The following is a 57,276-nucleotide window of genomic DNA, read 5'->3' on the forward strand; positions in this document are numbered from 1 at the left end:
TATCAAAAGATTACGACTTTGTAAGTATTTTTGGCTCGGATGAAAATTTTGCCATCGCCGCAAAGATCGTGGCGACGCTAACAGGAGGCTCGCTTGAGCTAAAAGATAGCACGACACTTGCACTTAAAGATAGCTTAGACTACTCAAAAAATAGCTTTTTAGCTAGCCTAAATAACGCTCAGATAAATCTCATAAAAGCTAATCCAAATGAAGAGCTAGGAGAGTTTCTAACTGAGTATGAGCCTGATTTTAGCTACTTTCATCTAATAGACATCGACGCAGATAGCGCTAAGATCCTTATGCTGCCACTTGCTAAAACTTATGAGGTCGATATCACCCTTGCGCAGATCCTGCCAAATTTGATACTAGTAAGAGCAAAAAGTAATAAATTTGGCCAGATCGAGAGCTTTTTACAAGGTGTAAAAACGCTATTTTCACAAAAATTTATCCCGCAAAAAGATGTGATCAAATTTGTAGCAAATAGACTCATGCGAAAGGGGCTTAAAATTTCATTTGCCGAGTCTTGCACGGCTGGGCTTGCGGCGGCGAAATTTGCAAGATATGGAGGCGTCTCGGCTAGCTTTGATGGCTCATTAGTAACCTACGCAAATCACATAAAGCACGAGTGGCTGGGCGTTGAGGATGAAATTTTAGATACTTACGGAGCTGTGAGCGAGCCTTGCGTAAAAGCTATGGTAAAAGGCACTCTAAGCACTACAAATGCAAACTTTGCGCTTGCCATTAGCGGTATCGCAGGACCTGGCGGGGGCACAGCTAGCAAGCCAGTTGGTACGGTATATGTCGCAGCTGGCGATAGAAATGGCAACATCGAGGTCGAGAGACTTCTTTTAAAAGGGGAGCGTAACTACGTTAGAGAGCAAAGCGTGCTAAGTGCCTATCTATGCTTACTTCGCCTAAAAAGTGAGATATTTTTCGCTTAAATTTTATCTTTTTAAATTGCACTAAATTTAACGACGACATTCGCAGTAAAATATTAAAAATAAAAAGCCAAATTTAAGAGGCTAAAGATATTTAAAAAGATATTGTTACTCGCCATTAGTGCGTTATTTGCATGTTGTGCGACGTCAGCTGAGATAAAAGCTTTGAGTGCAGAGCCAAATTTTGGTAGATACAACAGCAAGCAAGTCGCCCAGAACTTGATAAATACGCCAAAATGGGTAGCTACATTATCCACACAGATGACTTCATATACCTTAGCGAAGGCAAGATCCCGCAAAATGGCAATAGCGATGGGCTGGATAAATTTATAAGTGAGATTAGCGGTGGCGAGTTTGACACTTATACCAAATTTATGCAGGCTTACGGCGCTTCGTGCCGTGCATTTTTAGATGGTTCGCAAGATCCAAAGCTAGCAGCGCTTCGCAAAAATTTAGCCAACGAATGGAAAAGCTCATCGTAGTGCCGGTAGCTAGCAATACCAAGGTAATCGGCCTAGGCGAAAACTCAGGCATAAAAGGTGGCTCACTTTTGCTAAAAAATGTCCAAAATATCGCGATCCGCAACATGAATATCCTAGATGCTTTTGATCCATTTCCAGATGTACAAAAAAATGATGGCTTTAATGCGCAATATGACGGCGTTAGCATAGAGTCAAGCAAAAACATCTGGGTAGATCACTGCCATTTTAAGGACACAGTGGAGCTTAGTCATGTGAATTTAGCAGGCGGGGAGCTTACAAAATGGCAAACCTACGACGGACTATGCGACATCAAGGGGGATAGCGCGGCTATAACGATCTCGCACAACATCTTTGAAAACCACGACAAAACGATACTAATAGACTCAAGAGACTATGACGGCAGCAGCGAAACTAGGACTATAACTGTCGCTCACAACATTTTTGACAACTGCGCGCAACGCCTACCTATGGCACGTAATGCAAAGGTGCACGTTTATAACAACTTTTACGACTCAAAAGATGGCTTTTATGACCAAAAATACGCCATTGGCGTGCGCTTTGGCTCGCTAATATACGCTCAAAATAACTACTTTACAAATGGCGTCAAGATAAGCTACAAATGTAACAAAGGCACCATTTTTGAAAGCGGTAACATAGACCTTTCTAAAAAAGGCAGCGTTTGCGAAAAGCTAACCAAGCCGCCATTTGAGCCTCCATATAAATTTGAGCTCCTCGAAGCTTTAAGCGTCCAAAACGAGGTAAATCAAAACGCTGGCACAGGCAAACTAGCCGTCATAAAATAATATCACCAAAGCCCCGAGCTAGCCAAAACGCTTGGGGCGTGAAAACAAAGCTAAATTTTTATATTTTTACAAGATAAGACGCTAGCACATAGCCCATATATCAGCACACAAAGGCTAACACTTAGTCCAAAGACGCTAAGAGCGGCGGTCTGACTAAAAGAGAGGGTAAAAAACGAGATAAAACTCGTGATAAATGCGCAAAATATCCCATAAATTCGCTCTTTTTCGCTAAGGCTCTCATTTAGCGCAAATATCATGTAATCAATCCCAACAGCGCTTGCAAGGATGAGCCCAAAGACACCAAAAATGCTTAAATTTACGCCAAAAATGGCAAATATAAAGAGCGTAAGAAGCACGCCAAAGATGATGATGCCCATGACAAGCGCCGAGATAAGCGCACTAAAATAAAACCACAGCAGTAAAAACGCGACCACAAGCGCTGCTATTTTTAGCTTTAGTGCAAGCTCTTTTGCCTGCGTCAGACTCTCATTTAGCGAGCTAGCGAAATTTAGACTAAAAGCGTTGTGGCGCTCTAGCACCTCATCACTTGCCGCCCCTTTTACAAAGCCGCTCACGTAAGCCACACTTGCATTTTCATCAAGCATAAATTTCTTAAAATCCTTCATCGATTTTAGAGCTAAAATTTCATTCGCGCTAAGCTCTTTTTTGCTCAAAACCTTTAAAATTTCACTTCGCACTTCATCTTTGCTAAAGCCAAATTTCTCATAAATCGCGTAAATTTGCTCATCATCAAGCGCCTTTTTAAAGGCCTCTTTTAGCTCATTCTGCTCGCTTTTACTTAAAAACATATCGCTAAGCGAGCTCTCATCTTTTATCAAATTTCTCTTTTTTAGCTCATCTAAAAGGCTCTTTTCACCTCCCAAAATGTCACCTCTTGATCTTGTCACGATCATCGTGTTTTGGTTGTTGCCAGTTAGGCTTAAGATATAAGAAGAGTCCGCTAGCAGGCTCTTTGGCATATTTGAGTAGTCTTTTACGTTTTCGCTTTTTGATAAATTTTTAAGATCAAAACCAAGAAAAATAGCTAGCAAAATAAGTGAGATAGCTAGAAATTTAAGCCCCAAATGCCTTGCAGCCATGTCTGAGAGCTTGCAAAATTTAGTTAAAAACGCATCAAAAACCTTTGATCTATAAAATTTCACCCCTTCAAAGACCAAAGGCATGAAAAAGTAGCTAGCTAAAAACGCAGCAACTAGCGCAAATGCCGAAAAGAGCGCCACCTCTTTAAGTAGCCTAAGATCAGAAAAAGTAAAAGCCAGATAGCCACTAAGCGTGATAAATAGGCCTAGTAAGAAAATTTTTAGCATATTTTTTATGCTGCTAGCCCTGATCGCTTCACCCTCGTTTTTGCTAAGCCAGTGCAAGACGTAGTCAAACATGAGGCCAATGAGGCTCGTGCTTATTAAAATAGTAAGGATATTTAGCTCATTTAGGCAGAGCAAAGTGCCTGCAAATGCCACGCTAAAGCCAAATGCAGCGATAAATATCACATAAAAAATTCGCAAATTTCTAAAAGCAAGCATCAAAAATATAGCGGTCAAACTAAGTGAGACCACGCTCATATAAAGGCTCTCGCTCTCGTTTTTTTGCTTTGAAAATGCCTGATAAAGCGCACTTGAATGCACAAAAAGCTCATTTTGCCCAACTTTTAGCGCATTTAGCTCGTTATAAAAATTTATTAGCCCCTCGCTCGAAGCTCCCTTTTTTAGCTCGCCTTTTAGCAAGAAAAAGCTCTTTTTGCCGTCCTTTACCTCAAGCATGAGATCTGCTAAATTTAAGCTTACATTGCCATTTTTTGCGCTAAAGCCACTACTTAGCGAGAAAAAATCATCATTTACATTTAAAAGCCTAAAGCTAAAGCTGTTAAAAATTTCTTCTGCGCGCTTTTTGAAAAAGGCGTTTTTATCGTTTTTTAAAAGCTCTAAATCACCCCTACTTAAAAGCGCGATCTTTGAGCGGTTGATGTCACTTTTGATATCGTTTAAATTTACGTCGATGTTCGCCTCAAAGCTCTTAAAAAGCGAGCTTTTAAGCGCCAAGCTTTGCACGTTTTTGGCTAGCTCTTTGGAATTTACAAGTACCAAAAAATTTGACGCCATCTCATCTTGCACCTCTTTTAGCACCTTTGCCTCTTTGGCGTCTTTGAAATTTATCAGCGAAAAGATGTCAGTTTGGACGTTTTTTAGGCTCGCAAGCGAATATCCAAGCGAGGCTAAAAAAACAAAGATAAAAGCCAAGATCGTGGCTAGTTTTTTCATTTTATACTAAACTCATTTATCGTTTTATCGCCGCTTACCTCGTCAAGCTCGATCTTTTTTACCGCCTTGTCGCCACTTATCTTTATGGATTTAAAAATTTGTTTAAAGAGTAAATTTTTAGGGCTTAGCTCTATGCTCCACTCTTTTAGGCTGCCGCTTGTCTTTATGTCAAATTCTTTCCTAAGCTCACTCTCATCAAGGCTGATGATAGCAAGAAAGAGCTTTTCATCAAAATTTGCGCTCGTCTTTTCAAGCTTGCCATTTTCGTTTTTAAAAATGCCATCTTTATTTATAAAAACCTTTGAGACGACTGGCTCTAGCGTATCCCAGTAAAGACCGCCCTTTTCTAGCTTAAACTCGCCAGAGCTTTTTATGCTTTTGTTAAAGCCAGCCAGACTCTTTGTCTGCGTGAAATTTCCGCTTACTCCATCTGTTTTTACTATATTTTTAAGCTCACCCAGCTCGTAGCCAAAGCAAGATATAAAAATGGCTAAAAAAAGAGCTATTTTTCTCATCTTTTCTCCTTTTCATTGTAGGCTTTAAGCGCCTTTTTTAGGGCTTCTGGCATCTCAAAGCAAGTTTGCAAGCTCTTCATCTCGATGACAGCTTGGGCGGTATTTGCCTCACTTAGTTTTTCGCCCTTTTCATTTTCTATAAGGTAGTGAAATTTTAAAAACGTTTCGCACTCGCTAAGCGTCGTCGTGACCTTTATAATGTCGTTAAAAAAGGCTGGACGCACGTACTTTACGTCAAGCTTTACGATAGGAAAGGCGTAACCATCTTTTTTCATAGCGATGTAGTTGTATCCTAGCTTATCAAGCAGCTCGCAACGCGCCATTTCTAGGTACTTGACGTAGTTGCCATGCCACATCACCTCCATGCTATCAACGTCAAAAAACGCCACTTTAAATGTGCTAACGTGTGAAATTTCCACTCTCATCTCCAAAAATCAAAAAAGTTAAACCACTGCGATGGGTTCTTGCACGCTTTTTCTTCAAGCTGCCTTACATAGCTTTGCACGTATGGCAGGACGCTTGCCTTGCGGTCTCTGCTAAGCTTTATCTCATCAGCGATATCACTTAGCTCTATGTCAAATTTATCGCCCTTTTTTATGCACCAAAGCGCACTCATCTTTACCCCCAAAATGCCAGCTAGCAGGTATGGGCCGTAGTTAAATTTAGCCTCCTTGCCAAGAAAGCTAAGCCTTATAAATTTATCTCCATTAAGCGGCGTCCTATCGCCCATTATGCCGATATTTACGCCATCTTCAACCGCCTCTTTTAGCTGCATCATCGCGGCTGCATCAAGCTTTTCAACGCTTATTAGCCTGATCTGTCCCTTGCTGATCTGCTCTAAAATTTTATAAAAATTCTCACTACCCTTGCTATAAACCAAGATGATCATGCGAAAATTTGGCGATCTAAGCGAGAGTGCCTTGCAAATTTCTACATTTCCAAGATGGCTTGTAAGCACGATCCTACCACGCTTTGAAGCTTCAAACTCATCTTTGATGCTGTTAAATTTACTAAGCTCTAGCTCGCTTTCAAGCACACCATTTTGCCAAATGCGAAATTTATCACATATTGCTATGCCAAAGTCATAAAAGTTGCTAAAAACGCCAGTAGTCGGCTTTTTACCGCTAAATTTCTCTACATTTAAAAGAAATTCTCTTATATTTTCTCTCTCAACTTTTGAAAAGAGATAGTAAAAGCAAACGACGATGATAACGATAGGTTTTATGAGAAATATAGGCAAATTTCTAGTTAAAAATAGACTAACTCTAAGAAAAAATTCGTTCGATCTCTCGCCCTTTTGCCACCATGCATATTTTTGTCCTTTAAAGGCTTTGCCAAGCAAAAATGGCACTAAAGTAAAAAAATATCTTGCATGCATGAGGCTTATTAGCGCGTTATCTTTTAGCATTTTAAAGTGCGAAACGCCGCCAACTTCGTAGCTCACTTTTAGCGCTATCCACTTGATCTCTACGCCAGATCTTATGGCATTTACCAAGATCTCCATGTCAAATTCCATCCTATTTGAGCTACTTTTAGAGGTCACACTCTCAAGCTCTTTTAGAGGATAAATTCTAAAGCCACACATCGCGTCTTTGATGTCAAAATTTAAAGTGTTGATCTTGACCCAAAAATTTGTGATCTTTCTGCCATAAAACCTCGACTTTGGCGCGTCTTCGCCGTATATTGGATCAGCCATGATTAGATCATTTGGATATCTTTTGCTAAGTTCTAAAAACTCCGATACCTCGCTTATGTCGTGCTGAAAGTCAGCGTCGATCTGAAATGCATGCGTGTAGCCATTTTGCAAAGCGTGCCTAAAGCCATCTTTTAGCGCAGCTCCCTTGCCGCCATTTTGCGCTCTAGTTAAAATTTCTACACCAAATTCGCTCAAATTTTGCAAAGCTTTTTTTGAAGCTTCATCTGAGCCATCATCGACTATTAAAATAGGCAGATTATATCTCGCAAGCGCCTCACAAAGGGCTTTTATCTTTTCTGGATGGTTGTAAAATGGTATGAGAAAGAGCGTCTTCATAAGCCCAGCTTTATCCTGCCAACAGCACTTCTAGCGCCGTTACAAAATATCTCAAAATATACCTTTTCATCTCTTTGCGAAATTTCTATACAAAGCTCGTCATTTGGCCTTACAAATTTTAAAAATTTCAAATTCTCCACCACGCATTGATCGCCTATTTCTGCGCCAAGCTCCCTTGCAAATTTAAATACAAAATCAAGCTGCACGAAGCCAGGCAAAAGCGGTAAATTTGGAAAATGCTCCATAAAAATGCCAAGTGCTGGGCTAAGCTTTGTCTTAAATTTATAAATGCCCTCTTCGCTACTTTTATCCCAAGAAAGCTCCTCGTTTTTTTCTAAAAGCAGCTTAAAATTTGCCTTTAAAAACTTGCCCTGAGCGTTTTTACAAAGCGAGCTAACGATCTTAAAATATCTCACGCTATTTTTAAACTCAGGCCTTAAAAGCTCATTTAGCCTTGCTACAACGCCCTTTTTACCGCTATCTCTAAAGAGCCTAACTCCCTCGTCGCTAAGCTCCAAAAGTGCAGCTAGACGCTTAAATTTAGGATGCGTGTCGCAGTAGCAGTCTTTTATAAGCCCGCTTTCAAACATTTTATTTTCGATACTTATTAGATTGACCCTTTTGTCATTTAGCTTAACGATCCTATCGATCCTGCCTTTTAGCGTGAGCCTGCTGCCATCTATCTGCGCCCAGTCACTAGTTTGAAAAAACTCGCACCAAGGCGAGCTCACATTTAACGCCTCGTCCTCGTTTAAAGCGGCCTTTACCTTGCTAAAAAGCAAAAGCTCATCGCCTAAATTTCTAGCAACTATGCCAGTTTCGGTGCTGCCATAAATTTCAATTATCCTAGCGCTGCTTAAGCTTTCTATCTTTGCTCTTAGCTCGCTCTTTAGTGCCGAGCCTGCACAGATGATATTTTTTAGCCCTGAAATTTCAGCTGCTCTTGGGCTAGAAACTAGCGTTTGAAGCAGGACTGGGCTTGTCACAAAGCTTAAATTTGTAAGGTCTAGCTCAAAGATCGCTTCTGGGTAGTTTAGCTCCTTGCTAACGGCTTTTGCGCCAGAGATGAGAGGTAAAAAGACTTTAAATGTAAGGCCAAACATATGCTGGTGCGAGACGCTAGCAAAAAATTTATCACCCTCGCCAAATCCAAGCTCATCTTTTAAAAATAACCCCTCATCTATCATCGCGCCAAGGCTTTTTTGGATATTTTTACTAGCTCCACTCGAGCCTGAGGTCTGAAGGAAAAATGTAGAATTTTGATCAAATTTTAGCTCCATGCTCTTACTAAAGTCTAAAAAATCACCAAAATTTTCATCATTAATGACAAATTTATCCCCGCTATATATCGGCTTTGCAAGCAAGATAGGTTTTACACCAACCCCAAGTGCTCCAAAAAAAGCGGCGCAAAAGTCAAAGCTCTGGCTTAAATAAATTTCTATCTCGCTTAAATTTTTCTCTTTTAAATTTGCCCCAAAAGTAGTCGCATACTCGTAAAGATCCTTGCTAATGTCCACAAATTTAAATGCCTTTAGGCTCTTTTTAAAATCCATTTTCCCTCTTTAAAATAAAAATTTTACGATATAAAATTTCGCCAAAAAACAAAACTCCCATCAAGATATAAGATACAAATGAGCAGTAAATGCTCCAGTAAATTTTATCCTCACACTGCGCCAAAACAAAGGCGAGAACTGCGTTAAAAACGAAAAACCAGCACCAAATTTTAGTTAGTCCTCTTGTGTAGCTAACGACCTTTTTATCTATGTTTTTCTCTTTTAGCCTAGCAAGCCTTGTTATGACTGCCTCGCCCTTTAAGCTGTAAAAAAATACCGCCAAAAAGCCAAGACTTACGATACTTGGGTATAAAAGCGCCAAATTTACACTTCTAAAAATAGCGCAAACCGCAAAAAATAGCCCAGCCGCTAAGCAAACCTGCCTTGTTTTACCGCTTTCAAAATAAGCCCTAGCCAGCCAAAGAGCGCATAGCACGCAAAATATAAGAGGTGCACCCTTTTGCCAAAAAAATAGCACCAAAGGGTAGGCGATACTTGCTAAAACTAGCGCTATTTTTACTATCTTATGCTTCAAATTTCTTTGCTACGGCTTTTACGATATCATCAAGCGTTTTTACGTTTTTAAAGTCCTCTGGCATCAGTCTATAACCAGTTTGGCGCTTGATGTAATCAATCATATCAATAGCATCTATGCTATCTATCTGCAAGTCCTCATATATCCTAGTTTCAGGCTTTATCTTGCTCTCATCTATCTCAAAAAGCTCAATCAAAGCCTTTTTTAAAATTTCAAAAATTTCTACTTCGCTCATTGTTATTTCCTATTTTCGTAAATGTATTTTGCAAGAGAAGATACGCTAAAGAATATCTCTTTTAAATTTGCTGTCTTTGAGTCAAGCACGAGGCCATATTTTTTCTGCACAGCTAGCCCAAGCTCTAGTGCATCGACGCTGTCAAGCCCGAGCCCCTCGCTAAAAAGTGGTGCGTTTTCGTCGATATCGCTTGGCTTCATATCCTCTAAATTTAAGCTTGTGATGATCAGCTCTTTTATCTCATTAACTAGTTCTTTCACTAAATTCCTCCTTATAAATTTTACTTATCTCTTCGTGTAGCGCCCTCGCCCTTACGGGGCTTGGCCTATCTTTTAAAAACTCACCAACTTCAAATTTCTTTAGCTCTTTAAAGACGTACTTTATCTTTTCATCTGGCGTTTTGTACCATGGCTCATTTTTTCTAAGGCTTCTTGGAGCCATATTTATACCAACGCAAACCACGTTAGACGCGCCTTTTATACCCATGTATGCGGCCGCTTTATGAAAGATGATCTCATCTTTCGTGCGCGTGCCCTCTGGGAAAATGAGCAAATTTTCGCCGCTTTTTAAAACATCTACGCTTTTTTGTAAAAATTCCTCGTTATTTGTGTTTGGTATGTAGTTGCACGCCCTAATAGCCGCAAATAAAAATATATTTTTGCCAAGCTCGCCCTTTACGATGCAGTTTATCCTTTTAAATTTTGAGACCAAAAAGACCACATCAAGCAGCGAAGGGTGGTTTGCGATGACTAAATTTGAGCCGCCATTTAGCTTTGTAAGCTCAAATTTATAGTCCAGATACCCACAAATTTTAGTAACTTTTATAAAAAATCCCCAAGAAACTCTAACTAGATCTCGGCATAAATTTTGCATAAATTTAAATTTATTTAGCCCCAAAAGCACGACTGGCACCAGCAAAAGATCGCCGCTTATGCAAATTAGCGCAAAAAAGAAAAATAAAAATCCAGCTCTTAAAATTTTAAGGCTCATAGCTAAAATTCCAAGACACGAAATGACTGCTACTTTGCCACGTTTTTGCCAAATTTGGGTCAAAATTTACGATGAAGCTTTGTAGTAAATTTTCTGAAATTTCTTCTTCTTTTTCCACTCTTTTTAGAGTTAAAACTCTCTTGTCTTTTGCCTTTGAGACGACAAGCGCTAGCATAAATGATGGCTTTTTCTCATCAAAATAGCTCTGCGATATCGACTCATGATAGGCAAGTATGAGCACCTTTTCATATCCGTCATTTAGCCTTAAAAACGCAGCTTGCAATGCGTCTTCGACTGGGCTAAATGATGAGATGGCTAGAATTTCATTGTGATTTTTAGCTTCGATGCTAAGAAGCGACGAGATAGCGTTATGCACAGAGAGCGAAAACGACGTTGGCGATACTGGCTCAGCCTTTGCAAGTGTAGTTTCTAGCTCAAAACAGCGATTTATCTCGCCCTCATAAGAGCTAAAAATGACTGGCATATCGATGCTCTCAAAACTACTAAGCAGGCTAAAAGCGCACTTTGCGGCACTACTTAGCCTTCTTCTTTGCATGGGCGGGATCTTTGCTAGATCAAATTCTTTTTTGTATCTAGCTAGATCCTCGCTGATCTCACCATAAGCTATAGCGTCATAAAAATCAACTTGAAATTTCATTATTTCGCGATGTCGCCTCTTAGTGTGACACCAGACATCAAAGAACCGCTGCCGCACTGAAACTGAGTTTTAGAGTTAAATGGCTGTTTTTTGTAATATCCAGTCAAATTTACAACCTTCGTGCCGCCCTCTTTCACCGCTCTTTCTTGAAATGACTTTAGAGCAGAGAGAAGCGCGATCTGGCAAGCCTCTTCGTCACTTTTGTTAAAGCCATTTGTCTTTTTGTTTGACGTTAGGTCTTTAACGATTATGTTGCCTGTGTAGCCTGTGCCAAAGCTAACGCTAACGTTTGGTAGCAAAAATTCTTTAGCCTTTGGGCCTTTTAGGAAGTCCAGCGAGTGGTACTTCACGTCGTCTCTTGCGCTAAGGCTTGAGGCAAATGCCAAAACGGCAACTAATGAAACTAATCTTTTCATTTTCTATCCTTTTTAAAATTTGTTATCTACTCTTTTAAATATCAAAGATGTATTTACACCGCCAAATGCAAAGTTGTTACTCATCACAAAGTCCGTCTTTATCGGCGTTGGCTCCTTTAAGTAGTTTAGCTTTGCACACTCAGGATCAGTTACTTTTAAATTTATAGTTGGGAAAAATAGCTCTTCTCTCATCATCATGATAGTTGCGATCGCCTCCAGCCCGCCACAAGCGCCAAGCGTGTGACCAAGATAGCTCTTAAGCGAGCTAATGGCGATGCCCTCTCCGAAAAGCTCGTTTGTAGCGATACTTTCAGCTATATCGCCATGTTTTGTCGCGGTGGCGTGGGCATTTACGTAGCCTATGCTCTTTGGCTCTAGTTTTGCCGCGCGGAGTGCTAGGCTCATCGCTGCTTTCATCGTAGCACTTTGTGGTCTAGTGATGTGCGTGCCGTCACACGTTGAGCCAAAGCCAACGACCTCAGCGTAAATTTTAGCTCCTCTTTTTAAGGCGCTCTCTTCGCTTTCAAGCACTAAAAATCCAGCTCCCTCGCCAAGCACCAAGCCATCTCTATCTTTTTCAAACGGCGTTGGTGTCAAATTTGGCGCGTGGTTTTTGACACTAGTCGCGTAGAGCTTATCAAAGACGTACGCCTCGCTCACACAAAGCTCCTCAGCCCCACCAGCTAGCATCATATCTATGCTGCCACTTTTTATGCTCTCGTACGCATAGCCAATGGCGTGTGAGCCGCTCGTACATGCCGAAGATGTAGGGATGATACGCCCTTTTAGTGAGTAAAATAGCGCGATATTTGCCGCTGTGGTGTGAGGCATCATTTTTATGTAGGTATTTGCGTTAAAGCCGCTATCCATGTCCAAAACTAGCTTTGCCATGTCAAGTATAGAGTCCGTGCTACCAGTGCTTGAGCCACTCGCCACGCCCATCCTGCCATCTTGCACGCTTGGGTCTAAATTTGCAGCCTGCAAGCCTTCGCCATTTAGCAAGCCAGCGTCTTTTAAAGCAAGTCCAGCCGCGTGTACGCTATAAGTTGAGACCTTACCAAGGCTTCTTAGCTGCTTTCTGTCCCACTCCTGTGGGTGTTTGTAGTCTATGATAGGAGCTGCTAGGCGTGTGTTTAGCTCTTTATAGCTCTCCCACTCGCTCATATATCTCACGGCATTTTTGCCTGCAAGAAATTTAGCCCTCATCTCATCCCAGCTGTTGCCAAAAGCACTGACTGCACCGATACCTGTGACAAATACACGCATTAGCAAAGTCCTCCATTTACGCCGATAACCTGCCTTGTGATGTAGCTAGCCTCGCCACTTAGTAAAAATTTAACAAGTCCTGCCACCTCATCTGCCTCGCCAGCTCTTTTTGCAGGTATGGCCTTTAGCACCTCATCTAAAAAATCGCTATTTAAAATTTCTTCACTCATATCTGTCTTTATAAGCCCAGGTGCCACGCAGTTTACTGTTATGCCCCTACTGGCAAGCTCGACTGCAAGGGCTTTGCTAGCTCCTATGATGCCTGCCTTGCTAGCTGAGTAATTCACCTGACCTCTGTTGCCAATGACCCCTGAAACAGAGCTTAGCGTCACTATCCTAGCTGGCTTTCTAGCCCTTATCATAGGCATTAGCGCTGGCCTTAGGACGTTATAAAAGCCATTTAAATTTACATCTATCACGTCAAACCACTCTTCATCACTTAGCCCTACAAAGGTGTTGTCTCTTGTTATGCCAGCGTTTAAAATAACGCCGTAATAGACGCCATTTGCCTCCATATCAGCCTCTATGGCCTCTTTAGCCGCAGCAGTGTCAGCCACGTCAAATGTCATAAATTTAGCCCCAAGCTCACTAGCCATCTTTAAAAGCTCATCGCTCTTACTTCTTGCATGAAGCACCACTTCGTACTCGTCAGCAAGGCGCCTAGCGATGCTAGCTCCTATGCCTCTACTTGATCCAGTTATCAATACTCTCTTACTCACTAAGTGCCTTTTTTACAAATTCTTCATCAGGGCTCATCACGTTTAAAACCGCCCTTGCGCTAAGCTCGCCATTTACAAAAAGCTCGCTGTCATAAACGCCAAATCCACTCTCATCTTGGATCGAGCACTTTGAAATGATCACTATCTCATCGCCCACATTAAAATATGGCCTAAAAATTTCAAATTTTCTACTGCCAAGCAAAAAGCCAAATATCGCCTTCTCACCCCTTAGCTCACGCATCTTTGAGTCGTAAATCCCAAGACTTTGAGCCATCATCTCTATCGCCTTTTGCGTCATAAATTTACCATCTTCTAAAAAGGGGTTTTGCTCATTTATCACGCTTCTTACCTTTATGCTCTCGCAAGGGATAAATTCTAAAATTTCATCGATCAGGGTTATGGCGCTGCTGTGCGGCAAATAATCACTTATCATCATCTCACTCTTTTAAATATTATCGCGGCGTTATCTCCGCCAAAGGCAAAAGATAGCGACATCGCTGTTTTTACGTCAAATTTCGTGCCGCTTTTTACTAAATTTATAGCCTCCAAGCTCTCATCATACTCGCCGTCATAGACGTGTGGTGGCAAGGTGCTATTTTCCTCCATGCAAAGCATAACGCAAATGGCGCTTTCTATTGCTCCAGCAGCCCCAAGAGTGTGACCGATCTGCGGCTTTAGCGTGCTTGCAAAGGTGGCACCAAGCGTTAAATTTACAGCTTTTGCCTCCATTTTGTCATTTGCCTGCGTGCCGGTGCCATGTAAATTTACATAGTCCACGCAGCTCATGCTGGCTCTTTTTAGCGCACCCTCTATGCACTTTACCGCCATTTTTGCGCTAAAATCAGGCTGCGTCATGTGAAAAGCGTCGCAGTTTGAGGCTGAGCTAGCGACTACGACGTTTGAAATTTCATCACGGCTTAGCAAAAATAGCCCAGCACCCTCGCCGATATTTATCCCCTCTCTGTTTTTAGAAAAGGCCTGACTTGGCGCGCTACTTAGGATACTAAGTGAGTTAAAGCCATTTATCGTAAGCGTATTTAGGCTATCGACGCCGCCACAGATGACCACATCACAAAGCTCACTTTCAATTAGCCTTTTTGCTTCTATGATTGCTTTAACGCCTGAAGTACACGCAGTCGATACGCAGTAGCTTGGGCCGCTAAGCTCGTAAAAGTCACTCACAAACTCGGCCACATTTGCAAGGCAGTTTCTGTTTATGCCAAACCTGCTTTTATCAAAAAATCCAGTCGCGATATAGCCTTTAAATGGCTCGAAATTCTCCTCAACGCCGCTTGTTGTAGTGCCAAGAACTACTCCCACACGGCTTTTGCCATATTTTTTGATCGCTCTTTTTATCTCCTCATCAATCTCAAGCATCGTGCTAAGAAGTAAGGCGTTGGTGCGAGTTTTGAAGTGCTCTTTTGTGCTGCTAGCAAACTCTGGCAACTCACCACTAAATTTACCCACCAAAAACTCATTTTGTGGGTGAAATTCACAGCTTTTAGCTAAAAATCTCTTGCCACTTAAAAGCGAGCTTAAATTCTCATCACTACTACTGCCTGCGGCGCTGATAATGGCTGGTTTGCTAACGTATATCAACGCTTTTTACCTCATAAATTTGATCATCTATCATAAATTTTTGCTCATTTTTTTCATCTTTTATCATCTCAAGCACCTTGATAAAAAGCTCATTGTAGGCGCTATTTGGCGGCAGGAAGCCCAAATTTGCAAACGTGCCGTCCTTTAAAACTCGCCTAGCTTCTGGTGCTCCAAGTGCATTTACAAGGCTAAATTTATACTCATTTTCGCTATTTTGCACATAGAGCATTAGCGGCCCTTTTGATGAACTAACCTCAAATGCCTTTAAGCTAAAATCCGCCAGCTTTGGCGCATCAAATTTCTTAGCACAGCCAAGAGCTAGAAGCGTTACCGCAAGGATCATAGCTATCTTTTTTACAAGCACTTTTTACCTTTTTAGTGTTCTAAAATCATAAAAATTTAACAATTATATCTTTGCAATGCTTAAATGCAAGGCAAATGATAAATAGATTATTAATAATCAAGTATCTTCTATCCATTTCATCAAATTTAGCGCTAGTAAGGTCGCTAAAGGCTAAATTTTTGGCTTTTATAACAGCCTCTTTTGCGGTGTAAATTTCATAAAATTTTTGTATTTTGTCTTTGGCATTTGCGTAAATTTCGCTCTCTTTTTTGTTAAAGCAAAATTTGATCACTCCGTCAAAATTTCGCTCTTTTAGCTCCTCCACATCAACGCCAACTTTTTCTTTTGAGATAGCCAAAACGGCGATATTTTCTTTGTGAGAGAGGCAAATTTTACCCCGTTTTTTTGCTTTAAATTTTAAATAGCGAGAAAGTTTAAATGAGTTTGAATTTGCTAAATTTGGATATCTTTTTAGTCTCCTGCACTCTTTTCTAGAAAGCATCTTGGAGCTAAATTTCTCAGCCTCAAAACCGACAAAAAGATAAATTTCACCCCTTTTTATAGGCATTTTCCACTCTTTTTTTATACTCTTTTGCGCTTTTAAGCGCCTCTTTAAACTCGCCACTAACCGCCCTTAAAGCATCATTTTTAAGCTCGATCTCATCTTTAAACGATCTAATCCTTGGCATAAAAGCGACCTCATCATCTCTAAAATCAGCCTCTTTTAGATCAAAGTTTAAATTTTTAACTTTTGCATTTAAAATGAAAAGGGCGCATTTTCTTGGTCCAAAGATGAAATTTCGCTCTTTTAACGGCTTTAAACTTCTTACCAAGATGCCGCCATAAAGCGCTGGCTCACTCTTAAAAGAGATGTCAAAACCAAAGTTGTGAAAGTAAATTTCACCAGCCTCGCACGATCTTTTGTAGGTGTTTGCATCAAAGCAGGTGTAAATTTCAAGCTCGCTAAATTTATACTCCGCGCCACTTACAACGAGGATCTTGCTTTGCATCAGCTCACGCAAAAAGCCCTGAAATTTTGCATCAAGATACGCCTTAAAACCTGCTATTTCAAGAAGCTCCTCTCTTTGGCTCTTATCTAAGCTTTTAAAGCCATCTCGCCTGAGTGCTTTCAATTTTTCTTTGTCAAAATGACTTTGCTCCAAAAACCCACTAAGCATTTCCACTAGATCAAATTTAGCAAAATGGCTTTTAAGTAGCTCGCCTGATAGCATTTTTGCTCCTAATTTTTTGGCATATTTTAAGAAATTTAGCTTTTATATGCAAATGCTGGGTCTAAAATATATGAAATAACTTCTTGGTTTATAAATTTTTTATCCAAAAAGGGAGACAAGGGGGCTCGAGTTACGGTCTGCTTGCAGTTGCGAGCTTGCGAAGCAAAGCCGTCCCCTTATCCCCCTTTTAAAATCCCTCAATCCCCTCGCACGTTAGAAGTGCATGCGATAGCACTATCGTGCCACATGCGGTTTGTCATCAGATAAATTTTCAGCAAATTTTAAAATTTATGAGCGAGCATATCACGCTTCTAAATTTAGTGGCGAATAGTTATAAGCCCTAAATTTAGTAAGTTACTAAGGCAAGCGAGTAAAGTTTTAAAATTTGCAAAGCAATCTAATCAAATTTAAATGTTTGTTTTCTTTGTTAAGGGGGAAGAGGCTTGAATTACGAAGTCGCTCTCTTCCCCCTTAACGATCCCCTAACTCCGACGACGTTAGAGGTGCATGCTTCAGTGCTTCGCACTGCATGCGGTTTATTTTTAAGAAATTTCTAGCAAATTTTAAAATTTCATGAGCGAGTAATTTCGGCTCTAAAATTTGAGCTAAGCTGTAAGCGAAGCCAAATTTTAGTAGTCAATTCTTGCGAGTGAATGGAATTTTAAAATTTGAAAAATAATAAATTTCTATTTTTAAAAATACAGACCTTAAATTTAAAAACTCTTTTATTCGAAAAGGAGACAAGGGGACTTGAATTACGCTCTGCTTGCAGTTGCGAGCTTGCGAAGCAAAAGAGCTCCCTTCCCCCTTAACAATCCCCTAACCCCGACAACGTTAGAGGTGGCATACGATAGCGCTTTGCGCCGCATGCAGTCTAAAACTCTAGCAAATTTTAAAATTTGCAAAATAATAAATTTACTTCTAAGGCAGGCAAATTTTACCAGCTGCCGCTGGCTCCGCCGCCGCCAAAACCACCGCCGCCGCCACTAAAGCCGCCTCCTCTGCCATTTGAGCGACCGCCACCTCCATTTGAGCCTGAATTATCGCGTCTAAAGCCCATTGGCAAAGAGCCACCTTGGCTATTTCTCTTAAAAACATCTTTTAAAATAAAGAAAAATACCGCAAAGATAAAGGCAAAAGCGCCAAAGATGATAAAATAGTTTTGCACGCCAAATCCCTGCTCAAGTGCGGTTGATACAAGTCCAGCAAAGCACGTGCTAAAGCCAGTTCGCATAAAAAATTTGCCAAAGATCACAGAGGCAAAACAAGAGAGCATGCCAGCAAAAAAGGCAAACACGCCAAAAGGCAAGTCGCTAAGGCCGGATTTACTACTAAATTCCTCGCCACTAGCCACTTTTATGATCGCTAAAATGCCCTCTTTCACGCCTTCGCTCATCTTGCCATTTTTAAACTCAGGTATCATCACGCTATTTATGATCTCGCTTGCCACGGCGTCAGTTAGCACACCTTCAAGTCCGTATCCAACCTCGATGCGGACCTTTTTCTCGTTTGGAGCGACCACCAAAAGCACGCCGTTGCTATCTTCTTTTTGACCTAGTTTGTAGCCTCTAGCAATCTCAAGAGACAGCTCTTCAATGCTCCTGCTTTCAAGCGAATTTAAAGTCACTATGGCGATTTGCGTGGTGCTATTTTGCTCGAAATTTTGCACTAAATTTAGAAGCTCATCTCTTTCATTTTGTGAAAAAATATGAGCCTCATCGTTGATCTGCTCATTGAAATTTAGAGCAAAACAAAAGCAAAATGCAAAGAGCAAAAGAGCAAGAGCTTTTTTCATCACTTCTCAAACGAAACTTTTGGGTTTTTCATATCTTCGCTGCTAACCTCGATGCCTTGCTTTGGCTTCATCTCTGGGTAGAAAATGCCTACTATAAATTTACCAGGAAAGCTTCTAAGAGCTACGTTGTACTCTTTTACAGCCTCGATGTAGTCGCGTCTTGCTACGCTTATGCGGTTTTCTGTGCCTTCAAGCTGGCTTTGGAGTGAGAGGAAATTTTGATTTGCTTTTAGCTCTGGGTAGCTCTCGCTAACTGCCATTAGCCTGCCAAGTGCGGAGCCTAGCTGACCTTGAGCTGCCATAAATTCTTTAACCTTTGCCTCGTCACTAAGGCTGCTAGCGTCGATGCTTACTTGCATGCTCTTGCTTCTTGCATTTGCCACGTCTTCAAAGACCTTTTGCTCGTGGGCTGCGTAGCCTTTTACGGTTTCAACTAAATTTGGCACGAGATCGGCTCTTCTTTTGTATTGATTTAGCACCTGAGACCACTTCTCGTTGGTGTTTTCATCAAGCACGACAAATGAATTTGCGTATTTGAAAGCGCCAAAAACAAGTGCTGCTATGACCACAACTATGGCTATTAAATTTTTCATATTTTCTCCTTTAAAAGGGGTGATATTAGTAAAATAAGGCTTAAAAAATGATGTGAATTGAGGTTAGGTAAGTGAAGTGAGTGCTTAAAGCGCACTCACTTTTGGGGGATTATAGGTCTGTTTGGATCTTATCTTCGATCTGGATGTGAAGAGTTTGGCCGTTAACTGTATCGTTGCTTGTGTAGCCTTTATAGCCAGCGTCAGCGTGTACTGAAGTGTCTTCATGCCACTTGCCGTTGATATCGACCTTGTTTGTCGCATCACCCTTGATCTTAAGAACTGTGCTGATATCATCAGTGATCGCAAAGATGTCTTTAGCGTCAAATTTGATCTCAGAGTTGCCTTTTAGCTGGATATTTTCAAAGCTATCGACCTTTTTATTTAGGTCAGCTATGCTGCCAAAGTCAACAACTGCAGTGTTGTTAAAGACAAGTGTATCGTTGCCTGCGCCGCCGTACATTCTCTCTGAGTTTGCATTAAATGCAACTGTATCATTTTCAGCTTCATGCTCGATACTAAGCGTTGTAGTAGTAGCTTTGCCTTTAACGCCACCTGGTGTCACGAGGTTGATAGTAGCTGTTACATTGTGCGTTGGTACACTTGTATCGATATCAACTGTCATGCCATCTTTTATCTCGCCTCTGTTGATATCATCAGCTGTTAAAATGGCTGTTTTTGTCACATTTGCACCTGGGTTGAAAGGATCTGTATATGTTAGCTCTACAGTGTCGCCCTCTTTAGCGTCATCATCAAGATATACTCTTAGTTTGGTCGTACCTCTGTTGCCATCTATAGAGTTTTCATATTTAGTTAAGTTGCCATCTCTATTTTCATCTTCTCTAAACCAAACACCTCTTATACCATTTGTGCTAATTTGTGCTTCATCAGATACTTCTACGCGCTCTCCTGTTTGATCGCTAAGCTCTGCAGTTACCCTTGATGGTGTGCCAGCTGCGATCGCTACGTTATCAAGCACTAGCGTACTGCCATCAAGCACAGTTTGAGCGTGAGTTACTGTATCTGTTAGAGTTACTACGCCAGTTATGCTCTTTTCGATACTATAGGTTTTCACATCTTGTGTACCATCTAGATTATCAATAGTCACTTTTAGGCTATCACTTGTTATGACGCTACCTGGAAGCGTAACGGCAACTTTTGTTGTTTGACTATCAGCTTCGCTTCTATCGATCTTACCGTCATCATTTGTATCAGAAAGATAAGATACGTTTAGACCTGCCGCGCTTAGCTTAGCTAGCTTTAACTGACCACTATCTTCTGCAACTTCGCCATCTTTACTTGTAAGTGTAGCTTTTGCCTCAGTCGTGCCGCCTGGTGACATAGGTACGTTTTTAACCTTAATAGTATTGTTTTCAGCCTCAGCAATTACACCATTTTCGTCTGTTGCAAATATTCTACCGCTAGCATCTTTACTGATAACATAAGTTTTTTCTATCTTATTTCCGGTTACTGTATCAGTTGCAACTACTGCTACCTTATCTCCATCAATAACATTGTAAGGGATCTTAACACTCATTGTTGTTTGTTTTAGGGCCAAATCTGAAACGGCCTCATTTCTGCTTAGACCGCCATCTCTACTAGCGTTATCTTCGTCAAAAGATACTTTTACTTCGTTGCCTTTTATAGCTTCTAGCTCAGCCTCTGCTGCTTTTGAACCGCTGTTAGCAGATGTAAATTCTACCTTAGCTGGGTTGCCAACACTTATTGGGATATTAGGAATTTTTAGTACGTTTCCTGGTTGTAGAGTCACGCTATTTCCACTTGCATCTTCTATAGTTAAAACGCTACCAGTTTTAGTTGAGACTTTATATGTAGTTGGTGTGCCATTTACTGTTATTACAAAATTTTCACCAGCGTTTAGGCTGCTTGGTAGAGTTACAGTTGCTGAAGTTACATTGATATTGCCGTCAGAATTTGCCTCATCTCTACTTAGCTTGCCGTTTCTGTCTTTATCCTCATCGATTAGCACTCTTAGCGCAGTACCAGCTCCGCCGCCTTGTGCGTCAAGTAAGATGTCACTTACTGTGCCAACTTTATCAACACCAGTTTTGTCTGAAACTGTCGCTTTTATAGTTGTAGTATGATCTTCTGTAAGATTTAGTGGATACTCAACAGCTTTATTACCAACAACAGTTAGTCCGTTTATTGTGATGTTGCCACTAGTGTCTTTATTGATAGTATACGCTACCTCAGGTTGGCCATCTACGCTAACTTTTAGTATGTCACCATCAACAACGTTGCTTGGTAGTTTGATAGTAGCTTTTGTAGAATTTACATCTCCGTCACTTATTGCTTCGCCGTGATTTAAAATTCCATCAAAATTTATATCTTCTGCAAATGTGATACTCATATCATCATGAAGTGCCTCAAGTGTAGCCTCGTTTACTACCTCATTGTTTGCAAAGCCCTTGCTATCTGTAAATGTAGCTTTTGCGTCTGCTTGCTTATCTTCTTTGATCTCTACACCAGGGATTGTTACTTTATTGCTAGCATCAGCAACAATAGTTTCGCCATTAGCACCTGTTAGAGTTATGGTTGCAATATTGGTGTTAGGATCTATATCTTTCGTGATAGTAAATTCTTTAGTTGTAGTCACGCCATCACTTGTAACCTCTAGTGTCATCTTATCGCCAGTTACAACATTGTTTGGCACTTTTATAACAAGTGAAGTTTGGCGTAGTTCGCCATCTTTTGAGCTCTCATCTCTTGTGATAGATGTATTTAAGTCTGCGTCTTCACCAAAGTAAATTCCAGCATCATCTATGCCAGCTACTGTTACGCTATTTTCACCGCTAGCACTTTGGATGCCGTCTGTATCGATGATAGTAGCTGTAACTACGGTTTTTGCACTAGTTAAAGTACCAACACCACTGATCTTAAATCCATTATCCGATACTGGTACATTGTTGCCATTTTCATCAGTCACTGTAAATGTTGAGCCATTTTTATGGATATCAAATTTAACTGTTCTATCTTTTGTTGTGCCGTCAAGTTGTGGTTCAGTGATCTTAACCTCTATCTTATCGCCATCAACTGCGTTTTTAGGGATTTTGATAGTTACTGTTGTGTTGTATTCGTCATTATCACTTAGTGATTTTTCTCTACTCATAGATTTTGAGCCCTTTGCCTCATCAAAGCTAACAACAGGTGCTTTTACGTGCTCCAAGCTAGCATTTGCCTCAGCGTCCCACTGACGAGCATGTCTTGTATGATTTTCAACATGAGCATGTATCTTAGTATTTTCTCCATGTCTTAGCTCAAAGCCAGGCACGTCGATAGTAAATGTGTGGAAGCTAGTTGCAGTAACTGGGAATTCTTTACCGCCGTCTGTATCCTCTGTCACCTTTGTAACCATACCTTTTTCATCCATATGTATAGTGAAAATTCTCTTATATTGAGGTTTAGAGTGCTCATTTACTGTAAGCTCAAGCTTATCACCATCATCGATCTTATTTGGTAGAGTGATCCTAGCAGTAGTCACGTTTACCTTGTGTTCGCCCATACTCTCATTTCTTGTGATTTCAATTGTAGATTTTTGCTCTATAAGCTCGATAGATACGTTTCTTGGTACAACCCATATCTTATCCTCGTATGACTCTGGGCTCTTTTGAACGCCAGCCGGAGTCTCAACGTGTGCAGTTGCTTTTACGTTTACATCTGGGAATATCGGAAGGTTTGTTTTTACTTTAAGGTTATCTACCATATCTTGATCAAGGATCACCTCTTTTGTAAGTTTTGCATTAGAATCGTCAAAAATTCTTACCGGATCAGTATATGTGATAACTACTTTATCGCCAACAGCTACATCTTTTGGAAGAGTTATCTCCACTGTTGTGCTTCTGTTGTTGCCATCTTGTTTGTTTTCGCTCTCGCCAAGACCAGTGTCATTGTTTAGATCTTCTGTGAAGATTAGTACTGGTCTTGTATCTGGAGTCGTAGTATCGCTTGCTGTTTGGCTATTTTGTCCGTGCTGATCAGTTATGAAAGCCTCTACTTTTGAAGTTTTTGGAGTCTCATTTGGTACATTTGGTATAACATCGCCATTTGCATTTGTATAGTTTGTCGTACCATCTGTACTTCCAACTGGTACATCTGGTATTGTGTAGCCATTGTCTATTATATTTTGATCGATTGGTATAGGTCTAGTTTCAGTTGTACCATCTGGCTTTGTGATAGTGACATTTAATGTATCGCCTACTTTTGCGTCACTTGGTACAGTGATCAAAACTGGTGTTACATTTTGTTTTGTGTCGTTATTATTTTCTGTATAAGTTAAAAGCCCGTCGTCGCCCGCGATATCTTCTGTAAATTTAACAGTTGGAGCCTCTGGAACTTCTATAGGAGTTACGTGATTTGTTCCAGTTGTGCTCTCATCGCCGTGCTTATCAACGATCTTAGCATCAACCGTTGTCTCCTTATCTCTTTCAACAGGAACTTCGATAGGATGACCATCTCTAATGATCTCTGGAGTGATAACAACTGGTGGAAGTGGAGTTTTTGAGCCATCTGGATTTGTCACTTCGATAACTAGTTTATCACCTGGGTTTGCGTCGTTTGGTACTTTTATAACTACTTTTGTCTTGCTTGGATCAGGGTCGTTTGCATGCTCTGATCTATTTAAAGTGTGGTTGCCATCACCGTCATTTGTAAATTCAACAGTCGGTGGGTTGATAACCTCAGGTATTACCTCAACAGAGTCTTCTCCTTTTTCGCTCTCATTTCCTTGGAAATTTGTAATAGTTGCTTCTACTTTTGAAGTCTTGTTTTTCTCAACTGGAGCGTCAAGCGGGTAGCCATTAGCTATGATATTTGGAGTTATAACGATATTAGTTGTTGTTTGAACGCCATTTGGATCAGTCACAGTGACATTTAGGATATCGCCAGCTCTTACCGTGCCGTCATTTGGAACAGTTATCACTACTTTAGATGTATTAGCGTTATTATCCGCCAAGTGCTCTACCCTGCCTAATGTGCCATCATTATCTGTATCGCTTATAAATGTTACAGTTGGAGCGCCTGGGATTATCACTGGCTCAGCACCTGTGCCATCATCAGCGTATCCGCCTATTGAACCATTGTATGATTCAAAAGCTCTATTTGTTTCAGCTAAATTTCTATATGTTTCATTGATGTTTGCATAGTGTCCGCCCTCGGCAAAGCTAGCCGCACCAAGGCTCACGCCATCTCCACCACCAGCAGCAGCATTACCGCCAGCAGCAGTCTCTTCAAGTTTTGTTAGATCACCGCCATTTAAAATAGCATTTTGCAAAGCGCTTATATCAGCTAAGCCCTCAGCACCTATCGTATTTGGATTTAAAGAAAGCGTGTCACTACCTAGTACAGTTAGCTCTTTGCCATTATTTGCAACAATAGTTACCTTGTCGGCTGCATCGCTAGTTTTGACACTCTCACCCATATAAACGATGTCGCCAACTTTTAGCTCTCTCTCGTTTCCGTTTTGATCAACTGCGACCGCCTTGCCACTTAGCGATTTTACTACACCCGCTTCTTTAGCCATAAAACTCTCCTTATATAATTTTTTTGGCGATTATATAATAAGAGTGAGGCTGGGGATATTAAGTAAAATTTGGGTAAATTTAAGTTTATTTTTAGTTATTTAATACTCTTTTATCACACTTTAATATTTTTAAAATTACCCCTAAAAAAGGCATTTTGTGTAACTTTTGTGTAAAAAATTTTAAAAAAAATTTTTATATGGTACATGTACCTTTCGTTTCATAAAAGCGTTATTCTGAACGCCTTAAGAAAGAGCATCTTTTAAGCTAACACGAAAATATTATGCGATTTTTAGCTACTTTTGCCAAAAAATTTTCTTGCCAAAACCTAGAGTGTTGCTCGTAAATTTAACCTTTTCAAGGTTTATGGACCAAATTTTTGGATCCATCGCTTTTGCGTAAAAAAATCTTTTAAAGTAAATTTCTCGCTCACTTGCGCTAGCCTCACTCATCGCTCCTTGAAACTGCACACCCTCTATCTTGCCAACGATCTTTGTATCAAGAGCGACCGTGCCAGCAACGAGCTTTGAGTTTTTTAAAAATTTAACATGAGAGCTCTCATCGGAGCTAGCTAGCAAAAGGCAAAAATTTACCTCATCAAAGGCGTAAAACGCGCTAAAAGCGTAAGGCTGCCCATCATCATCAATGGTGCAGACACTTGCAAGATGCATCTTTTTTAAAAATTTAACTATCCTCTCATCCATCTAAATTCCCCTAAAAATGTCAAGAATGGTTTGAAATTTAAAGATGACTACGGCGATTATCAGCACCCAAAGCGTAAAAATAATGAGCTCTATTAGAGTAAATTTATCTTTTGCAACCTTTTTAAAAGCAAGCATTGTTAAAAATGCCCCAAAAAAGCCACCAATTAGCGAAAAATAGTGGATCGCATTTACCTTTACAAAGCTTGGCAAAAGCCCTTTAAAAAATAGTGAAAACATCAAAATGGCAAGCAAATTTGCAAGTATCAAGTAGTAGCCAACGACTGGCAAAACAGGGCAAAGCTTAGCAAAAACGAAGCTTAAAACAGTGATAAGCATCAGCAAAAAGATCCTAGTCCCAAAACAACACATCGCCCGTCCTTTTTTGACGCATTTTACAAAATTTTGCTTTATGAAATTAAAAATTTGCCGATTTAGCTTCAAAAGGATTTAAAAATGCAAACAAATTTTTACTCTCAAGGAAGCTACAACAATATGAGCTTTTCGATGAAGACTAGCTCAGGCGATGAGATAAGCTTTTCTATGTATGACAACAAAAACTTAGAGTTTTCTAGCCAGAAAAATGGCACTTCAAGCCAAAAAAGTCTAACCCTTACGCACGAATACGGCTATGAGTTTGCCTATAAAGGCAACGGTATAGACGAGCAAGATATGAAAGAGATCGAAGAGGCGATGAAGCAAATTCGCCCACAGGTTGATGAGTTTATGAAAAATGTCAAAGAGGGCGACAAGATCGCAGGTAGCAGCCAAAGCATAAGCGAGCTTTCAAACAAGATCAAGCAGATGTTGCCTGACGCAAAAGATCTGGATCACAAAAATTTCATAAATGATAATATGCTAAAGATGTTTGACGAACTTTTAGCTAAAAATGATGCTAATAAAAACCTACTAAGTGCGACAAAAAGGCTATTTGATACCTTGCTTGATGAGAGCAAAAAAGTATCTTACTACGCTTAAATTTAGAGCTTTTTAGCTCTAAATTTTAACTAGCGCCTCTCTTTGATAAAAGAGGTGCGACAAGACTATCACAAAATAAAGCTGAAAAAATAATCCCACAAGCGGTACAAGCGAGATAACGTAAAACAAAAGTGTAAAAACTATAAATTTAACCCCGCCACCTTCAAGCAGTGCTAGCTCAAATTTATCGCTATCAAGCGTATTTGAGCCAACGTCTATTAGTAAAAGTTTGTAGTAGATGTAAAAAAACGGCACGTTGATGATGAAGAAATTTAAAACTGGCACAAACAAAAGTGGCAGGCAAACGAGCAAGATCCCAAGAAATTTCATGATCTCAACCATCATCACCTTTAGCACTCTAGCCGTGCTAGCCTCGCTTTTAAGCACGTAGTTGTAGTGCCTTTTGTTTATCTCTTTAGCCACGACTGGCGTTAAAAAGCCAGCTACGATTAGGGCGATCACGATGCTAATGATGATCGTTAAAAAGGTGCTTAGAACGTAAAAAAGTATGCTAACTATCCACTTTGTAGCGCTAAAGCTTAGAATTTTAATAGCTATAAAAGATAGCGTTGAGTTTGTCTCCAAAAAGGCGAAATTCTCGTTTTTAGCGCCATCGCTTAAAAGGTCAAATATCTCGCCGCCTCCCCAGATCGTAAGCCACGCAAGGCTTGCTATGCTAAGAAAAAGCGGCAATATGGATAGCGTTATAAATTTGGCTGTGAAAAAGTCTTTAAAGCCAAGGCGAAGAAGATTTATCATTTTACCTTTTTGTACTCACGCTCAAGTGCGGCGTAAATTTCATCTATCTTACTAACGCCATTTGATAAAATTTCGCTCATCACTTCGTTATCTTCTCGTCCGTTCCAAATTTTCTTATAACTTCCCTCTTTGTAGCCGTTATTTTGGCGGAAGCGATTTAGCACGTTTTTAGCGATGTAGCACTCATAAAGCGAGTATAAATTTACGCCACATTTTAAAGACATTGAGAAATAAATTTTAAAGATATCAAAGATATCATAGTCAAAGCCGCTGCACTCATGTATAAGCATCTCAACGTCGTTCATGATCTCATAAATGCTCTCATCTTCAACCTTTAATGGCTCTTTACAATAGTCACTAAAGCCGCTTGACTGGCAGATATCCTCAGCCAAAGTTTCAACATCGCCAAGCTGTTTTGCCTTATAAATTTGTAGTGCTAGGCTCATTATAAAGTGCCAGATATCGACAACCTCGATACGTAAATTTTGCTCATCAGTCTTAGCATCTATGCTCTTCCAGTGCTTCCAAGCAAAGCTGTCAATGAGCTCAGCGCACTCCATATATATGCAACGCCTCCAGCTTATGAGTTTATTTTTATTTGTATAGCCATTTTCCCAACCAAGCCCGTTTGTCTCGTCATTTAGGCTTTGTTGCATCTTTAACATCTCTAAAACAATAGTTCTTTCATCCATTTTTAAACCTTTTAAATTTTAAATGATTATAACAAAAAACAATTAATGCTCAAGCGACAAGCTTGACCCAAATCATCTTAATGCAAGCTTACAAGATGTAAAATCACCCAAAATTTCAAAGGAGAAAAGATGAGAGAGAAAGATCTAGTAGTTTGCAACGTTTGCGGACTAAAAAGCAGCGATGATAAAAATGCAGTTTTCATCCACGCTCACAAAAACGGCGAAGAGGTCGATATCTGCACAAGCTGCATCCCAAGCGTGATACATGGCTCAGGCATGGTCGTAAAATCAAACGAAGAGATAAAGGCTGAAATTTAAATATCAGCCACCATGTGAGAATTCTGCCTTAAAGAATTCTCAAACTCCTCCGCACTCATCGGACGAGATAAGAAATATCCTTGCATTTCATTACAATTAAGCTCTTTTAAAAGCTCTTTTATCTCGTGGCTTTCCACGCCTTTTGCTGTCACTTTTAGCTTCATTGATTTTGCTATATTTATGATAGCAGCGACTACTTGCATATCTTTTTTATTGATCACTGACTGAGCAACAAAGTCATTTGCTATCTTTATGCGATCGATCTTATACTTTCTGATATAGACAAATGACGTATATCCAGATCCAAAGTCATCTATACAAACATCTATGCTATTTTTCTCCAAAAGTGAGAAAATTTTATCAAGTGTCTCTTGGTCGTTTTTCCATATATCTTCGCTAAATTCAAGCTCAAACTGCTTTGGATTTAGGTGGTGCGAGTTTAAAGTTAGCATAAATTCATTTACAAATTTTTCAGATGTGCTTTGAATTTGCGCTACGTTTATGCTTATTTTTGGCACTTTTAGCTTTTTGTTTTGCCATCTTACGGCTTGTTCTACTGTTTTTGAGACAGAAAGCGTGCAGATGTCATTTAAGATGTCGCTATTTAAGCTAGCTATATCCATAAACTCTCCAGCTTCTTTTTGTCCATACTCTTTTGACTGCCATCTAAGTAGCGCTTCTACGCAGATGATCTTTAAATTTTTAATGTCATAAATCGGCTGAAAATATACCTCAAAATCCTCTTGTAAATTTGCTTTTTTAAGAGCTATCTCTATGTTTGAGCTTTGTTGTATCTCGCTATCTATCTCATTATTATAAACCATCGGGTTTTTGGCTGGATTTTGCTTAGCGTAGTACATCGCCATATCAGCTTTTTTGATGATATTTCTAGGATCGCTGATGTTATCTCTTGTGACAACGTGGATACCAACGACACTCTTGATCGCAAAGTGATACTTATCTATTTGCAAAGGTTTTTCTATCGTATCTCTTAGCTCCATACCAAGTTTCATGCGTTTAGTGTGGCTATTTTCTTCCATTTTGGAAAGCACGATGAACTCATCAGCGCCGATCCTTGCGGTAACCTCTTGTCTGTTGCACGCTTCACGTATGCGCTTTGCTATCGCTTTTAAAATTTTATCGCCAACCTCATGTCCATAAGATGTATTTATATTTTTAAAGCGACTTATATTTATATAATAAACTGCGATCTCTTGCTTCTCGCCCAAAACGCTACACATACCTTTTAGCTCATTTAGCAAAGAGTCTCTATTGCCAAGAGATGTTAGATAGTCTTTTTCAGATACGCCCTCTAAGCTTAAATTTATCATCTCAAGTTCGTTTGTCTTTAGGTGTTTCTCTTTGTTTTTAGCATCATGTAAATTTTGCTCTGCGTTATATATCTCTTCGCTTTGATCAAGCACTTTCATAAAATAGCTAATAACCGCTCCAGCTACAACAACAAAAATTATAAGCAGATCAACATAAGATGATAGGTCAGTTTTTATTAGTATTAGTGCAGCTGAGATAATAGGCACGAGCTTAGATGTTGTTTTTATGCCAACATCTGCTGCGCTTATACGCTTGTTATCACCCCTTAAGTAAAAAGCCCCGACCATTAAGAGAAAAAATGGCACAAGGTAGATAGAGTGCAGAGTAAAATCATGCCCTTTGTTTATAAGCTCATTATAAAAAACATATAAATTTAATAGCGTAAAAATCGCACTTGCGATTATCAAGAAAAAGCCGCTATGTCTAATATAAAGATGGTTGCTATTAAAAATTTCACTAAGAGCGATGAATAAAATAGACAAATTTACAAAAATAGCAATGCTAGCAGCAAGCTCACTAGGGCTTTTAGGATGGATCAATATATCAAAATCACCCATATCGCCAACAATACAATAAGCAAGCGTGAAAACTAGCAAAAGAACGTTAAAGCTATCGGCTAGAACTATGATCTTTTTATCGCTAGCTATAAATTTGACCACAAAAAATATACCAACAGCGGCCAATAGTAAAAACATAGGGAGCAGATCGAAAAAATGAAGATAAGAAATTTGCTCTTTGCTTCTTAAAAGAAAGTCTTCATTGACGCTTCTAATGGCGTCAATAATAGTCCAGATAAAGACTCCAAAGCATGCAGCAAGCCAGTGCATAGCTTTAAGCTTTGATCTATTCATAGAGATGTAGGTACCAAGAACTACAAGACCAAAGCCCAAAAATATCAACAAATTTTCAAAAATTTTATAGTTTAAAATGCCGGCAAACTGAGAAAATATAAAAAGAGCTATAACGGCATAGAAAATTTGTTTTTGTCTTAGGATAAGTGACGAATTTGACGTAAAAAAAATGTTTCTCTCCATTGTTTATTCTGTTTCAAACCTTATTTTTAGTTATAATTTTGCAAATTTTTCTTTAAGGTTAATCATGAAATGTAATATCGTCTTATCTGGAGAAAATTTAATAGACTACCAAGCATTTAATCTATTTTTCTCAAAAAAGGCTAGAAAACAGTATTTTATAAATGTTTTTATGATTTTTACGGAGGCCATTATAGCTGGATTTATCGCTGATATGCTCTTAAAAACCAAAATTTTTACTATTATTGGCACCATTTTTGCTATTTTTTGGATCATTTTTTATCCAATTTTTTTAAAAAATAGACGAAGAGTGGCGCTAAAAAGCTTAGAAATTTCAGACTTTAAAAAAGAGATGATCTTTGAAGTAGATGAGAAAAATTTGGCATTTTATGAAAATGAGCCAAAAGAAAATGAAATTTTTGACATAAAAGATGTAAGTGAAATTTACGAGCTTAAAAATATCTTTGTCATCTTTATAAATGAAAAAATTCATCTTGTCTTGCCAAAAAATAAAGAAACCTCAGAGCTAGTAAAAACACTTATAAAAGAGAGCAAAAAAGAGCTACTGCTTTTTGAAAATTTAGACTACAAAAGCGTTATTGGCTAAGCTTGTAAATTTACAAGCTTAGATGTGATCAAGCGTGCTTCTTATGAGCTCTTCAAAGTCTTTAGCGTTCATCGGCTTACCCCAGAAATAACCTTGTATCTCATCGCAGCCTAGCTCTCTTAAAATTTCAAGCTGAGTTTCATCTTCAACACCCTCAGCGATCGTCTTTAGCTCGATATTTTTAGCTAGAGTTATAACGCTTTTTACAACGTCTCTATCGATCTCGTTTATAGCGATGTTATCAACTAGTTCTTTTGCGATCTTTAGCCTATCTAGTGGATACTTTTTGATGTAGTTCATCGATGAAAAGCCGGTGCCAAAGTCATCGATCGAGATGCTCATGCCTTTATCTGAAAATTTCTTTAAGACTGTTTGCATGATCTCTTCGGCATTGACGAGGCTTGCCTCTGTAAGCTCGATATCAACGCACTTTGGATCCATGCCAAATTCTTCAACATATCCAAAGATATCCGATGCAAAATTTACATTATCAACCTGTTTTGGCGAGATGTTGATGCCTACTTTTAGGCTGATGCCATACTTTTTGTTCCAGTAGCTCATCTGCCTTATGGCCTCTTTTGCCACCCATATTCCTATTGTATTTATGATAGAGCTTTGCTCAGCTACTGGGATAAATTTAGCCGGACTTACAAAGCCTTTTACTGGAGAGTTCCACCTTATAAGAGCCTCAGCACCTATTATCTTTTTACCATTTAGTAGATACTGCGGCTGGAAATTTAGACTAAATTCCTCATCGAAATTCATAGAATTTAGCAAAATTTCTATGTAGTTTTTCTCCTGAATGATCTCTTTTATATCATCGTAAAAGACATATTTTGTATTAACATCTCTTTTGGCTGCATCAAGTGCGGCTCCGGCTTGCATGATGAGATCATCAGCTAAAATTTCACTTGTTTGCGTTGAGCTAACGCCAACCTTTGCTCCAAGAGCTATCTTATAGTCGCCAACTGAGATTTGCTCGGCTATGATGTTTAGCAGATAGTATAAAAATTCTCTATAATGCCCCTCATTTTTTTGCTTTAAAACTATCATAAAGTCATCGCCGCCAAACCTTGAGACGATAGCGCCCTCTGGCAAGATCGCTTTTATATTTTTAGAAAATTTCAAAAGCACCTCATCACCCACGTAGTGGCCGTATGAGTCATTTATAGCCTTAAAGTGGTTGATGTCGATGCAATAAATATCTATCTTTTCGCCAAGCGCTTTGGTCTTTATCATCTCTGATAGTTTGCTTAAAAATGACTGTCTATTTAAAAGCCCAGTGAGTGAGTCAAATTCGCTAAGCTGCCTTAAGCGCTCATTTTTCTCTTCAAGCTCTTTTAAGCTATCTTGGATCTCTTCGTCAAGTTGAGCGATGATATGCCTTTCAGATCTAGCTAAATCCCTCATAGCAACTGTGTTTGAGATACTATAAATTAGCGCTGCATAGGCTAGCAAAACCATAAGCAGAAAAACTATCCAAACAGAGTAAATTTTATCTGTATTAGCAGCTCCTAAAAAGAGTAAAGATACGATAAGCAGGGTGATAAATTTATATATAAGCACCCTTATATAGTCTTTTCTGTAACTTCTTATCTTGATATTTGCCTCGTTTTCCTTTAGGTGCAAGCAAGCTACAAATATAATAAAAAATGCAACTTTAAAGAAAAACTCATAATGAACATTTGTACCACCGTATGCCAAAAAGGCCTTTGATGAGTAGTATGCGTCGCAAATGCAAATGATAAGCAAAGCTAATAAATATAAAAGAAGGCTCACTCTTTTATAGCTAAAAGCTGGTTTTTTTGATACAAAATTTAGTGAAAATGCGACAACAAAGACAAAGCAAAAGATAAAAATATCCATTATGATATATGAAAGGCTAGTCACAAATTCTTGATTAAGCGCTACTACTAAACTTTTATCAAAAACTACAAACCAAAAAAAACTAACCGTTATAAGCATCAAAGCAAGCGCATCTACCGCGACTTGTTGCCATATCACTCTTTTTAAAATCCTTGTAAAAAAGGCGACAAAAGAGACGATAAACATAAAAAATGGGATCAAATATAAAATTTGCATAAGCTCCGTACGAGAGATATTTCCGTGCATGAGAAGCGATCTATCATAAAGCAATAAAAGGATATCTGCTAACGCCCAGCTCGCTATAGCTAAAAATATATAGGTCCAGTATGAGTTTAAATTTCTACTACTTTTTAATAAAAAGAACAAAAATATGGCGATCACTACATCAGTGCCAACTGATAAAGCCGTCAGATAAAACTGATCCCCCAGATAAATAGCAGAAAAATAAGCAATAATCAGGGCAAATATAAATAAAAAAGAGCCGTTGTGAAAATTTGTTATCCTATCAAGCACGGCTCTTCTCCGCTTCCTGGGCTAGCTTTTGCCACCTTTGCCACTCGCCACTATCATCGACGTCGTTGCCGATAGCCTCGTACCTAGCGTAAAAATGCTCAACAAATTTCTTGCACTCTTCATCTTTTGGCAGATAGCTTAGCTCATCTTTTTGGCAAAATTTCTCCAAAAACACGCTCGCATCATCTTTTTTAGCGTATGTTTGCGCTAGCTCGAAGTAGTTTTGCAAGCAAATTTCTTTAAATTTAGCGTAGGCTTGCTCGCTCATATCCACGCTTAGTTTGCCGTCAAATTTAAGCACTCCAGCCCTAAAAAGCAGGCTAAGATGTATGAGCCCCTCGCAATAATAAGCCCTCACCTCATCGACCTTTCGCCACGCTATAAGCCCAACCGCACGGGCTATTAGCTCGTGAAAGACGGCCATTTTATACTCCGCCTCTTCATGCAAGAAGAAATTTACTAGCCCGCCAGTAGTCGCTTTATACTCTTCTATAAATTTAAAGACGCCACTTTTATTCATACTCATCTCAGTATCAAGTCCGATAAATAAAATGTGCCCAAACTCATGGCCGATCGTTGAAATTTCATATACTTTTTTCCAAATTTTTGGCTTTAAAAATAAAATTTCCCTACCAAAATCCAAAAATTCCTTGCTAAAAATTTCAGCCCCAAGCTTCATAAAAGGCTTTGCCTTTGCACCCTCATATACATGATTTACAAAGGCAAAAATTTTCTTACCGCATTTTGCGCTCACGCTCTCATCATTTGGCACGACTTGAGCGCTAAAAAGTCCGTTTAGCTCTGCGCCGTAATATATCATCGGCACGCTTATATAAAGCTGCGTTCTAGCGATATTTTCACTAACTGCCTTGTTTGTCGCGGCGTTATCAAATTTGATCTTTTCACAAACACTTTCGTAAGTTTTTGTCACTTTTTCTTTAAATTTAAGCTCATCAATGCCCTCGCTATCCACCAGCCTGATGTCCCATTCAAGCGCTACTGCGTGCGTGTAGGCGTCCTCGTAGTACTCTAGCGGATGACCTGGCTGAAGCGCTCCTTTTACATCCATCCACGCTATCTCAGCCTCTTGCCAAGCGTTTATCACCTTTGCATTGTCCTCTTCGCAAAAGGCATTTTGCAGCTTTTCGAGGTATTTTACGTAGGATTTTTGCTCGTCGCTCTTAGCTAAATTTCTTAAAATTTCAAGATTTTTTATAAATACTTTTTTAAGCTCTCTAACCTCATCTTTAAAGGCAAGCGCATAAGGCAAAAAGCTAAATTTCTCGCCCTCTTTGCAAACTGCGCCATACGTTCTATCAGCCCTTGCGCCATTACTATCACACTGAAACAAAGCGTTTTTAGTGATAAACTCATTTGCCTCGCTTAGATCTTTAAATTTAGCTTCAAACTCTTTATTTGTGGCGTCTATTATCTTATCTTGCCATGAAATTTGCCACGCATTTAGACTAAGCCCAAGCTCGTGCATAGCCTCAACAAAAGCTTGATAAAATTGGTCTAAAATTTGCTCATCACGTGCCTTTTTTATAAGCTTTGAGTGGAGATCTTCATATAAATTTCTAACATAGCCATAGATCAAATTTAGCACGCGCTTTTGCTCGTCCTCGCCTAAATTTAGCTTTTTTAGCTCATTTTGAAGTGGATCAACTTTAAGATCAACTATCCTTCTAGCAAGAGCTAGTTTTTGGCTCGGCGTGCCAGCAAGGCCGCAAATTTTCACAGCTTCAGTTATGATCTTGTCATCTAAATTTTTATAAATAGCGTTTAACTTGGATTTTTGCTCTTTTGTAAGTTCGTTTAGTCTTTTAAAATCATTCATCTTTTCATCCCTTAAAGTTGCAGGATTTTAGCATAAAGCCATTAAAATTTGCTACAATTTACCAAAAATTTAAAATCTAAAAGGCAAAAAATGGACATTTTAAAGGACTTTGGCGAGCCACGCATCAAGCAAGTGATGCTACCAAAAGATACAAACTCAGCTGGCAATATCTTTGGTGGCTGGATAATGAGTCAGATAGACCTTGCAGGTGCTCAGGCTGCTAGAGAAATTTCGCCTGAGCGAGTTGTGACGATTTCTATGAAAGAGATCATCTTCAAGCAACCAGTCTTTGTTGGCGACGTACTAAGCTGCTATGCAAAGATCATCGCAGTTGGTAAAACATCGATAACAACGCAGATAGAAGTGACTGCGCTTAGGCTAACTGACGGCGGTTTTAGAGAGACTATACACGTCACAAGCGCCATTGCGACCTATGTTAGTGTGACAAAAGACGGGCACAAAAAACCGATAGATGAGAAGATAAAAGAGCTTCACGGCTTTTAAATTTGGTTGCAGTTTATGCAGCCAAAACCCCCGAATTTATCACTATTTTTAAAAAGATTTGAAAAAAAGTAACACCAAAAAAGAGAAATTTCAACTTATTTAAATGCTTTATAAAGTAAAATCTGCCCTTACACTTTTTTGGGAGAAAGATGAAAAAATCACGCTTAGGGCTTTTACAAACGCATATTTTAGATATCTTAACACAAGATGAGCTGGAGAAATTTGAGTTTAAAGAGCTGCCAAAAACAAGCACGATCTACACCGAAGATATCGAGATAATTATCCTAAAAAACGGCTCAGCAAAGCTCTCATTTTTTGAAGATGGCGAGGAATTTATCCTTTATCATTTAGAAAAAAACAACATCGCCATACTCGATGACAACTGCGCATTTGAAGTGCTTGAAGATGCCCAAATTTACGTCATTAGACTAGATAATATCGGCGAAATTTTGCACAATCCAAAAGCCGCTAGCGAGATTTTAACAACCACACTAAACACCATCATTGTGCAGCGCCAGATCACAAAGTCGATACTTTTTGAGGACGCAAAGGGTAGGATAGCAAATTTCTTAATCGAGCTTGCAAATGAGCAAGATCTAAAACAAAATGGCTATCAATATGTATTTTTGCCATTTTCTCTAAAGGTGCTCTCAAGCTTTGTTGGCCTCAAGCGCCAAAGCGCCTCAACAGCCTTTAATGAGCTTATCAAAGACGACATCATCAGAAAGATCACACCGCACGAATTTCTCATCATCGACCACGAAAAACTTGAAAGTTATACCAATTAATATCATTCAGGGTCCTCAGAGAATTCATTATCTCTAAAAATTGCATAAAAATTTATGAGCCAAAAGACAAAAGCAAGTGCTATCAAAGTTGCTGGCAGATGGATATAAAATCCACTCCAAAAATAAGCCAAAATGCCTCTACTAATGCCAGCTAAAATGACTAAAATAAATGCAATTTTGCTAAGGCGTAAAAACTCAAGCTCTTGTCCGCTGTGACGAAGTCCCGCGATATTAAAAATAAGCATAACGCTAAAAATAACAGCATTTATGGCTATTAAGTGCATAAAATTTACTTCAAGACCTAGGTTTAAAAGCCCACTTGCTCCGATACCTAAAAATCCAACCGCCAAAAATACCTGCATAAAGTAATAGCAAATCACAAAATTATGCCTCAAAAGTTGCTTATAGTGCCACTCTTTAAGCTTTGCAAGCACTGCGCATCCGCAAGCAATGGCTACATAGTAGGTGCCGATACTCTTTTCAAAAAATATATTAAAAAGCAAAAATGCACAAGTCATGCAAATAGCGATATTTTTATAGATAAAATTTGGCACAAAGATAGCCTCATCCATATCTTTTTCTCGCTTTAGCGCTTCTTTGCCAAGTACAACGCTAACGCGATACGAAATAAGCAAGATAGCGATGATATGAAGATAAATTTGCAAATTTAAAAATTTTTCGTTGTCACTTATTAGATAATAAATTTCAAAGCCTAAAATGCCAAACAAAAAGCCAAGCACGCCAAATTGATCAAGGTTTTTATCTCGCCAGATCATATAAAGGCAAAGCATCACTAGATATGCCCAAAAAAGTGTAATAAAAAAATGTGCTAAAAATAAGCTAAAAAGTGCCGCTATAAAGCTAGTTGCAAAGAGCGAAAATAAAATATAAGCGTGGACTTTTAGTGAGGAGCTAAAATTCGTCCAGTCGGTTAGTCCAGTGAGTAAAAAACCAGCATAAGCAAGTGCCAAAAAAAGGTGTAAAAATATAAATTTATGCAAACTCACAAAATCAGTTGGTGTAAAAAATATGGCAGCTCCCAGCACAGCACAGGCAGCACTCGTGAGAAAAAATATCCTCATAGGATAGGTAAAAAAGTTGTTAATCATAATAAATTTGCCCTTTAAAATTTTCATCTATTGTTTTGCTGATAAATGTAAAATCACGGTTTTTAAAAGCCTCGTCTAAAACAAGCTCTTTTTGTATGATCGCACCTTTATTTGCGAGAAAATAAATTCTATTTGACATCTTCACAGCCTCCATTCTGTCGTGCGTGACTAGTATTATGCTCATGCCCTCACTCACTCTTTGGCTGACAATATCGATCAAAATTTCTTTCATATCATAATCAAGCCCCGAAAATGGCTCATCCATTAAAAGCAGATCAGGTTTTGTCACGATCGCCCGCACGAAAGCAACCCTTTGCCTCATACCGCCACTTAGTTCATTTGGATATTTTAGTGTGTCTTTCTGACTAAGACCGACTTTAGAAAAAAGCTTTAAAACGCTGTTTTGATCGGGTTTATCTATAACCAAAAGCACATTTTCAAGAGCATTTTTCCATGTAAGCAGACGATTTTCTTGAAAAAAATATGTCATCTTTTTAAATTTATTAAAAATTTCCCCTTTTCTGGGCTCATTTAGTCCGCTAATAAGGCGCAAAATGGTAGTTTTTCCACATCCTGAAGGCCCAAAAAGCGTCACCACTTCGCCTTTTTCTACCTTTAAATTAAAATTTCTTACGACCTTATCTCTTAAAATTTCATACTCTACATTTCTAAGCTCAAGCATCATCTTCTCCAAGGCATCAGGGCTATTTTTAAAGGCTCGATGATGAGGTACTCAAAAAGCATGATAAGAGTGATGCTTAAAAGAACATACGCCATCACTTCAGTTGTTTCAAGCATCGCCCTTGCATTTGCTATCTTTGCTCCCATGCCGTTATTTGCACCTAGTAGTTCAGCCATTATGACTATTTTTACACCCATTGCAACAGCTACGCTAACAGAGCTTATGATATAGCTTGTAAGATGTGGGATATAGAGGTGTTTTATCTTTTTTAAAAAGCCTAAATGATAGGCATCAAACATCTCTTTTAGCTCCTCATCTACACTACTCATAGCAACTGCCGAGCTTGCAAAAGTAAGCGGTAAAACGGTTATAAAGATAGTAAAAATGGTGCTAAAATTTCCAAATCCAAACCAAAAAATAGCAAGCACTATCCAAATAATTGGTGGCATCGATAAAAGCAAGGTAATAACAGGCTTTAAAAAGGCCGCAAAGCTTTTAAAACTACCTGCTATTAGTCCTAAAAATATACCAAAAAATGTTGCCGTGCTAACCCCAACTAGTGATCTGCAAAGCGTTATATTTATCTCGCTATTTTTGTAGTCCTTTATGATTTCACAGACTTTAAAAAATACATCTTTTGGCGAAGGGAGCAGGAGTGGGGAGCTAAACTCGCTTCCCACTTGCCAAATAGCTAAGATTAAAAAAACTACGGCAAATCCGCTAAATCCGCCCCAAAAATAGTCAATCATTTTTAAAAAGGCTGAGCGATCTTTTTTGACGCCGTCGATTAGTATCATAAAAATAGACCTTTATCTGGCATCTTGCCACCTAGAAATTTTGGATTGAACTGATAAATTTCTTCAAAAAATGCCATGATTTCACTTTGTAGTTCATTTGCTTTTGTCACTGTTAAATTTGCCTTATCAAAGGCATTTGCAAGTGCCACTTCTGGAGCTGGTAAGTAGCTTGAACCTATTTTTGCTGCGCTTTGCTTGTTCTCAAGTATCCATGAAAGTGCGTTCTCAAGATCGCTATGAAGCGTATCAAATAGATTTAAGCTCTTCTCATAAAAGCCTCTTTCTACGATAATGCCAGCCATTGGGATTATCGGTTTTGTATTAAAGCTCTCGCCCCAAATTTTTGGAAAATCAACTGAGTAATGCACACTAACGCCTGCTTTTTTACCACGCAAAATAGTCGCTTCACCAAGAGGTTGCGGGACTAATAAAATATCAAAATCTTTTTGTAAAAATAAAAGTAGAGCTTCAGGAGGTGTTGCTGTATAGGTGATATCTATTTTGCTAGCGTCTATGCCTCGCTTCTTGCAAAGTGCCCTTAGGACAAGGTCAGGCATGTCACCTCGAAATGGCATGACTAGCTTTTTGCCTACAAAATCTTCTAAATTTTTGATCTTTTCGTCCTTGACCATAGCGTTCATCACGCCAAGGGTCAGTAAATTTAACATAGCAAAATCAAGCCCTTGGTTTCTTAAATTTGCAGCGACATTTGATGGTGACATCGTGACTTTAATATCCCCACTAGCTACACCTGCACGAAGCTGATCTGGTGTTTTCCAGATATTTAGGCTCACATCATAAGTTTTATTTAACTCGCCTTGCAGTGCAGCAACTGCCATTATGACACTTGGGATCGCTGGCGCGCCCCACATATTAAAGCTCTCTTTTGCAAATAAATTTGGTGCAAACGCGCTAACGCCTAAAGCTGTGCTAAGTCCTAAAAATTTTCTTCTATCTAACATCTTTTTCTCCTTTAAAAACTGCTGTGAAAGCTAATGAAAAATGTTCTGCCAGGGGCATGAACGACTACTGGATCAAGTGCTGCTACGTGATCACCGCTAATAAATTCTGCATAATCTTTGTCAAATAAATTTGCAATGCCAAATCTTATGCCAACTTTGTTTTTAAACTCTACACCACCATAAAGATCGAGCAAGCCAAACCCCTTTGCGGCCTCTTTTTTGTCGATACCTAGACCATTTTGTTTGCTAAAACCGCCCCTAGTTTGCTTTGAAACTAGTCTTAGTGCAGTGACTAGGTTGTAGCTACCAAAGCTTGCATAGTCTTTGTAGTCAAACGCAAAATTTGCCTCAAAAGGCCTTATTTGATAAAGCGGTCTGCCATCGGTTTTATTTTGTCCGTAGTTGTAGTAAAGTGAGCTTTTTAATCCAAAGTGCCTTGCAAAGCTATATTCTGTATTGAAATTTACACTATAAAGCGTTGCATCAACATTTCTTGAGATGACAGCATTTTTGTTTAGTGGCATGGCGGCTTTTGAGTGTCGTCTATCAAAAATGATCAAATTTTTTACGCTATCAGCGATGAAATGCCCACTAAAGCTAAAAGCATCTTTGTTTTGCAAGGAGTTTAGGTATTCTTTATAAAACTGGCTACCAAATTTAAAGCCAAGAACTGCTCTATTGTGCCTTTCTGGCTCTAAATTAGGATTTGCTATCCAGCCACTATCGCCTGCACCATAAAGTGTATTGAAACGCTCCATATTACTTGGCAAGCGAGATAAACTCTCAAGTTTTGCGAAATAGCTATCCTTATCGTTTGGTGTAAATTTATATTTTAAACTTACGCTAAAAGCGTCTTTTTTGATCTTATCACTTACGTCTTCGCCATAAATTTGACGAAGTAGCCCACGAGTGGTGCTAATGGCTGGATTTGGTGCGAAATATTTAGTATCAAGCCCATTAAGCTTACTTCTTTGCTCTTCATATTTTAAGGCAAGAGAAGCTTCGTTTGCTTCATTAAATTTATAAGCAAGTGTGTCAAAAAGCATAAATTTATCATTTCTAACATCAGCAAATCTGTATCCGTTAAATACCCAGTTACTGCCTTGCTTTATGTATCTTTTGCCACCATGTTTATCTTTTTCAAAGCCAGCGCCTATTTGATTATGAAAACTTGCGAAATCAACATCATACTTTAAATTTGTCTCAAGCACATCTCTTTTTATCTCAACTTTTACATTTGGAGTGGAATTTCTTAGATGAAAGTTATCAGCTTTTCGCTCAACCTTTTTTAGGATAAATTCAAAATTTAGCGTGTTTGATAGATCTTCTTCGCCCAAGCGAATATTTAGCTTGCCGACTTTTCTGGTTGTTTTAAAGGCGTCCATTGCGTGTTCTGGCTGCTTGTCTTTATCGATATTATCCCTTAAAAACGTAAGTCTAAGCTCGCTAAGCTCATTTGGCACGAAACCTAAAATAACGCTTTGGCCCTGTCTGTTGTAGCCATAGTCCCATTTTTTACCACTTCCATCTTTATAGCTATTTGCCTTGGTGAAATTTGTGTTTAAAATGGTATAAAAATTTGCGCCACGATATTTAAAAAGCGATGAGTTGTAAAAGCTTTTTCCATACATTCCAGCTGAGATATGAAACATATCCGCTGAGCTATCAAGTAAATTTGTCACAAATGGATATTCGCTTCTTTGAGTGCGGTCAAATTGATTTTCCACAAAGGCACTTTGTGCAACATTTGGCGTTATAATTGGCGGTGGCGCAAATTCTTTAACAGGCTTTATAGTGTCTAAATTTGCTTCATTTGCTAAAAGCAGTGACGAAAAAACTATTAAGCTTAAAACTTGCCTCATAAAAAACTCCTTTTAAAATACAATTATGATTTTTCTTATCGAAATTGTAAATAAAAATCTCTTATAAGATATTGATATAAATCATCATATATTTTTATAAAAATTATTGAATATAGAAGTAATCAGCAGGTAAAAATAACATAATAAGGCAAAAATAATGTAAAATTTTGCTATATATTTTGATAATTATTATATAAAAATAAAAATTTAAACTATAAATAACTAGGCAAAGGGTAAAAAATAATTAATTTTTTACCTAACTAAGCCCTATCTTTAAATTTAGCGAGCCTATCTCGAAGCTCTTTTGAAAGTGTAAATTGTGAAAGTTCGTATCTGTCAAAAATAACGATCATATCATCGCCAAGTGCCTGAACTAAGCCAAAACACGCATCTCTATCTAGGCGATTTTTTCTAAATTTAACACTTAGCGCATCGACCTTTTTCTTATCGCCAAAGCTTTTAATAGCGATCTCATCGATATCTTTGAAGAAAAATTTGATATTTTTTGAGCCTTTTGTGATGACAAAACCATCATCATCTATCTCAAAAAAGTTGTTTTGCAAAATTTTTCTCACGCAAAAAAAGGTTGAAACGGCGCCAACGATGATGCCAAAAAGAGAGGGCGTGCCAAGATCAAGATAAAAGTAGCCAATGATACTAAAGACAAAGAGCCCAAGCCCAAAGGCAAGCGCCCAAAAAACATCTTTTTTACTCTCTTTGGTTATCATTTTTGCCCTTTTATGCCAAAAGTCCGGCGCCATTTATCGCCTGGCTACGCTCTTTAGCGTAAATTCTCTCGCCATTTATCACGTCGTATTTCCAGATCGGCGCATTTGCCTTAAAGTCCTCGACAAACTCGTTTATAAGCCTTAGCGCGACCTTTCTTTGAGGGCTTACTACACCTGCTACATAAGAGCTCGTATGCACCGGCACATCGCCTTTTGAGTGAGCAAAGAGCACGTAGGCATTTTCTTTTTTGGCTCGCTCTTGCCAAGCATCTAGCCATTTTTTAAGGATCGGCTCATAGATATCAAAGCTAAGCGCCGAAATCCCGCCCTCTTCGCGCACTATGCCAACAAATGTAATGAGCGCGCCGCAGTTTTTATCCTTAAATTTATCATACCACTCGTTTGTGATGCTTTGAACGTCCAAGCTTCCATTATAAATTTGCATCTTAGCCTCCGCAAACTGGCGGTAAGATAGAAATTTTATCGCCTGATTTAAGAGCGAAATTTATATCGCTTACGATCTCGTCATTTACAGCCACAGCGCAGATATTTAGCCACTTTTTAAGCTCCTCTTTCTCGCTTAAAGCCGCTTTTACCTCGCCTAAATTTTTCGCTTCTACTTTTATACTCTCAAGCCCGATAGGCCCAAGAAATTCGATCTCTACCACATTTTATCCTTTGAAATTTTTGCTGATTTTACTTAAAAATAAATTTAGATATACTTATTTGAAAATTTACAAAAGAGAAAGAAAATGGACAAAATTTTAAAAAGCATAAAAACCCCAGCCTACGTCTGCGAAGAGGCAAAAGTACGTAAAAATTTGGAGCTTTTAAAGTATGTAAAAGAGCAAAGTGGAGCTAAAATTTTAGTAGCTCTTAAAGGCTTTGCATTTAGCGGAGTGATGGATATGGTGGGCTCATATCTTGACGGAGCGACTTGCAGTGGGCTTCACGAGGCCAAATTTGCGAGCGAGTACGTAAAAGGCGAGATCCACACGTATAGTCCAGCCTTTAAAGATGAGGACTTTGATGAAATTTTAAAAATTTCAAAGCACATTACGTTTAACTCTTTTGCGCAGTGGCAAAAGTTTAAAGGCATTGCTCTGCAAAATGGCATCATCTGTGGCCTGCGGGTCAATCCTGAAGTCTCGCTAGCCCCAACTGATAGCTACAACCCATGCGGTAAATTTAGCAGGCTTGGCATTACAAGGGCAAATTTTAAGCCAGAGCTTCTTGATGGCATCACTGGGCTTCATTTTCATGCACTTTGCGAGGAGAGTGCGAGCAGCTTGCAGATCGTACTGGAGGCATTTGAAGAGAAATTTGGCGAGTTTATCCCAAAGATGAAGTGGATAAATATGGGCGGCGGCCACCACATTACGAGGGCTGATTATGACGTGGAGCTACTTATAAAGATAGTAAGGCGCTTCCGTGAAAAGTACGGCGTAGAGGTCTATCTGGAGCCTGGCGAGGCCGTGGGCTGGCAAACTGGCTTTTTGATAAGTAGCGTGCTTGACATCGTGCATAACGAGAAAGATATCGCCATCCTTGACACTTCAGCCGAGGCACATATGCCAGATACTGTGCTCATGCCTTACCGCCCAGCCGTTAGGGGCGAGAGTGAAAATGGCAAATTCGCTTATAGATTTGGCGGAAATACCTGCCTAGCTGGCGATATCGTGGGGCTTGAGGCGGGCGATGCGGAGTATAAATTTGATAGTGAGCTAAAAATCGGCGACCGAGTCATCTTTGAAGATCAAATCCACTACACGATCGTGAAAAATACGACATTTAACGGCATAAAACTGCCTGATCTGCTACTTCTAAAAGAAAATGGAGAGGTTAAAACGATCCGTGAATTTGGATACGAAGAGTATAGGCGCAGAAACTAGGCTAAAATCTATTTTTAAAGGTAAATTTGGCTTTTAAATTTAGGTCAAATTTATCCGCCTTGCAAATTTTGCCAAAATGGCTTTGAACTGCCGCCTAAATTTAAGCCCTAAACATTTTGGATTTGTATTTAATATGAAAAGATGGGATAAATTTAATTTCTACAAATTTATCTTAGTGGCATTTTTGGCAGAGATATTTTTATTTTAAAATTTAAATTCGCCGAATTTGGCGAATTTCTAGCTAGTTCTGTGAGCTACAAACTACTTTAAATTTAAAGCTACATCACTAAATTTAATTTACTAAAAACCGCAAACCGCTTAAAATTTAATACCCATAAATTTTGGCAAATTTATCTATCTTTGAGCTTTTTTGCCAGTTGTATTCAGTCTCGTTTGCGATATTTTGGGCTAGTTCCTTGCCAAAATGATCGCTGATAAAACCAAGCGCCATATCCATGCCAGCAGCCACGCCTGAGGCTGTGTAAAACTTACCTGCCCTCACCCACCTAGCGCGCTCTTGCCATTTTACCGCCCTGCCGCAGCTTTTTACCCACTGAAGCGATCTTTTATTTGAGGTAGCCTTTAAACCGTCAAGCTCTCCGGTGCGAGCGATGAGCGCCGAGCCAGTGCATACACTTAGGCAAAATTTAGATGCCAAAACGCACTCTTTAAGCTTAGAAACAAACTCACTATCATCTACAAGCACCCTTGTGCCCTGACCTCCAGGGAGTAGCAAAACGCTCTCTTTTGGCATCTTGCTAAATTTTTTGGTCTTTATCTCAAAGCCTTGCTTGCTTCTTTTTGCCCCACCTTCAAATGAAACAAAATTTAAATTTAGCTCAGGCACTCTGGCTAAAAATTCGACCGGCCCCATTAGATCAAGCGTCTCGTAGTCATCAAAGACAAGAGCGTAAATGTCCATTGCTTCGCCTTTTAATAGAGATCTAAAATACTTTTGATATTTTAATTCAATTTTTTAGAAAATATAAATTTAATAAGGTATTTTGAGTTAAAAAGCTAAATTTATAAAGCATTAGCTTTTTGATAAAAATATTCAAATTTATCTAGTACCATTTTCAAATTTGAGTTTAACCACGTTTTTAGGTAAAAAATTGAGATTTTTACTGCTCAAAATTTATATCAGCGTTTATCAAAATTAACAAAACTTAAATATTTTTTATAAAAATTTTAGTAATCTTTTTTGCTAAGGTTTGCTTGTGATTAGCTCTGATATAATAGCCACAAAACGGCATAGCTGTGTGATTTTAGCATATTTAACCAAAGCTTAAATCATTTAAGCTTTAGCAAATAAAGGAATAAAATGACGAGAATTCTTACTCTACTTTTTACATTGTCCGTTGCGGCAATGGCCATTGAAGGACCAACTGGTGTCAATCAATTTGACAGCACCATTTGGGCAGCACAGAGGATAGAAAATATCAAGCCTTATGAGCATGGCTGGGGCCCGATATTTACTTTTATACAAGGCAACGACTACTTCGCGATAGCTGCACTTTCTATCATTTTAGCTGTTATCGGCGCGTTCGTGCTACACTTCTTGATCATCGGACCAAAACACTTTAGTCACGATGGCAAAAAAGTATTTGCGTTTTCACTGATCGAACGTATAGCTCACGGCTTAGCTGCGATCTCTTGGATCATCTTAGTGCCAACTGGCATCATCATCATGTGGGGTGCAGAGCTTGGCGGTGGCACATTTGTGCGTTTCTGTAGATACTTGCACGATATAGCGACTATTATATTTGCTATTTCTGTGCTTCCTATGCTATTTGCTTGGACTATCAGAATGCTTCCAGCTGTTTATGACATCAGATGGATGATGATAGTTGGTGGTTATCTATCAAAGAAGAAAAAACCAGTTCCTGCTGGTAAATTTAACGCTGGTCAAAAGGCATGGTACTGGATCGCTATCCCTGGTGGTATCGTGATGATCATCACTGGTGCGATTATGTATTTCATGGATATTAAAGAGCCAGCGGTTGCTAGTTGGTTTGGTATCTCTCAAATCGATCTTTTAAGATATAGCGTAGTTATCCACAACTGCCTTGGCATCGTCTGTGCGGTATTTTTCCTAGTTCATATTTATATGGCTGCGATCGCTATACATGGCGCTATCTGGTCAATGGTCACTGGATACAAAGAAGAAGAAGAGGTTTATGTACTTCACCACTACTGGTATCAAGAGCTTGTTAAAGAAAACAAGATCCCAGTATCTGACTACGAAAAATCTTACACAAATTTAAAATAATCAACCTTGACCTTGCGACTTACGCAGGGTCAAACTCTCTTTTATAGCAAATTTCACAGCACAAATCCTTTTAAAAAATTAATATTTTTTAGCTATAATCCAAAATCAGTTTCAAGGTTTGAAATACTAATCACAAAGGAAAAACAATGACAAGAACAATTGATTGCAGAAATTTAGAGTGCCCAAAACCAGTCATCATGACTAAAAATGCGCTTGAGGGTTTAAATGAGGGAGAGAGCCTAGAGATCATCGTAAATGCCCTAGCTCCAAAAGAAAATATCTCAAGATTTTTGAAAAATCAAAATATAGAATTTAGCCTAGAAAGCAACGGCAATGAGACTAAAATTTTAGCCATCAAGGGCAAAAGCGCACTTGAGCTTACAAATTTTGACGAATTTGTCTGCGATATAACACCAAAAAACGAAAAAGTGCTCTATCTAAACGAAGAGCGCGCAGGTAGCGGCGAAGTTGGCATAAATTTGCTATCAAAATTTCTAGGCGCACTTCTTCAAGTAGAGAAAAAACCAAAGATAATCATCTGCGTAAATAACGCCGTTAAGATGACCACAAACCGCGCACATCCAAGCTTTAAGCCACTTAAAGATCTTGAAGCTACTGGCGTTCAAATTTTAAGCTGCGGAAGCTGCTTGGAGGCTTATAAACTAGTGAGCGATCTTGCAGTTGGCGAAATTTCAAACGCTTATGAGATCATCGACATACTCTCAACTCACGAGCAAATCAAACTATGATCTATCACGACAAAAAGCTTACGCAGTTCGTTAAAGCCGCTGGTTGAGCTGCTAAGCTTGACCCGTCGGGTCTTCACAAAACGATTAGTAGTTTAAATTTATCTCATCCAAACCTGCTCTCAAGCATCGGCTCAAACGAAGATGCGAGCGTTTTCAAGCTCTCGGACGATCTTGCACTAGTTCAGACGCTTGACTTTATCACGCCAGTAGTCAATGACCCATTTATCTACGGTCAGATCGCTGCTGCAAATAGCCTAAGCGACGTCTTTGCAATGGGTGGCGAGGTGATAAACGCCCTAAATATCGTGGGCTTTGATAGCTGCAACCTTGCACCTGAAATTTTAGGTGAAATTTTGCAAGGTGGAGCCGATAAAGTAAGAGAGTGTGGCGGCGTCATCGTTGGCGGACACACGATAGAGACGCAGCAGATGTATTATGGACTAAGCGCGACTGGCAAGGTAGATCCTAAAAATTTCTGGGCAAACAACACAGCAGAAGTTGGTAACGTTTTGATCCTTACAAAGCCTCTTGGCAGTGGCATCTTAAGCACAGCGATCAAGGCTGATCTACTGAGCATGGAGCAGATAAATGAGGTCGCAGGCATCATGGCTCAGCTAAATTTCTACGCTCTAAAAGCACTAAGTGGCATCAAAGTTTATGCGGCAACCGATGTGACTGGATTTGGATTTTTAGGGCATTTAAGCGAGATGTTAAACGATAAGATCAGCTTTAATGTCTTTGAAAAAGATGTGCCAGTGATCGCAAGTGCGAAAGAATTTGCCGATATGGGCATCATCCCAGAGGGAAGCTACAAAAACCGAGAATTTGCAAAGCATTTTGTGAGCAAAGAGGCTGATATCTTGCTTTTTGATGCGCAAACTTCTGGCGGACTTTTGCTAGCTGTTAGCGAAAATGAGGCAAATTTAGCTCTAAAGCGCCTAAAAGAGGCTGGCTATGAGCACTCAGCCATCATCGCAGAAACGATCCAAAAAGGCGAGTTTGATATATTTTTAAACTAACTCTAGGCTAAATTTAGCCTAGTTTTCATGCACTAGATGATAAAATTTCTAAATTTCTTTTAATTTACCTAACCGCTTTATAATGTCAAGAAATTTAACAAAGGAGATATGATGAACTATCTTGAAATTTTAAAATTTCGTCACGCTTGCAAAATTTTTGATGAGAGCAAAAAGATCGGTGCTGGCGAGTTTGACTTTATCCTAGAGGCTGGCAGGCTAAGCCCAAGCTCGACTGGGCTTGAGCAGTGGGACTTTTTGGTCGTGCAAAACAAGGAGCTTAGAGAGAAGATAAAAGCTGTTTCGTGGAACCAAGTGCAAATCACCTCTTGCTCGCATTTGGTTGTCATCTTAGCTAAGATCAAAGAGGTAAAAGTTGGTAGTAGCTATATCGATAAAATGATCGCTAGAAGAGACGACAAAAATATTGAAGCTATCGCTGCAAGGCAGAAATTTTTTCTACTATCAAATTTTAAAAATGACGATGAGCTAACCTTTCAGTGGTCACACGAGCAGTGCATGATAGCTGCGACAAATATGATGAACGCAGCCGCTAGCCTTGGGATTGACAGCTGCCCGATGGAAGGCTTTGACAGACACGCTTTAAATGAAATTTTAGGCCTTGATGAGAGCGAAAAAAGAGTGGCTATCGTAGTGCCATTTGGCTACCGCCTAAACCCACAACCTGAAAAACTACGCAGACAAAGAGCCGAAGTAGTTACTTGGATCTACTAACTCACGGGGCAAAAGCCCTGTGATCTCTTTAAATTTAAACAAAAAGGCATTTTATAAGCTAAAAAAAGTAAATTTGCGTTAAAATCATGGCTAGTTTTAAAAAGCGAGGCTTAAATTTAATGCAAAAAAATAGCGCTAAACCAGTTTTGCAGATTTTTAAGAGGTTCTATGTAAAGATAGCACTACTTCTTTTTGCCTTCATCTTTCTTGCACTCTTTGTCATATTTGCTGGCATAAACGATATAAAATATGAAATTTCAACGCTAAATTTAATCACTAGAAACAATATCGTCAATACATTTGTGGAGGTAAAAGACAATATCACCACAAAGGCAAGACTCATAGCAAACGGCGTAGAGCCATTTTATGAAGATACTGTTGTAAGTAAATTCTATGCCGCTTTTTACGTGATAGCAAAAGATAACTCCTTGCTTTATGAGCGTAAATTTGATAGTGCTTTTGAGTTACACAACTACGATATCTCGTGGTTTTCAGATATAAAAGCAGGCGAGTTTAGGCTCTCTGATAGATTTTACAAAAATAGACGCTTTAAAGATATCTACATAGCTTATGGGCTAAAAAATGGCAATAAAATTCTCATTCAGCTAAATCCAAATCTTTTAAAAAAGAAGGTCGATACAAGCTATAACAAAAATTTTGCCGCATACGTCTTTTTGGTCGATAAAGATGGCAACCTCTCAAGAGATGAGTTTTATAGAAAATTTATAAAAGAGGACTTTAACAAATACATCTCGCAAGGTGGCGAGTTTAAAGCTGACAAGATCATTTTTAAACTAAAGGATATGAATTTTTACAAGATCAGCTACCTAGAGGAGCAAAAGCTATTTGTCATAACAGGCTCTAGTAGGCAGCTTCAGATCTTTATCCAGCTAGTTCTAGTCGTGCTTTCATTCTTCTGCTTTGTAGCATTTAGCATACTTTGGCTACGCGACAACTCATATATAAAAGACAAAATTCTCTCTGCATTTACCAGGATCGCTCTTTTTGCGACAGATAAAAGCAAGCCAGCTGATGAGGACTTTGACGTAAAAGAATTTATCTTACTAAATAACAGCATCAAAAAACTATATGAAGATAGAGATAAAGCTTACGAGACAGCACAAAGCTACGAGAGTAGATTTGGCTATGTCTTTGAAAAGAGCTTTTTAAAGATCGTGGTCTTTGACGCTTATACTGGCGTCATCACGGACATTAGCAACGCTCTTTTAGAAAAACTAGGCTACAAAAAAGATGACGTAGCGGATCTAAATATAAAAGAACTTCTTGAAGATGAGTCTAAGAATTTAGCAGAAGATAGAAAAAATGCTATCAACAATAATCTATCATACGAGGCTAAGCTAAGGCGTAAAAATGATGAAATCATCGATGTTTTAGTAACCCAAAGTAGCTTTGAGCTAGAAAACACAAGGCTAAATTTCATACTTATAAAGGATATCACTCAAGAAAAGATGACGCAAAGAAATGACGATATCATCAAAAGCTACGTCTTTTTATCGCCAAATGTTATCGCTATCGCTTCAGCAAAAGAGCCATTTTTGATCATCCAAAGCACAAACAATGTCGAGAGAATTTTTAATGTCCAAAGCCAAAGTCTCATAAATTTAGAAGATATCATCGCAAGCGAGGACTTTGATAGCTTTAAAGCTGCCGTGCTAGCAGGTAAAAAAGCCTTTTTGCAAGCAAGCTTTAAAAATGAAGAGCTAAATTTCATAGCAAATATGACAAACGCTTATGGCAAGAAAATTCCATTTAAGATAAAGGCTAAATTTATCAATGCAGACGAGCAAAAGGTCATCTACTCATTTACCGATCTTAGCGATATGATAAAGCTTCAAGAGAGATTTGAAAAACAAAGCAAAGAGAGCAAGGCGCTGCTTTGGGCGAGTGAGGCAAATGTCTTTACTTGGGATAAAAGAAGCGACATGCTTAATATCTCAGACGAGCTAAGCAAGGTTCTTGGCACGCAAAGCACTCTAAATTTCGAGCAGGCAAAGTCGGTCTTTGTCGATGAGTTTGATAGTTTTTATAGCTTTTTTGAGAGTATAAGAGACGCTCAAACATACATTAAAGATATCAAACTTTATAGCATAGATAAAGAAATTCTACACTTTAGACTAAGAGCAAAAGCACTTGAATATGATGAATTTGGCGAAGTAAGCTTGATAAAAGGCACACTAAAAGACCTTAGCCTAGAAGATAGCTTCTTTGTCTGTCAAGACCTACTTGCAAAAATTTTCTCATTTAGCAAAGAAGAGGTCATCTTGCTTGATGATGAGCTAAAGGTCATTGATGCAAATGATACATTTTTTGAAAGTGCTGGCTCAAAAGATAGTGTATATCTAAAAGATATCACCTTTATAAAGCAAGGCTTAAGCGATATAAAACACCAGATCATAGAGACTATAAACCAAGGCGGCTCGTGGAGTGGCAAGGTCTGGAGCGAAAATAATAAAAATAAGAGCAAGCTTGAAGTCATAGAAATTTTACCGCTTATCGATGCGAATGAGAAAAAAACTGGCTACATCATGCTAGCAATGCTTGCAAATAACGAAGCACAAAATGAAAAATATCTAGAATTTATCGCATATCACGATCCGCTCACAAAGCTACCAAATAGATTTTTACTCTACAACAAGCTAAATTCTCTCATACAAAAAAATGAACAAAAAATAGCCGTCATCTACCTTGATATGGATGATTTTAAAAGCATAAATGACAACTTCGGTCACCAAATAGGCGATAAATTTTTAGTAGCTATCTCTGAAAAGATAGGCGCTATGTTTAATGGCAAAAATATCTTTGCAAGGATAGGTGGAGATGAGTTTGTAGGCGTCATAAACTACGAAAATTTAGGCGAAGTCTATGAGATAGCGCAAAATATGCTAAGGCTAGCTTCAGATGAAGTAAAGATAGACGAGCTAAAACTAAAAGCAAGCGCTAGCGTAGGCATAGCCTTGGCTGATAGTGAGCTTGGGGCTGATGATGTGCTACAAAGAGCCGACTGGGCGATGTATCAAGCCAAGATAAGTGGCAAAAACAGAAGCTATACATTTGATGCGAAAAAAGATGTCTATTTTAAGAGCCAATACGAAGATGGTTCAAAAATTTTAAAAGCGCTTGACGCTGGTGAGATGTTTTTAGAATTTCAACCAGAGATCAGCTTTAGCACGGGCGAGACTTTAAGTTTTGAAGCGCTTATTAGATGGAGAAAAGATGGCGAGATCATCTACCCAAGCGACTTTTTACCACTTATAAGGACAAGTAGCGCATCGAGCAATATCGCTTTATTTACGATAAAAGAGGCGCTTTTAGCTAGAAAAATGTGGCTAGAAAATGGCATAAGCGCAAAGGTTCGCGTAAATTTAAGCGTTAAAAAGCTCTTTACGCAGGAGTTTTGGCATAAATTTAAAGCGATCTTTGATGAGGATAAGAGCCTTGATCCAACTGGGCTTATCATCGACGTTATCGACGCTGCAACAGCTACAAATTTAGAAGTTTTAGAAATTTATGTTAGAAAGTATAAAGAGCTTGGCATACACTTCTCGCTTGATGACTTTGCATCATACTCAAGCTCGATCGAAGCTCTTGGCATGCTAAAGACAAATCGCTTCAACATAGATAATAAATTTTGCAAACACATCTTTAGCTCAAAAGAGGCGCTTGAGAGCATAAATATGATAAGGTTTGTGGCTGATAAATTTGGACTAAATACGACTATAAAAAATATCGATGATAAAAGAACGCTTGAGTTTTTGCTTGGTCTTGGATTTGATAAATTTCAAGGCAACATTTTCTCATTGGCACTTTTGGCAAAAGATGCTGCTTCGTTTAAATTCGAAAGACCATATCTACACATAAAAGATTATAAAAATAGCGAAAATTTCGAGCTTTTTAAAGGCTTAGTCGTGCTAAAAGAGCTTGCAAATGAAGTGATAGCAAATTTAAATCAAGACGACAAACTAGCACAAAGCCTAAAACAAAAAATAGAAGATGAGATAAAAAATATAGGTAAATTTAATCAAGAAATTTCTATAAATTTAAGCAAACTAGCAAGCAGTAGCGACAGCGGCGAACTCTATAATCTAGCCGTGTCCATCATCAAAGAGTGCGATATAAATTTAGGTTTTAGTAAGGAGATAAGAGTTGAGTGATGTAAATGTTTATGAGCACGAGATCCCAAACGGAAGCAAACTTTACTTTGCAAAAAGTGCAAAACTAAAGAGAAAAATCGAGCAAAAAGCGAGTGAAATTTTAGAAGATGAAGGTTTTAGCGAGATCGTAACGCCGTTTTTTTCGTATCATCAACATCTAAGCGTGGATGCGACAAACCTTCTTCGCTTTAGCGACAGTCTAAATCACGAGATAAGCCTAAGGGCTGATAGCACGGTTGATACCGTTAGGATCGTGCTTAGAAGGCTTAAAGCAAATGAGCCAAAGAGGTGGTTTTACATCCAGCCAGTCTTTCGCTATCCAAGCCAAGAAATTTATCAAATAGGCGCTGAGCTTATCGGCGAAAACGACATTTTAAAAAGTATAAATATCGTAGCAAAGCTTTTTAGCGAGCTTGAGATCGGCGCTTGTTTGCAGCTTAGCAATATGCAAATCCCAAGGATAATTTGCGAAATTTTAAACTTAGAGATAGAAATTTTTGAAAATTCATGGCTAGAAAAGATCCTAGCCCAAAATGTGCCGTGGCTTAGTAAACTAGCCCTTTTAAAGGACGCTAGCGAGCTTGATGAGATAATAAATTTAGTCCCTGACAAGCTAAAAGAGGCGCTGAAAAATTTACAAAGCGTAGCCAAATCACTAGAATATAAAAATTTAAGAATAGTTCCGCTATATTACTCAAAAATGAGATATTATGATAGTTTATTTTTTAGATTTTTAAAAGACAACGCCATCTTAGCAAGTGGCGGAAACTATGAAATAGACGATATTTCAGGCAGCGGATTCGCTGTTTATACTGATGCATTGATAGAAGAAAAAATTAATTTAAGGAAGTAAGAATGAGAAAGGCTGATTTAGTAGTTGGTGTTCAATGGGGTGATGAGGGCAAAGGCAAGATAGTTGACATGCTAGGACTAAACTATGACATGATTTGTCGCTCTCAAGGTGGCCACAACGCTGGTCATACGATCTGGGTCGATGGCGTAAGATACGCACTTCACCTTGTCCCAAGTGGAATTTTGCACAAAAATATCATAAATATCATCGGCAACGGCGTCGTTGTCTCTCCAGAGGTGCTCATTACTGAGATGGCTCAATTTGACAACTTAGAGGGCAGACTTTATATAAGTGACAAAGCACACTTAAATTTAAGCTACCACAGCCAAGTCGATCAAGCAAAAGAGCGCTTAAAAGGCGAAAAAGCGATCGGAACGACTGGCAAAGGCATCGGACCAACATACGCAGACAAGATAAGCAGAAGCGGCCACAGAGTTGGCGAGCTACTTGAGCCAGAGCGCTTATGCGATGCTTTGATGCATGATTTTGAAACAAATAAATGCGTATTTGATGCACTTGGCGTAAAGATACCTGAAGAAAATGAGCTACTTGAAGAGCTAAAAAGATATAAAGAGGTGCTTGCTCCATTTATCGCAAACACTACAAATTTAGTTTGGAAAGCGCTAGATGAAGATAAAAAAGTCCTACTTGAAGGCGCTCAAGGCACACTTTTAGACATAGATCACGGCACATACCCTTATGTAACTAGCTCAAATACCATAAGTGCTGGTGCTTGCACTGGCCTTGGACTAAATCCAAAAGAGATAGGCAAGGTCATAGGCGTCATCAAAGCATATACAACTCGCGTAGGCCACGGACCTTTCCCAACTGAAGACAAGGGCACAAATGGCGATAAGATGTGCGAGATCGGTAAAGAATTTGGCACAACAACAGGCCGCCGCAGACGTTGTGGCTGGTTTGATGCAGTAAGCGTAAAATACGCTTCAAGGCTTGATGGTGTCGATACTTATGCACTTATGAAGCTTGACGTGCTTGATGGCTTTGAAGTGGTAAAAATTTGCAAAGCATATCAATATAACGGCGAAACGATCGACTACGTGCCAACAGATCTTGAAAATGCAACGCCTATTTACGAGGAGCTTGCAGGCTGGGACAGTGTAAAAGGCATCAGCAAATACGAAGACTTACCAGCAAACGCGAGAGCATATATCGAGCGCATCGAGCAGCTAACTGGCGTGAAGGTCGGCTATATCTCAACAAGCCCTGAAAGAAGCGATACGATCATTAGATGAAAAGTAAATTTACCTCCGTCGTCCGCGTCAAAAAGCAGGAGATGGATAAGGTAGAGGCTAAGCTCGTCGTTGCTAGGCTAAATGTAAGAAGTGCCGAAGAAAAAATAGCACTCTTAAGAGCCAAGCTCAACGAGTTTAGCCTGCCAAAAAGTGGCAACATAGGTGAGCTAAGAGAGAATTTAGAGCTCATAAATATAGCAAGAGCTGAGCTAAGCGCATACAAAGAGAGCTTAGAGATGGCAAAAAAAGAGGTCTTGCACTACGAGCATAAATATAAAAATGCAAATTTAGAGTATGAAAAGATGAAATATCTAGAAAAAGAAGAATTTAAAAAAGAGATAAAACGCATACAAAAGGCTGAAGCGCTGGCTCTTGATGAGTTTGCAGTTATGAAATTTGCAGCCAAAAGCGAGGCGTAATGAGAGCTGTTTTACTCTTTTTTATGGTCATAAATTTTGCATTTTGCTTTGAAGTGCCAGTTGATTGCACTCAGATCTTTGAAGCTAGAAAAGAGGAAATTTCAAAGGAGCTTGAGGTTATCGACGAGCAGCGCCAAGCCCTAGAGGTCTTTCGAGCAAGCTCGGCTGCAGCTTATGAAGAAAACAACAAAAAGCTCGCCAAAAAAGAGGCTGATCTAAATGCGACGATGAAAGTGATCGAGCAAAAACGCAAAGAGATCGACGAAGTAGTCGCTAAAAATGAGAAAATTTTAAAAGAGCTTCGCACGATGACGACTGATAAAGTCAATGAATCCTACGCCAAAATGAAAGATGGCGCAGCAGCCGAAGTGCTCTCGCAAATGCCAAGATCAAACGCAGCCACCATACTTTATGCTCTTGATGCCAAAAAGATCTCAACCATAATGGCAAAAATGGATCCAAAGGTTGCCTCTGAAGTGACAGCCCTACTTCAAAAAGGCCCTCCATTTATCGACGAAAAAGGTGATATGCCAGCCCCAGCTGGAAGTATAAATATGCAGTAAATTTAACTTACTGCTACTCTATAAAAGCCAAATTTAACTAATAAATTTAACCTATTTGCTCACCCTTTCTCAAATTTTTACCCCCGCTCTTGTTGTATAAATTTAGCGGCGATCTGCTTTTTACACACAGGGGCATAAGCGGTCCAGCGATACTAAATGCTTCACTCTTTTGGCAAAAGGGTCGAATTTGCATAAATTTTTTGCCTAAATTTAGTAAGAAAAATTTAGTAAATGGTAAAAAGCAGCTTAGCTCGGTTTTGCCTTTGCCAAAGAGATTTGTGCTGGAGTTTTTCAGAAATTTTGGTTTAAAAGATAGAGCATTTTATGAGTTTAGCGACGATGAAAAGAGCATCATAAAAAGGCTTTTTGCCTATGAATTTGCTCCAGCTGGGACATTTGGCTTTGAAAGGGCTGAAGTTACAAAAGGTGGCGTAAAGACTAATTTTTTAGATGAAAATTTAGAGAGCAAAAGCGTAAAAGGACTTTATTTTATAGGTGAAGTTTTAGATATCACCGGTATGCTTGGCGGATACAACTTGCATCTAGCCTTTGCAAGTGCTCTAAAGGTGGCTAGTGCTTTAAAAAATAGCTAAAAATCAGAGTGAAATTTAGCTAGTGGCAGCCAAAACTGCCACTAAATTTACTATCTCTCGCTTAGATACTCTTGCAAGCTTTTTACTTCAAGTGCTTTGCCAGTTTGAACTGTGCTTAGCGACTTGGCAGCTGCAAGTGCTGCGCGGATCGTTGTAAAATATGGAATTTTAAATCTAAG

General features: G+C 39.0%; 57 protein-coding genes (2 of these 57 cut by a window edge). 19 read left to right on the forward strand and 38 right to left on the reverse strand.

The annotated features are described in order from the left end of the window. The 3 genes from MTT29_RS04960 to MTT29_RS04970 form a co-directional block, all read left to right on the forward strand. A protein-coding gene (locus tag MTT29_RS04960) for a CinA family protein (protein WP_429799947.1) crosses the window boundary here: on the forward strand, positions 1–941 show its 3' portion. It extends 157 nt beyond the left edge of the window; only the last 941 of its 1,098 coding nucleotides appear in the window; its start codon lies beyond the left edge, outside the window; it ends in the stop codon at positions 939–941. 233 nt (positions 942–1,174) lie between these two features. Beyond that, positions 1,175–1,420, forward strand: a complete 246-nt coding sequence (locus MTT29_RS04965) for a hypothetical protein (RefSeq protein WP_429799948.1) — start codon at positions 1,175–1,177, stop codon at positions 1,418–1,420. Next, positions 1,402–2,223 carry a pectate lyase family protein gene (locus MTT29_RS04970; RefSeq protein WP_429799949.1) on the forward strand — a complete coding sequence of 274 codons (822 nt, stop codon included), beginning with the start codon at positions 1,402–1,404 and terminating at the stop codon, positions 2,221–2,223. The genes MTT29_RS04965 and MTT29_RS04970 overlap by 19 nt, the downstream gene beginning before the upstream one ends. 50 nt (positions 2,224–2,273) lie before the next feature. On the opposite strand, the gene MTT29_RS04975 is transcribed toward MTT29_RS04970, so the two are convergent. From MTT29_RS04975 to MTT29_RS05085, 23 genes are all read right to left on the reverse strand, one after another. Next, entirely contained in the window at positions 2,274–4,502 is a 2,229-nt protein-coding gene (locus MTT29_RS04975; protein WP_429799950.1) for a hypothetical protein, read from the reverse strand. Then, complete coding sequence (locus MTT29_RS04980; protein ID WP_012140375.1) at positions 4,499–5,017, reverse strand: LolA family protein; 519 nt, start codon at positions 5,015–5,017, stop codon at positions 4,499–4,501. The genes MTT29_RS04975 and MTT29_RS04980 overlap by 4 nt, the downstream gene beginning before the upstream one ends. Further along, positions 5,014–5,442: an acyl-CoA thioesterase gene (locus tag MTT29_RS04985; protein WP_103616407.1), complete on the reverse strand. Its 429-nt coding sequence runs from the start codon at positions 5,440–5,442 to the stop codon at positions 5,014–5,016. The genes MTT29_RS04980 and MTT29_RS04985 overlap by 4 nt, the downstream gene beginning before the upstream one ends. Next, complete coding sequence (locus MTT29_RS04990; protein WP_429799951.1) at positions 5,439–7,049, reverse strand: glycosyltransferase family 2 protein; 1,611 nt, start codon at positions 7,047–7,049, stop codon at positions 5,439–5,441. Before MTT29_RS04990 ends, MTT29_RS04985 begins: the two co-directional genes overlap by 4 nt. Beyond that, entirely contained in the window at positions 7,046–8,602 is a 1,557-nt protein-coding gene (locus tag MTT29_RS04995) for an AMP-binding protein (RefSeq protein ID WP_429799952.1), read from the reverse strand. Before MTT29_RS04995 ends, MTT29_RS04990 begins: the two co-directional genes overlap by 4 nt. After that, the gene (locus MTT29_RS05000) at positions 8,592–9,137 is read right to left on the reverse strand and encodes a DNA gyrase subunit B (RefSeq protein ID WP_429799953.1); all 546 of its coding nucleotides are present in this window, start codon (positions 9,135–9,137) and stop codon (positions 8,592–8,594) included. The genes MTT29_RS04995 and MTT29_RS05000 overlap by 11 nt, the downstream gene beginning before the upstream one ends. After that, entirely contained in the window at positions 9,127–9,372 is a 246-nt protein-coding gene (locus tag MTT29_RS05005) for an acyl carrier protein (RefSeq protein WP_012140380.1), read from the reverse strand. The genes MTT29_RS05000 and MTT29_RS05005 overlap by 11 nt, the downstream gene beginning before the upstream one ends. A gap of 2 nt (positions 9,373–9,374) precedes the next feature. Further along, positions 9,375–9,632, reverse strand: coding sequence for a phosphopantetheine-binding protein (locus tag MTT29_RS05010; RefSeq protein WP_012140381.1), 258 nt, complete (start codon positions 9,630–9,632; stop codon positions 9,375–9,377). Then, on the reverse strand, positions 9,616–10,362 hold the full coding sequence (locus MTT29_RS05015; protein WP_429799954.1) for a lysophospholipid acyltransferase family protein: 747 nt from the start codon (positions 10,360–10,362) through the stop codon (positions 9,616–9,618). The genes MTT29_RS05010 and MTT29_RS05015 overlap by 17 nt, the downstream gene beginning before the upstream one ends. Continuing rightward, on the reverse strand, positions 10,352–11,020 hold the full coding sequence (locus tag MTT29_RS05020; protein WP_429799955.1) for a beta-ketoacyl synthase chain length factor: 669 nt from the start codon (positions 11,018–11,020) through the stop codon (positions 10,352–10,354). Before MTT29_RS05020 ends, MTT29_RS05015 begins: the two co-directional genes overlap by 11 nt. Further along, positions 11,020–11,436 carry an excinuclease ABC subunit A gene (locus MTT29_RS05025; protein WP_103589961.1) on the reverse strand — a complete coding sequence of 139 codons (417 nt, stop codon included), beginning with the start codon at positions 11,434–11,436 and terminating at the stop codon, positions 11,020–11,022. Before MTT29_RS05025 ends, MTT29_RS05020 begins: the two co-directional genes overlap by 1 nt. A gap of 12 nt (positions 11,437–11,448) precedes the next feature. Next, the gene (locus MTT29_RS05030) at positions 11,449–12,702 is read right to left on the reverse strand and encodes a beta-ketoacyl-ACP synthase (RefSeq protein ID WP_429799956.1); all 1,254 of its coding nucleotides are present in this window, start codon (positions 12,700–12,702) and stop codon (positions 11,449–11,451) included. Beyond that, positions 12,702–13,421: a 3-oxoacyl-ACP reductase FabG gene (fabG, locus tag MTT29_RS05035; RefSeq protein ID WP_429799957.1), complete on the reverse strand. Its 720-nt coding sequence runs from the start codon at positions 13,419–13,421 to the stop codon at positions 12,702–12,704. The genes MTT29_RS05030 and fabG overlap by 1 nt, the downstream gene beginning before the upstream one ends. Further along, on the reverse strand, positions 13,414–13,857 hold the full coding sequence (locus MTT29_RS05040) for a thioester dehydrase (protein ID WP_429799958.1): 444 nt from the start codon (positions 13,855–13,857) through the stop codon (positions 13,414–13,416). Before MTT29_RS05040 ends, fabG begins: the two co-directional genes overlap by 8 nt. Next, positions 13,854–15,020 (reverse strand): beta-ketoacyl synthase N-terminal-like domain-containing protein, encoded by a 1,167-nt coding sequence (locus MTT29_RS05045; protein WP_429799959.1) that lies wholly within the window; start codon positions 15,018–15,020, stop codon positions 13,854–13,856. Before MTT29_RS05045 ends, MTT29_RS05040 begins: the two co-directional genes overlap by 4 nt. Continuing rightward, a complete protein-coding gene (locus MTT29_RS05050) occupies positions 15,007–15,384 on the reverse strand; it encodes a hypothetical protein (protein WP_258030467.1) in 378 nt (125 codons plus the stop codon). The genes MTT29_RS05045 and MTT29_RS05050 overlap by 14 nt, the downstream gene beginning before the upstream one ends. A gap of 25 nt (positions 15,385–15,409) precedes the next feature. Then, on the reverse strand, positions 15,410–15,931 hold the full coding sequence (locus MTT29_RS05055; RefSeq protein WP_429799960.1) for a 4'-phosphopantetheinyl transferase family protein: 522 nt from the start codon (positions 15,929–15,931) through the stop codon (positions 15,410–15,412). Next, positions 15,912–16,595 (reverse strand): sulfate ABC transporter ATP-binding protein, encoded by a 684-nt coding sequence (locus MTT29_RS05060; RefSeq protein ID WP_429799961.1) that lies wholly within the window; start codon positions 16,593–16,595, stop codon positions 15,912–15,914. Before MTT29_RS05060 ends, MTT29_RS05055 begins: the two co-directional genes overlap by 20 nt. 937 nt (positions 16,596–17,532) lie before the next feature. Continuing rightward, positions 17,533–18,390 (reverse strand): TPM domain-containing protein, encoded by an 858-nt coding sequence (locus tag MTT29_RS05065; protein WP_103598400.1) that lies wholly within the window; start codon positions 18,388–18,390, stop codon positions 17,533–17,535. Next, entirely contained in the window at positions 18,390–18,983 is a 594-nt protein-coding gene (locus MTT29_RS05070) for a LemA family protein (protein WP_103598401.1), read from the reverse strand. Before MTT29_RS05070 ends, MTT29_RS05065 begins: the two co-directional genes overlap by 1 nt. Before the next feature lie 109 nt (positions 18,984–19,092). Next, a complete protein-coding gene (locus tag MTT29_RS05075) occupies positions 19,093–24,519 on the reverse strand; it encodes a retention module-containing protein (RefSeq protein WP_429799962.1) in 5,427 nt (1,808 codons plus the stop codon). Positions 24,520–24,813: 294 nt separating this feature from the next. Next, entirely contained in the window at positions 24,814–25,221 is a 408-nt protein-coding gene (locus MTT29_RS05080) for a pyridoxamine 5'-phosphate oxidase family protein (RefSeq protein WP_429799963.1), read from the reverse strand. Beyond that, on the reverse strand, positions 25,222–25,590 hold the full coding sequence (locus MTT29_RS05085; protein ID WP_048809882.1) for a hypothetical protein: 369 nt from the start codon (positions 25,588–25,590) through the stop codon (positions 25,222–25,224). Between the two features lie 84 nt (positions 25,591–25,674). On the opposite strand from MTT29_RS05085, the gene MTT29_RS05090 reads away from it, so the two are divergent. After that, positions 25,675–26,196 (forward strand): ATP/GTP-binding protein, encoded by a 522-nt coding sequence (locus MTT29_RS05090; RefSeq protein WP_103567314.1) that lies wholly within the window; start codon positions 25,675–25,677, stop codon positions 26,194–26,196. Between the two features lie 18 nt (positions 26,197–26,214). Here MTT29_RS05090 and MTT29_RS05095 read toward each other — a convergent pair whose 3' ends face one another. Then, positions 26,215–26,955, reverse strand: a complete 741-nt coding sequence (locus MTT29_RS05095) for an EI24 domain-containing protein (RefSeq protein WP_429799964.1) — start codon at positions 26,953–26,955, stop codon at positions 26,215–26,217. After that, positions 26,952–27,647, reverse strand: a complete 696-nt coding sequence (gene dut / locus MTT29_RS05100; protein WP_103598002.1) for a dUTPase — start codon at positions 27,645–27,647, stop codon at positions 26,952–26,954. The genes MTT29_RS05095 and dut overlap by 4 nt, the downstream gene beginning before the upstream one ends. 129 nt (positions 27,648–27,776) lie before the next feature. Here dut and MTT29_RS05105 point away from each other — a divergent pair, with 129 nt between their 5' ends. Further along, positions 27,777–27,965, forward strand: coding sequence for a hypothetical protein (locus tag MTT29_RS05105; protein WP_002940779.1), 189 nt, complete (start codon positions 27,777–27,779; stop codon positions 27,963–27,965). Here MTT29_RS05105 and MTT29_RS05110 read toward each other — a convergent pair. After that, a complete protein-coding gene (locus MTT29_RS05110) occupies positions 27,962–30,331 on the reverse strand; it encodes an EAL domain-containing protein (RefSeq protein ID WP_429799965.1) in 2,370 nt (789 codons plus the stop codon). The genes MTT29_RS05105 and MTT29_RS05110 overlap by 4 nt on opposite strands. Positions 30,332–30,395: 64 nt before the next feature. Between MTT29_RS05110 and MTT29_RS05115 the strand changes: the two genes are divergently transcribed. Further along, on the forward strand, positions 30,396–30,935 hold the full coding sequence (locus MTT29_RS05115; RefSeq protein WP_429799966.1) for a hypothetical protein: 540 nt from the start codon (positions 30,396–30,398) through the stop codon (positions 30,933–30,935). Between the two features lie 18 nt (positions 30,936–30,953). Here the strand turns inward: MTT29_RS05115 and MTT29_RS05120 are convergent, their stop codons facing one another. Then, complete coding sequence (locus MTT29_RS05120) at positions 30,954–33,314, reverse strand: putative bifunctional diguanylate cyclase/phosphodiesterase (protein ID WP_429799967.1); 2,361 nt, start codon at positions 33,312–33,314, stop codon at positions 30,954–30,956. Next, positions 33,307–35,151 (reverse strand): invasion protein CiaB, encoded by a 1,845-nt coding sequence (gene ciaB / locus MTT29_RS05125; protein ID WP_148815130.1) that lies wholly within the window; start codon positions 35,149–35,151, stop codon positions 33,307–33,309. Before ciaB ends, MTT29_RS05120 begins: the two co-directional genes overlap by 8 nt. Before the next feature lie 90 nt (positions 35,152–35,241). On the opposite strand from ciaB, the gene MTT29_RS05130 reads away from it, so the two are divergent. Continuing rightward, the gene (locus MTT29_RS05130) at positions 35,242–35,655 is read left to right on the forward strand and encodes an acyl-CoA thioesterase (RefSeq protein ID WP_103617237.1); all 414 of its coding nucleotides are present in this window, start codon (positions 35,242–35,244) and stop codon (positions 35,653–35,655) included. 149 nt (positions 35,656–35,804) lie between these two features. Beyond that, positions 35,805–36,443, forward strand: a complete 639-nt coding sequence (locus MTT29_RS05135; protein ID WP_087581368.1) for a Crp/Fnr family transcriptional regulator — start codon at positions 35,805–35,807, stop codon at positions 36,441–36,443. 2 nt (positions 36,444–36,445) lie between these two features. Here MTT29_RS05135 and MTT29_RS05140 read toward each other — a convergent pair whose 3' ends face one another. The 8 genes from MTT29_RS05140 to MTT29_RS05175 form a co-directional block, all read right to left on the reverse strand. After that, positions 36,446–37,552, reverse strand: a complete 1,107-nt coding sequence (locus MTT29_RS05140) for an NnrS family protein (protein WP_429799968.1) — start codon at positions 37,550–37,552, stop codon at positions 36,446–36,448. Beyond that, positions 37,545–38,234 (reverse strand): ABC transporter ATP-binding protein, encoded by a 690-nt coding sequence (locus MTT29_RS05145; RefSeq protein ID WP_429799969.1) that lies wholly within the window; start codon positions 38,232–38,234, stop codon positions 37,545–37,547. The genes MTT29_RS05140 and MTT29_RS05145 overlap by 8 nt, the downstream gene beginning before the upstream one ends. Then, positions 38,234–39,031 carry an ABC transporter permease gene (locus MTT29_RS05150; RefSeq protein WP_429799970.1) on the reverse strand — a complete coding sequence of 266 codons (798 nt, stop codon included), beginning with the start codon at positions 39,029–39,031 and terminating at the stop codon, positions 38,234–38,236. Before MTT29_RS05150 ends, MTT29_RS05145 begins: the two co-directional genes overlap by 1 nt. Further along, positions 39,028–39,993 carry an ABC transporter substrate-binding protein gene (locus MTT29_RS05155; RefSeq protein WP_429799971.1) on the reverse strand — a complete coding sequence of 322 codons (966 nt, stop codon included), beginning with the start codon at positions 39,991–39,993 and terminating at the stop codon, positions 39,028–39,030. The genes MTT29_RS05150 and MTT29_RS05155 overlap by 4 nt, the downstream gene beginning before the upstream one ends. 11 nt (positions 39,994–40,004) lie before the next feature. After that, entirely contained in the window at positions 40,005–41,855 is a 1,851-nt protein-coding gene (locus tag MTT29_RS05160; RefSeq protein ID WP_429799972.1) for a TonB-dependent receptor domain-containing protein, read from the reverse strand. A 260-nt stretch (positions 41,856–42,115) separates the two neighbouring features. Next, on the reverse strand, positions 42,116–42,583 hold the full coding sequence (locus MTT29_RS05165) for a molybdate transport repressor (RefSeq protein ID WP_107714139.1): 468 nt from the start codon (positions 42,581–42,583) through the stop codon (positions 42,116–42,118). Positions 42,584–42,593: 10 nt separating this feature from the next. Beyond that, positions 42,594–43,028 carry a molybdopterin synthase catalytic subunit gene (locus tag MTT29_RS05170; protein ID WP_009295363.1) on the reverse strand — a complete coding sequence of 145 codons (435 nt, stop codon included), beginning with the start codon at positions 43,026–43,028 and terminating at the stop codon, positions 42,594–42,596. 1 nt (position 43,029) lies between these two features. After that, the gene (locus MTT29_RS05175) at positions 43,030–43,251 is read right to left on the reverse strand and encodes a MoaD/ThiS family protein (RefSeq protein ID WP_002941462.1); all 222 of its coding nucleotides are present in this window, start codon (positions 43,249–43,251) and stop codon (positions 43,030–43,032) included. Positions 43,252–43,335: 84 nt separating this feature from the next. Between MTT29_RS05175 and nspC the strand changes: the two genes are divergently transcribed. Beyond that, a complete protein-coding gene (nspC, locus tag MTT29_RS05180; protein ID WP_429799973.1) occupies positions 43,336–44,475 on the forward strand; it encodes a carboxynorspermidine decarboxylase in 1,140 nt (379 codons plus the stop codon). Between the two features lie 325 nt (positions 44,476–44,800). On the opposite strand, the gene MTT29_RS05185 is transcribed toward nspC, so the two are convergent. Further along, complete coding sequence (locus tag MTT29_RS05185) at positions 44,801–45,397, reverse strand: DJ-1/PfpI family protein (RefSeq protein WP_429799974.1); 597 nt, start codon at positions 45,395–45,397, stop codon at positions 44,801–44,803. A gap of 399 nt (positions 45,398–45,796) precedes the next feature. Between MTT29_RS05185 and MTT29_RS05190 the strand changes: the two genes are divergently transcribed. The 10 genes from MTT29_RS05190 (at position 45,797) to MTT29_RS05235 (ending at position 57,097) form a co-directional block, all read left to right on the forward strand. Then, positions 45,797–46,744, forward strand: a complete 948-nt coding sequence (locus MTT29_RS05190; RefSeq protein WP_021092159.1) for a formate dehydrogenase subunit gamma — start codon at positions 45,797–45,799, stop codon at positions 46,742–46,744. 146 nt (positions 46,745–46,890) lie between these two features. After that, positions 46,891–47,493, forward strand: coding sequence for a sulfurtransferase-like selenium metabolism protein YedF (gene yedF, locus MTT29_RS05195; RefSeq protein ID WP_103558622.1), 603 nt, complete (start codon positions 46,891–46,893; stop codon positions 47,491–47,493). Continuing rightward, positions 47,490–48,512 carry a selenide, water dikinase SelD gene (selD, locus tag MTT29_RS05200; protein WP_429799975.1) on the forward strand — a complete coding sequence of 341 codons (1,023 nt, stop codon included), beginning with the start codon at positions 47,490–47,492 and terminating at the stop codon, positions 48,510–48,512. The genes yedF and selD overlap by 4 nt, the downstream gene beginning before the upstream one ends. Positions 48,513–48,623: 111 nt before the next feature. Further along, complete coding sequence (locus MTT29_RS05205) at positions 48,624–49,244, forward strand: NAD(P)H-dependent oxidoreductase (protein ID WP_021092100.1); 621 nt, start codon at positions 48,624–48,626, stop codon at positions 49,242–49,244. Positions 49,245–49,363: 119 nt separating this feature from the next. After that, positions 49,364–53,416, forward strand: coding sequence for a diguanylate cyclase domain-containing protein (locus MTT29_RS05210; protein ID WP_429799976.1), 4,053 nt, complete (start codon positions 49,364–49,366; stop codon positions 53,414–53,416). After that, positions 53,409–54,269, forward strand: coding sequence for an ATP phosphoribosyltransferase regulatory subunit (locus tag MTT29_RS05215; protein ID WP_429799977.1), 861 nt, complete (start codon positions 53,409–53,411; stop codon positions 54,267–54,269). The genes MTT29_RS05210 and MTT29_RS05215 overlap by 8 nt, the downstream gene beginning before the upstream one ends. A 2-nt stretch (positions 54,270–54,271) precedes the next feature. Beyond that, entirely contained in the window at positions 54,272–55,522 is a 1,251-nt protein-coding gene (locus MTT29_RS05220; protein ID WP_429799978.1) for an adenylosuccinate synthase, read from the forward strand. Beyond that, positions 55,519–55,941 carry a flagellar export protein FliJ gene (locus tag MTT29_RS05225; RefSeq protein WP_429799979.1) on the forward strand — a complete coding sequence of 141 codons (423 nt, stop codon included), beginning with the start codon at positions 55,519–55,521 and terminating at the stop codon, positions 55,939–55,941. Before MTT29_RS05220 ends, MTT29_RS05225 begins: the two co-directional genes overlap by 4 nt. Further along, entirely contained in the window at positions 55,941–56,504 is a 564-nt protein-coding gene (locus MTT29_RS05230) for a MotE family protein (protein WP_002941458.1), read from the forward strand. The genes MTT29_RS05225 and MTT29_RS05230 overlap by 1 nt, the downstream gene beginning before the upstream one ends. 92 nt (positions 56,505–56,596) lie before the next feature. Then, entirely contained in the window at positions 56,597–57,097 is a 501-nt protein-coding gene (locus MTT29_RS05235) for an NAD(P)/FAD-dependent oxidoreductase (protein WP_149715116.1), read from the forward strand. A gap of 50 nt (positions 57,098–57,147) precedes the next feature. On the opposite strand, the gene carB is transcribed toward MTT29_RS05235, so the two are convergent. After that, a protein-coding gene (gene carB / locus MTT29_RS05240; RefSeq protein WP_429799980.1) for a carbamoyl-phosphate synthase large subunit crosses the window boundary here: on the reverse strand, positions 57,148–57,276 show its end. It continues 3,132 nt past the right edge of the window; only the last 129 of its 3,261 coding nucleotides appear in the window; its start codon lies off the right edge, out of view; it ends in the stop codon at positions 57,148–57,150.

Origin of the sequence: Campylobacter concisus, from assembly GCF_050447485.1 — a bacterium.
GTDB classification, from domain to species: Bacteria; Campylobacterota; Campylobacteria; order Campylobacterales; family Campylobacteraceae; genus Campylobacter_A; species Campylobacter_A concisus_BQ.

What these genes read in the sequence shown, in the direction of transcription:
- MTT29_RS04965 (WP_429799948.1), top strand. Translation starts at nt 1,175, where the DNA reads ATGGGTAGCTACATTATCCACACAGATGACTTCATATACCTTAGCGAA.
- MTT29_RS04970 (WP_429799949.1), top strand. Translation starts at nt 1,402, where the DNA reads ATGGAAAAGCTCATCGTAGTGCCGGTAGCTAGCAATACCAAGGTAATC.
- MTT29_RS04975 (WP_429799950.1), bottom strand. Translation starts at nt 4,502, where the DNA reads ATGAAAAAACTAGCCACGATCTTGGCTTTTATCTTTGTTTTTTTAGCC.
- MTT29_RS04980 (WP_012140375.1), bottom strand. Translation starts at nt 5,017, where the DNA reads ATGAGAAAAATAGCTCTTTTTTTAGCCATTTTTATATCTTGCTTTGGC.
- MTT29_RS04985 (WP_103616407.1), bottom strand. Translation starts at nt 5,442, where the DNA reads ATGAGAGTGGAAATTTCACACGTTAGCACATTTAAAGTGGCGTTTTTT.
- MTT29_RS04990 (WP_429799951.1), bottom strand. Translation starts at nt 7,049, where the DNA reads ATGAAGACGCTCTTTCTCATACCATTTTACAACCATCCAGAAAAGATA.
- MTT29_RS04995 (WP_429799952.1), bottom strand. Translation starts at nt 8,602, where the DNA reads ATGGATTTTAAAAAGAGCCTAAAGGCATTTAAATTTGTGGACATTAGC.
- MTT29_RS05005 (WP_012140380.1), bottom strand. Translation starts at nt 9,372, where the DNA reads ATGAGCGAAGTAGAAATTTTTGAAATTTTAAAAAAGGCTTTGATTGAG.
- MTT29_RS05015 (WP_429799954.1), bottom strand. Translation starts at nt 10,362, where the DNA reads ATGAGCCTTAAAATTTTAAGAGCTGGATTTTTATTTTTCTTTTTTGCG.
- MTT29_RS05020 (WP_429799955.1), bottom strand. Translation starts at nt 11,020, where the DNA reads ATGAAATTTCAAGTTGATTTTTATGACGCTATAGCTTATGGTGAGATC.
- MTT29_RS05025 (WP_103589961.1), bottom strand. Translation starts at nt 11,436, where the DNA reads ATGAAAAGATTAGTTTCATTAGTTGCCGTTTTGGCATTTGCCTCAAGC.
- MTT29_RS05030 (WP_429799956.1), bottom strand. Translation starts at nt 12,702, where the DNA reads ATGCGTGTATTTGTCACAGGTATCGGTGCAGTCAGTGCTTTTGGCAAC.
- MTT29_RS05040 (WP_429799958.1), bottom strand. Translation starts at nt 13,857, where the DNA reads ATGATGATAAGTGATTATTTGCCGCACAGCAGCGCCATAACCCTGATC.
- MTT29_RS05055 (WP_429799960.1), bottom strand. Translation starts at nt 15,931, where the DNA reads ATGCCTATAAAAAGGGGTGAAATTTATCTTTTTGTCGGTTTTGAGGCT.
- MTT29_RS05060 (WP_429799961.1), bottom strand. Translation starts at nt 16,595, where the DNA reads ATGCTATCAGGCGAGCTACTTAAAAGCCATTTTGCTAAATTTGATCTA.
- MTT29_RS05065 (WP_103598400.1), bottom strand. Translation starts at nt 18,390, where the DNA reads ATGAAAAAAGCTCTTGCTCTTTTGCTCTTTGCATTTTGCTTTTGTTTT.
- MTT29_RS05070 (WP_103598401.1), bottom strand. Translation starts at nt 18,983, where the DNA reads ATGAAAAATTTAATAGCCATAGTTGTGGTCATAGCAGCACTTGTTTTT.
- MTT29_RS05075 (WP_429799962.1), bottom strand. Translation starts at nt 24,519, where the DNA reads ATGGCTAAAGAAGCGGGTGTAGTAAAATCGCTAAGTGGCAAGGCGGTC.
- MTT29_RS05080 (WP_429799963.1), bottom strand. Translation starts at nt 25,221, where the DNA reads ATGGATGAGAGGATAGTTAAATTTTTAAAAAAGATGCATCTTGCAAGT.
- MTT29_RS05085 (WP_048809882.1), bottom strand. Translation starts at nt 25,590, where the DNA reads ATGTGTTGTTTTGGGACTAGGATCTTTTTGCTGATGCTTATCACTGTT.
- MTT29_RS05090 (WP_103567314.1), top strand. Translation starts at nt 25,675, where the DNA reads ATGCAAACAAATTTTTACTCTCAAGGAAGCTACAACAATATGAGCTTT.
- MTT29_RS05095 (WP_429799964.1), bottom strand. Translation starts at nt 26,955, where the DNA reads ATGATAAATCTTCTTCGCCTTGGCTTTAAAGACTTTTTCACAGCCAAA.
- dut (WP_103598002.1), bottom strand. Translation starts at nt 27,647, where the DNA reads ATGGATGAAAGAACTATTGTTTTAGAGATGTTAAAGATGCAACAAAGC.
- MTT29_RS05105 (WP_002940779.1), top strand. Translation starts at nt 27,777, where the DNA reads ATGAGAGAGAAAGATCTAGTAGTTTGCAACGTTTGCGGACTAAAAAGC.
- MTT29_RS05110 (WP_429799965.1), bottom strand. Translation starts at nt 30,331, where the DNA reads ATGGAGAGAAACATTTTTTTTACGTCAAATTCGTCACTTATCCTAAGA.
- MTT29_RS05115 (WP_429799966.1), top strand. Translation starts at nt 30,396, where the DNA reads ATGAAATGTAATATCGTCTTATCTGGAGAAAATTTAATAGACTACCAA.
- ciaB (WP_148815130.1), bottom strand. Translation starts at nt 35,151, where the DNA reads ATGAATGATTTTAAAAGACTAAACGAACTTACAAAAGAGCAAAAATCC.
- MTT29_RS05130 (WP_103617237.1), top strand. Translation starts at nt 35,242, where the DNA reads ATGGACATTTTAAAGGACTTTGGCGAGCCACGCATCAAGCAAGTGATG.
- MTT29_RS05135 (WP_087581368.1), top strand. Translation starts at nt 35,805, where the DNA reads ATGAAAAAATCACGCTTAGGGCTTTTACAAACGCATATTTTAGATATC.
- MTT29_RS05140 (WP_429799968.1), bottom strand. Translation starts at nt 37,552, where the DNA reads ATGATTAACAACTTTTTTACCTATCCTATGAGGATATTTTTTCTCACG.
- MTT29_RS05145 (WP_429799969.1), bottom strand. Translation starts at nt 38,234, where the DNA reads ATGCTTGAGCTTAGAAATGTAGAGTATGAAATTTTAAGAGATAAGGTC.
- MTT29_RS05150 (WP_429799970.1), bottom strand. Translation starts at nt 39,031, where the DNA reads ATGATACTAATCGACGGCGTCAAAAAAGATCGCTCAGCCTTTTTAAAA.
- MTT29_RS05155 (WP_429799971.1), bottom strand. Translation starts at nt 39,993, where the DNA reads ATGTTAGATAGAAGAAAATTTTTAGGACTTAGCACAGCTTTAGGCGTT.
- MTT29_RS05160 (WP_429799972.1), bottom strand. Translation starts at nt 41,855, where the DNA reads ATGAGGCAAGTTTTAAGCTTAATAGTTTTTTCGTCACTGCTTTTAGCA.
- MTT29_RS05165 (WP_107714139.1), bottom strand. Translation starts at nt 42,583, where the DNA reads ATGATAACCAAAGAGAGTAAAAAAGATGTTTTTTGGGCGCTTGCCTTT.
- MTT29_RS05170 (WP_009295363.1), bottom strand. Translation starts at nt 43,028, where the DNA reads ATGCAAATTTATAATGGAAGCTTGGACGTTCAAAGCATCACAAACGAG.
- nspC (WP_429799973.1), top strand. Translation starts at nt 43,336, where the DNA reads ATGGACAAAATTTTAAAAAGCATAAAAACCCCAGCCTACGTCTGCGAA.
- MTT29_RS05185 (WP_429799974.1), bottom strand. Translation starts at nt 45,397, where the DNA reads ATGGACATTTACGCTCTTGTCTTTGATGACTACGAGACGCTTGATCTA.
- MTT29_RS05190 (WP_021092159.1), top strand. Translation starts at nt 45,797, where the DNA reads ATGACGAGAATTCTTACTCTACTTTTTACATTGTCCGTTGCGGCAATG.
- yedF (WP_103558622.1), top strand. Translation starts at nt 46,891, where the DNA reads ATGACAAGAACAATTGATTGCAGAAATTTAGAGTGCCCAAAACCAGTC.
- MTT29_RS05205 (WP_021092100.1), top strand. Translation starts at nt 48,624, where the DNA reads ATGAACTATCTTGAAATTTTAAAATTTCGTCACGCTTGCAAAATTTTT.
- MTT29_RS05210 (WP_429799976.1), top strand. Translation starts at nt 49,364, where the DNA reads ATGCAAAAAAATAGCGCTAAACCAGTTTTGCAGATTTTTAAGAGGTTC.
- MTT29_RS05220 (WP_429799978.1), top strand. Translation starts at nt 54,272, where the DNA reads ATGAGAAAGGCTGATTTAGTAGTTGGTGTTCAATGGGGTGATGAGGGC.
- MTT29_RS05225 (WP_429799979.1), top strand. Translation starts at nt 55,519, where the DNA reads ATGAAAAGTAAATTTACCTCCGTCGTCCGCGTCAAAAAGCAGGAGATG.
- MTT29_RS05230 (WP_002941458.1), top strand. Translation starts at nt 55,941, where the DNA reads ATGAGAGCTGTTTTACTCTTTTTTATGGTCATAAATTTTGCATTTTGC.